The 57,671-nt window shown below is 39.7% G+C and carries 43 protein-coding genes, 1 pseudogene and 2 riboswitches (1 of these 46 running past the window's edge); of the genes and pseudogenes, 31 read left to right on the top strand and 13 right to left on the bottom strand.

The window, feature by feature from the left end; translation table 11 throughout:
- Positions 1-416: pseudogene (locus IR083_RS19435) on the bottom strand (transketolase); the annotation flags it as partial.
- Between the two features lie 223 nt (positions 417-639).
- A complete protein-coding gene (locus IR083_RS19440) occupies positions 640-1,830 on the bottom strand; it encodes an L-serine ammonia-lyase (RefSeq protein WP_194225549.1) in 1,191 nt (396 codons plus the stop codon).
- A 598-nt stretch (positions 1,831-2,428) separates the two neighbouring features.
- On the opposite strand from IR083_RS19440, the gene IR083_RS19445 reads away from it, so the two are divergent.
- Positions 2,429-3,724, top strand: coding sequence for an MFS transporter (locus tag IR083_RS19445; protein WP_006800370.1), 1,296 nt, complete (start codon positions 2,429-2,431; stop codon positions 3,722-3,724).
- 153 nt (positions 3,725-3,877) lie between these two features.
- Entirely contained in the window at positions 3,878-5,452 is a 1,575-nt protein-coding gene (locus tag IR083_RS19450; RefSeq protein ID WP_194225550.1) for an NAD(P)/FAD-dependent oxidoreductase, read from the top strand.
- A gap of 116 nt (positions 5,453-5,568) precedes the next feature.
- Here the strand turns inward: IR083_RS19450 and mgtE are convergent, their stop codons facing one another.
- Positions 5,569-6,960: a magnesium transporter gene (gene mgtE / locus IR083_RS19455; RefSeq protein WP_194225551.1), complete on the bottom strand. Its 1,392-nt coding sequence runs from the start codon at positions 6,958-6,960 to the stop codon at positions 5,569-5,571.
- Positions 6,961-7,307: 347 nt separating this feature from the next.
- Between mgtE and IR083_RS19460 the strand changes: the two genes are divergently transcribed.
- From IR083_RS19460 to IR083_RS19480, 5 genes are all read left to right on the top strand, one after another.
- Positions 7,308-7,709 (top strand): Fur family transcriptional regulator, encoded by a 402-nt coding sequence (locus tag IR083_RS19460; protein ID WP_194225552.1) that lies wholly within the window; start codon positions 7,308-7,310, stop codon positions 7,707-7,709.
- Between the two features lie 76 nt (positions 7,710-7,785).
- The gene (locus IR083_RS19465) at positions 7,786-10,197 is read left to right on the top strand and encodes a TonB-dependent receptor (protein WP_194225553.1); all 2,412 of its coding nucleotides are present in this window, start codon (positions 7,786-7,788) and stop codon (positions 10,195-10,197) included.
- Positions 10,198-10,295: 98 nt separating this feature from the next.
- A complete protein-coding gene (locus IR083_RS19470; RefSeq protein ID WP_194225554.1) occupies positions 10,296-10,898 on the top strand; it encodes a hypothetical protein in 603 nt (200 codons plus the stop codon).
- Between the two features lie 132 nt (positions 10,899-11,030).
- Positions 11,031-13,055, top strand: coding sequence for a TonB-dependent receptor plug domain-containing protein (locus IR083_RS19475; RefSeq protein WP_194225555.1), 2,025 nt, complete (start codon positions 11,031-11,033; stop codon positions 13,053-13,055).
- Between the two features lie 41 nt (positions 13,056-13,096).
- Entirely contained in the window at positions 13,097-13,732 is a 636-nt protein-coding gene (locus IR083_RS19480) for a YiiX/YebB-like N1pC/P60 family cysteine hydrolase (RefSeq protein WP_194225556.1), read from the top strand.
- Positions 13,733-13,795: 63 nt separating this feature from the next.
- Here the strand turns inward: IR083_RS19480 and IR083_RS19485 are convergent, their stop codons facing one another.
- From IR083_RS19485 to IR083_RS19510, 6 genes are all read right to left on the bottom strand, one after another.
- A complete protein-coding gene (locus tag IR083_RS19485; protein WP_194225557.1) occupies positions 13,796-14,929 on the bottom strand; it encodes an ABC transporter substrate-binding protein in 1,134 nt (377 codons plus the stop codon).
- Between the two features lie 3 nt (positions 14,930-14,932).
- Complete coding sequence (locus tag IR083_RS19490; protein WP_194225558.1) at positions 14,933-16,612, bottom strand: YncE family protein; 1,680 nt, start codon at positions 16,610-16,612, stop codon at positions 14,933-14,935.
- An 83-nt stretch (positions 16,613-16,695) separates the two neighbouring features.
- Positions 16,696-18,687: a TonB-dependent receptor plug domain-containing protein gene (locus tag IR083_RS19495; protein ID WP_194225559.1), complete on the bottom strand. Its 1,992-nt coding sequence runs from the start codon at positions 18,685-18,687 to the stop codon at positions 16,696-16,698.
- Positions 18,688-18,797: 110 nt separating this feature from the next.
- Positions 18,798-18,974, bottom strand: a riboswitch (cobalamin riboswitch).
- A gap of 215 nt (positions 18,975-19,189) precedes the next feature.
- Positions 19,190-20,317: a hypothetical protein gene (locus tag IR083_RS19500; protein WP_006800359.1), complete on the bottom strand. Its 1,128-nt coding sequence runs from the start codon at positions 20,315-20,317 to the stop codon at positions 19,190-19,192.
- Positions 20,318-20,448: 131 nt separating this feature from the next.
- Positions 20,449-21,606 (bottom strand): hypothetical protein, encoded by a 1,158-nt coding sequence (locus IR083_RS19505; RefSeq protein WP_194225560.1) that lies wholly within the window; start codon positions 21,604-21,606, stop codon positions 20,449-20,451.
- Positions 21,607-21,620: 14 nt separating this feature from the next.
- Positions 21,621-22,832, bottom strand: a complete 1,212-nt coding sequence (locus tag IR083_RS19510; RefSeq protein ID WP_194225561.1) for a hypothetical protein — start codon at positions 22,830-22,832, stop codon at positions 21,621-21,623.
- A gap of 992 nt (positions 22,833-23,824) precedes the next feature.
- On the opposite strand from IR083_RS19510, the gene IR083_RS19515 reads away from it, so the two are divergent.
- The 6 genes from IR083_RS19515 (at position 23,825) to IR083_RS19540 (ending at position 31,035) form a co-directional block, all read left to right on the top strand.
- Positions 23,825-25,027 carry a pyridoxal phosphate-dependent aminotransferase gene (locus IR083_RS19515; RefSeq protein ID WP_006800354.1) on the top strand — a complete coding sequence of 401 codons (1,203 nt, stop codon included), beginning with the start codon at positions 23,825-23,827 and terminating at the stop codon, positions 25,025-25,027.
- Positions 25,024-25,605, top strand: coding sequence for a non-canonical purine NTP diphosphatase (locus IR083_RS19520; protein WP_006800353.1), 582 nt, complete (start codon positions 25,024-25,026; stop codon positions 25,603-25,605). Before IR083_RS19515 ends, IR083_RS19520 begins: the two co-directional genes overlap by 4 nt.
- 280 nt (positions 25,606-25,885) lie before the next feature.
- Positions 25,886-27,382 carry an acetyl-CoA hydrolase/transferase family protein gene (locus IR083_RS19525; protein ID WP_006800352.1) on the top strand — a complete coding sequence of 499 codons (1,497 nt, stop codon included), beginning with the start codon at positions 25,886-25,888 and terminating at the stop codon, positions 27,380-27,382.
- Positions 27,383-27,666: 284 nt separating this feature from the next.
- Positions 27,667-28,110, top strand: a complete 444-nt coding sequence (locus IR083_RS19530) for a hypothetical protein (RefSeq protein WP_194225562.1) — start codon at positions 27,667-27,669, stop codon at positions 28,108-28,110.
- A gap of 89 nt (positions 28,111-28,199) precedes the next feature.
- Positions 28,200-28,877, top strand: coding sequence for an RluA family pseudouridine synthase (locus IR083_RS19535; RefSeq protein ID WP_006800350.1), 678 nt, complete (start codon positions 28,200-28,202; stop codon positions 28,875-28,877).
- Between the two features lie 34 nt (positions 28,878-28,911).
- Complete coding sequence (locus IR083_RS19540) at positions 28,912-31,035, top strand: Tex family protein (RefSeq protein ID WP_006800349.1); 2,124 nt, start codon at positions 28,912-28,914, stop codon at positions 31,033-31,035.
- A gap of 50 nt (positions 31,036-31,085) precedes the next feature.
- Here IR083_RS19540 and IR083_RS19545 read toward each other — a convergent pair whose 3' ends face one another.
- Positions 31,086-31,934 (bottom strand): energy transducer TonB, encoded by an 849-nt coding sequence (locus IR083_RS19545; protein ID WP_194225563.1) that lies wholly within the window; start codon positions 31,932-31,934, stop codon positions 31,086-31,088.
- Positions 31,935-32,975: 1,041 nt separating this feature from the next.
- Between IR083_RS19545 and IR083_RS19550 the strand changes: the two genes are divergently transcribed.
- The 16 genes from IR083_RS19550 (at position 32,976) to IR083_RS19625 (ending at position 51,111) form a co-directional block, all read left to right on the top strand.
- Entirely contained in the window at positions 32,976-33,713 is a 738-nt protein-coding gene (locus tag IR083_RS19550; RefSeq protein WP_194225564.1) for a polyprenol monophosphomannose synthase, read from the top strand.
- Between the two features lie 133 nt (positions 33,714-33,846).
- On the top strand, positions 33,847-34,473 hold the full coding sequence (locus tag IR083_RS19555) for a fumarylacetoacetate hydrolase family protein (RefSeq protein ID WP_194225565.1): 627 nt from the start codon (positions 33,847-33,849) through the stop codon (positions 34,471-34,473).
- A 133-nt stretch (positions 34,474-34,606) separates the two neighbouring features.
- Positions 34,607-35,770, top strand: coding sequence for a type IX secretion system outer membrane channel protein PorV (gene porV / locus IR083_RS19560; RefSeq protein WP_194225566.1), 1,164 nt, complete (start codon positions 34,607-34,609; stop codon positions 35,768-35,770).
- 136 nt (positions 35,771-35,906) lie between these two features.
- Positions 35,907-36,386: a 2-C-methyl-D-erythritol 2,4-cyclodiphosphate synthase gene (ispF, locus tag IR083_RS19565; RefSeq protein ID WP_006801441.1), complete on the top strand. Its 480-nt coding sequence runs from the start codon at positions 35,907-35,909 to the stop codon at positions 36,384-36,386.
- Positions 36,387-36,405: 19 nt separating this feature from the next.
- Complete coding sequence (gene mnmD / locus IR083_RS19570; protein WP_006801442.1) at positions 36,406-37,083, top strand: tRNA (5-methylaminomethyl-2-thiouridine)(34)-methyltransferase MnmD; 678 nt, start codon at positions 36,406-36,408, stop codon at positions 37,081-37,083.
- A 73-nt stretch (positions 37,084-37,156) separates the two neighbouring features.
- On the top strand, positions 37,157-38,134 hold the full coding sequence (dusB, locus tag IR083_RS19575; protein WP_194225567.1) for a tRNA dihydrouridine synthase DusB: 978 nt from the start codon (positions 37,157-37,159) through the stop codon (positions 38,132-38,134).
- Positions 38,135-39,238: 1,104 nt separating this feature from the next.
- Positions 39,239-40,708 (top strand): cysteine--tRNA ligase, encoded by a 1,470-nt coding sequence (gene cysS, locus IR083_RS19580; protein WP_194225568.1) that lies wholly within the window; start codon positions 39,239-39,241, stop codon positions 40,706-40,708.
- Positions 40,709-40,725: 17 nt separating this feature from the next.
- Complete coding sequence (yaaA, locus tag IR083_RS19585) at positions 40,726-41,487, top strand: peroxide stress protein YaaA (RefSeq protein WP_194225569.1); 762 nt, start codon at positions 40,726-40,728, stop codon at positions 41,485-41,487.
- A gap of 106 nt (positions 41,488-41,593) precedes the next feature.
- Positions 41,594-42,340 (top strand): 2,3-diphosphoglycerate-dependent phosphoglycerate mutase, encoded by a 747-nt coding sequence (gpmA, locus tag IR083_RS19590; protein ID WP_194225570.1) that lies wholly within the window; start codon positions 41,594-41,596, stop codon positions 42,338-42,340.
- Positions 42,341-42,519: 179 nt separating this feature from the next.
- Complete coding sequence (locus IR083_RS19595; RefSeq protein ID WP_006801450.1) at positions 42,520-43,101, top strand: 50S ribosomal protein L25/general stress protein Ctc; 582 nt, start codon at positions 42,520-42,522, stop codon at positions 43,099-43,101.
- 27 nt (positions 43,102-43,128) lie between these two features.
- On the top strand, positions 43,129-43,692 hold the full coding sequence (gene pth / locus IR083_RS19600; protein ID WP_006801451.1) for an aminoacyl-tRNA hydrolase: 564 nt from the start codon (positions 43,129-43,131) through the stop codon (positions 43,690-43,692).
- A 3-nt stretch (positions 43,693-43,695) separates the two neighbouring features.
- Complete coding sequence (locus IR083_RS19605; protein WP_006801452.1) at positions 43,696-44,121, top strand: RNA-binding S4 domain-containing protein; 426 nt, start codon at positions 43,696-43,698, stop codon at positions 44,119-44,121.
- Between the two features lie 102 nt (positions 44,122-44,223).
- Positions 44,224-44,469: riboswitch (cobalamin riboswitch) on the top strand.
- A 182-nt stretch (positions 44,470-44,651) separates the two neighbouring features.
- Positions 44,652-44,873: a cysteine-rich CWC family protein gene (locus tag IR083_RS19610; protein WP_006801453.1), complete on the top strand. Its 222-nt coding sequence runs from the start codon at positions 44,652-44,654 to the stop codon at positions 44,871-44,873.
- A 259-nt stretch (positions 44,874-45,132) separates the two neighbouring features.
- A complete protein-coding gene (locus IR083_RS19615) occupies positions 45,133-46,863 on the top strand; it encodes a hypothetical protein (protein ID WP_006801454.1) in 1,731 nt (576 codons plus the stop codon).
- A gap of 248 nt (positions 46,864-47,111) precedes the next feature.
- Positions 47,112-49,751 carry a phosphoenolpyruvate carboxylase gene (ppc, locus tag IR083_RS19620; protein ID WP_194225571.1) on the top strand — a complete coding sequence of 880 codons (2,640 nt, stop codon included), beginning with the start codon at positions 47,112-47,114 and terminating at the stop codon, positions 49,749-49,751.
- Positions 49,752-49,890: 139 nt separating this feature from the next.
- Positions 49,891-51,111, top strand: coding sequence for a 3-phosphoshikimate 1-carboxyvinyltransferase (locus IR083_RS19625; RefSeq protein ID WP_194225572.1), 1,221 nt, complete (start codon positions 49,891-49,893; stop codon positions 51,109-51,111).
- 8 nt (positions 51,112-51,119) lie between these two features.
- Here the strand turns inward: IR083_RS19625 and era are convergent, their stop codons facing one another.
- Complete coding sequence (gene era / locus IR083_RS19630) at positions 51,120-52,001, bottom strand: GTPase Era (protein WP_006801457.1); 882 nt, start codon at positions 51,999-52,001, stop codon at positions 51,120-51,122.
- Between the two features lie 102 nt (positions 52,002-52,103).
- Between era and IR083_RS19635 the strand changes: the two genes are divergently transcribed.
- Positions 52,104-53,003 carry a PfkB family carbohydrate kinase gene (locus IR083_RS19635; RefSeq protein ID WP_006801458.1) on the top strand — a complete coding sequence of 300 codons (900 nt, stop codon included), beginning with the start codon at positions 52,104-52,106 and terminating at the stop codon, positions 53,001-53,003.
- 664 nt (positions 53,004-53,667) lie between these two features.
- On the opposite strand, the gene IR083_RS19640 is transcribed toward IR083_RS19635, so the two are convergent.
- Complete coding sequence (locus IR083_RS19640) at positions 53,668-54,879, bottom strand: MFS transporter (RefSeq protein WP_006801459.1); 1,212 nt, start codon at positions 54,877-54,879, stop codon at positions 53,668-53,670.
- Positions 54,880-55,608: 729 nt separating this feature from the next.
- Between IR083_RS19640 and IR083_RS19645 the strand changes: the two genes are divergently transcribed.
- Complete coding sequence (locus tag IR083_RS19645) at positions 55,609-56,988, top strand: aminopeptidase C (protein ID WP_194225573.1); 1,380 nt, start codon at positions 55,609-55,611, stop codon at positions 56,986-56,988.
- 303 nt (positions 56,989-57,291) lie between these two features.
- Here the strand turns inward: IR083_RS19645 and prmA are convergent, their stop codons facing one another.
- Positions 57,292-57,671: the end of a 50S ribosomal protein L11 methyltransferase gene (gene prmA / locus IR083_RS19650; RefSeq protein WP_194225574.1), read on the bottom strand. 463 nt of this gene lie beyond the right edge of the window; only the last 380 of its 843 coding nucleotides appear in the window; the start codon falls outside the window, past its right edge — the gene reads right to left on this strand; the stop codon is at positions 57,292-57,294.

Here is a 57,671-nt window from a genome sequence, read left to right on the forward strand (position 1 = left end):
AAGCGTTGTTTGAGGAACTTGGCGGCGATGGCTGCTCCCACGGCAAAGGTATGTCCTTGTCCGAGCGGGCCGGAGGTATTCTCGATGCCACGCAGGATATCTCTTTCGGGATGGCCCGGTGTTACACTGCCCCACTGGCGGAAGCCCTGGAGGTCTTCCATGCTGAACTTACCGGCCAGGGCAAGGGTGGAATACAGCATCGGGGACATATGCCCGGGGTCTAAAAAGAAGCGGTCACGGCCTTCCCACTGCGGATTCTTCGGGTCATAGACCAGAAACTCAGAAAAAAGCACATTGATAAAATCGGCGCCGCCCATGGCGCCTCCGGGATGGCCCGATTTGGCTTTCTCGACCATAGAGGCCGATAGGATGCGGATGTTGTCCGCTGCTTTGTTTAATAATTTGATTGGTGTCATTGGTTATATAAGGTAATTAATTTACATATGTACAAAAGTAGGAAATAAGCCTGTATATTGAAACTAAAGTATATGAAATGTTATATAAATATAAGCTATACAGATGTTTATATTGTGCCCGGTCTACAATAAGATATAAAGGAGGTTACGGTTTTTATCTTCTGTAAAATGCTATTAATCAGTTTTATTGAAGATATACACAACTACTGGTTCTGCTATTTAGTTACTCCAGATTTACAGCAAGACCGCCTGTGGACGTTTCCTTGTAAAGACTAGGTAAATCATGCCCGGTCTGCTGCATCGTGCGAACAACCTTATCGAAACTGATAAGATGCTTTCCGTCCGATAGCATGGCAAATGAACAAGAATCCAAAGCCCGTGCAGCAGCAAAGGCATTACGTTCGATACAAGGTACCTGAACTAGTCCGCATATAGGGTCGCAGGTAAGTCCCAGGTGATGTTCCAGTCCCATCTCAGCAGCATACTCGACTTGTTGCGGAGAGCCTCCGAATAGTTGGCAAGCTGCTCCGGCGGCCATAGCGCAAGCGACGCCCACCTCTCCCTGGCAACCGACTTCGGCTCCTGACACAGAGGCGTTTGTTTTTACTATGTTACCTATCAATCCGGCTGTAGCCAGTGCTCTGATTATCTTTTGATCACTGAAGTCGTGATTCATTTTCAGATGGTATAAAACAGAAGGGAGTACACCGCAGGAACCGCATGTAGGCGCTGTCACAATAATGTTTCCGCTGGCATTCTCTTCCGATACGGCAAGTGCATAGGAGTATATTAAGGCGCGGCTTCTCATAGAGCCCTGATAGCCTTTCGCTTTTATGCTGTACATGGACGATTTGCGTTGCAGTCCTAAACCTCCGGGAAGAAGGCCTTCGGCATCCATTCCTCGGTGTATAGCAGCTTCCATCGTTTTCCATACAGTCAGCAAGTAATCGTAAATGTCTTTACCTTCAGTATCTTCGACATATTCCCAGAATGTTTTGCCGGTTTGCTGACACCATTCCAATATTGTTTTCATGGTGCTTTTGTCGTACAAAATCTCTTTCTTGGTTTCGGATGTGCCGTCAGATAAGTCTCCGCCGCCTATACTGTATACTATCCATTCCTTTACCGGCTGCTTTTTAACGATAGCTTCGAATTTCATTCCGTTTGTATGGTAAGGCAGAACTATTTCGGGCTTCCATACTATTTCGGTCGAAAAAGGTAGTAGTGTATTTATTATCGCAATATCTGTCATATGTCCTTTACCAGTTGCAGCAAGGCTTCCGTATAATGTGACCCTGAATGAGTCGGCATATTGGTTTTCGTCTCTAAATTTCTGAGCTGCTTTTTGAGGAGCCATTGTGTGACTACTCGAAGGGCCGTGACCGATCTTGTACAAATTGCGAATAGATTCCATTGGTTTACTTTATTTTGTATAATATATTTTAGTTGATCGTACTCATATTGTCAAACTGAATTCCTGATAGAGAAAGTGTCGTATTAAATATTGTTAAACATATTCCGGCTGGTTTCTTTATAAATAAAGTACTACCAATTTAATACAAACTTTAATGAATTCTATGATTTATTATTTTTAATATTTTTTATCTATGATTATTTGATAGTAAAAATGTATTAATTCATTAATATCCAAATGATTATTTTTTATCCATTTGAAGTAATAAAAATAGTCAAATTTACCTTAATAAAAAAAGAAAATGTTTGCTAATAAAAAGAAGTGATATCTAAATATAAATTTCTATGTTGTACAACACGTTTTTTGACAACAGAAGCTCAAAATGTATAAGTATTTTTACAACGTTTTTGCGAAAACAATCTTCACTTAGCCTTTATAACCATGAATTGAGATACATTCCGAAATTGTATCTTGGAGTTAATCAGGGGGTAATTGATTTTTTATGATTTAATTACTCCCTGACAACTCCTGAAGTGAGGTCTGAACACTAAAAGCGATTTAATAAAGAATAATTTAAATTAATAACTAAAGTGATATTATGAGTAGTACTGAGAAAAAGAATTATTTGTTACCTATTATTATGATGATCTTCCTGTTTGCGATGATCTCATTTGTAACGAATCTTGCAGCACCGATGGGGGTTGTATTGAAAAATCAATTCGGAGTTTCTAATGCCATGGGTATGTTGGGTAACTTCGCAAACTTTATAGCATATGCCTTTATGGGTATTCCTGCCGGTATTTTGTTATCAAAAATCGGATATAAGAAAACTGCCCTGATTGCTGTCGCTGTTGGCTTTGTAGGAGTCGGAATCCAATATCTTTCAGGTGGTGCCGGAAGTTTCGTTGTGTATCTGTTAGGTGCATTCGTTGCCGGATTTTCAATGTGTATGCTGAATACTGTTGTAAACCCGATGTTGAATACGCTCGGTGGCGGTGGAAAGAAAGGTAACCAGTTGATACAGATCGGTGGGACATTCAATTCGTTAAGTGCTACATTGGTACCTATATTGGTAGGTGCTTTAGTCGGTGAAGTAGCAAAAGCTAATATCACAGATGTGTATCCTGTGATGTATGTGGCAATGGCTATTTTTGCTCTTGCATTCATCGTATTGTCTATGGTTCAGATACCTGAGCCTCACATGGCAAAAGAAGAGAACAAAGGAGTTAAGGATCAATATAGTGCATTATCGTTTCGTCACTTCAAATTAGGTGCTATAGCGATTTTTGTTTATGTAGGTATCGAAGTTGGTATTCCGGGAACATTGAATTTATTCTTAGCTGATGCTACTCAGGGTGGTGGTCTTGATGGAACTACAGCCGGATTTGTGACTGGTACTTACTGGTTCCTGATGTTGATTGGTCGTTTCTTGGGTGGCGTTATCGGAGGGAAAGTGTCCAGTAAAGTGATGCTTACTATTGCTTCGGCAGTGGGCTTAGTATTGGTGCTATCAGCAATCATTTTACCTACAACTCAAAATATTTCCATGCCTGTATTTATGACAGACCCTGCCACAGGAGCTCTTTCATTTGGTATGACTCAGGTGCCTATCAATGCTATGTTCTTAGTATTGTGCGGACTTTGTACATCTGTAATGTGGGGTGGTATCTTCAACCTGGCAGTAGAAGGATTGGGCAAATATGTTGCCAAGGCATCAGGTATCTTTATGATGCTGGTTTGTGGTGGAGGTTTCTTGCCACTTCTTCAAAATGCAATTGCTGACGGTGCAGGATACATGACCAGTTACTGGGTTGTATTCGCCGGATTGGCTTATATGTTGTATTATTCAGCTATCGGAAGTAAGAATGTAAATAAAGATATTCCTGTAGAATAATATTTCAGGAAGACTTACTAAAATATAGAGCGGCGGCAGGCAGAAATGTTTGCTGCCGATTCTTTTATAATCACTTGATATAATTCATAAATTAGAGTTTATAACTCATCATTAAAAAATATACCTTTGTACTCTCAAATTAATAAATGATTCATGCAAAAAGATATAGACTTACGCATTACGCCAGAACAGGCGTCAGATATTGAAAAAGTAAGATGCATTTTTTCTTCTCAATCCGGTATTCCTCTTAAAGATATAAACTCGGTACGTATTCTCCGCCGTTCGATAGATGCCCGGCAGCGGAGTATTTTTGTAAATCTCAGGGTTAGGGGATATGTGGAAGAAGTGCAAAATGATCCGGATTTTGTAAGTACTTATTATCCGAATGTAAAGGACTGTCCGCAGGCTATCGTTGTTGGGGCAGGGCCTGCCGGTTTGTTTGCAGCACTGAGGTTGATCGAATTGGGGGTGCGTCCTGTTGTAATCGAGAGAGGAAAGAATGTCCGGGACCGGAAACGCGATACGGCATTGATGAACCGGGAGCATGTTGTAAATCCCGAATCGAACTATTGTTTTGGAGAAGGCGGAGCAGGAGCATACTCTGATGGAAAATTATATACCCGTAGTAAAAAAAGAGGTAGTGTAGAAAAGATTTTAAATGTTTTTTGTCAGCATGGTGCAGAGCCGTCTATACTTGTTGATGCACATCCGCATATAGGAACAGATAGATTACCGGGTATTATAGAAAAAATGCGTGTACAGATTATATTATCTGGAGGCGAAGTGCACTTCGAAACCCGTATGGATAAACTCATAATTGATAATAATACGGTAAAAGGAGTAGAAACGAATAATGGAAAAGCATTTTTTGGGCAAGTTATTCTTGCCACAGGTCATTCGGCACGCGATGTATATTATATGTTGTATGACCAAAAAATAAAAATAGAGGCTAAGGGTTTGGCCGTTGGATTCCGTGTCGAACATTCGTCACATCTGATAGATCAGATACAATATCATTGTCAGGAGGGAAGAGGAGAGTTTTTACCTGCGGCCGAATATAGTTTTGTTGTTCAGGCCGGAGGCCGTGGTGTATATTCTTTCTGTATGTGTCCTGGGGGGACTGTAGTTCCATCGGCTAGTGGTCCTAAACAAGTGGTTGTAAATGGTATGTCGCCATCTAACCGCGGCTCCCGCTGGTCTAATTCAGGTGTTGTGGTTGAAATTCATCCCGAAGATTTTCCGGAATATGCAAAATACGATGAGTTGTCCTTATTGAAATTTGTAGAAGATTTGGAAGAACTGGCATGGTTGCATGGTGGAAAAACGCAGGTAGCTCCAGCACAAAGACTATATGATTTTGTGAATGGCAAGAAAAGCGAATCTCTGCCCGATACATCTTATGCTCCCGGAGTAGTATCATCACCGATGCACGAATGGATGCCAAAATTTGTCTCTGTGCGTTTGCAAGAAGCATTTAGGAAAGTGGGGAATAGTTACAAAGGTTATCTGACAAATGAAGCTATACTTTTAGGAGTAGAGAGCCGGACTTCTTCGCCTGTCCGTATTCTGCGTGATAGAGAGACAATGCAGCATGTGGGAATAGAGGGTCTTTATCCTTGTGGTGAAGGGGCTGGTTATGCAGGGGGCATTGTCTCCGCAGCTATGGATGGGGAACGTTGCGCAGAGGCATTAGCCGAGAAAATGAACGGAGGTAATAACCCTGCCTGAAGATATAACTAAACCATATAAATTTATAACTCGCAGCTATTTTCATGCTGCGAGTTATAAAATTTAAGCAGACTCTTAATGGTATAGGTATGTTTTTAAACTATGACACGCTTAGTCTAACCATTCATTAATGGGCCGAATATCCAGCTGGCGATGGTCAGATATATCATTAATCCCGTAACATCTACTATTGTGGCCACAAATGGAGCGGATGATGTTGCCGGATCGGCGCCAAGACGCCGGAGGATAAATGGCAGCATAGAGCCTATCAGCGAGCCCCAAAGTACAATGCCTATCAGAGCGAGAGATACAGTAGAACCTACCATAATCCAGTGCTCTCCGTAAAGATTTGGGAATATAAGATGCCAGATATAGATACGGCAAAAGCCTATAACGCCCAGTATAATACCCAAGCTGAGGCCCGATACTACTTCGCGACGGAACACCCTCCACCAGTCCCGGACTTTTACTTCTCCGGTAGCCATAGCCTGTATAACGAGGGTAGAAGCCTGAGAGCCGCTATTACCGCCGCTCGAAATCATCAATGGAAGGAACAATGCCAGTACAATCATTTGTGCCAATTGCTCTTCATAATATTGCATTACCGAGGCTGTGAGTAACTCCCCTATGAATAATATAACCAACCAGCCGGCGCGCTTCCATACCAGTTTGTGGACGGGTAAATCCAGATAAGGTTCGTCCAGAGCCGATGTACCCCCCATTCGCTGCATGTCTTCTGAATATTCTTCATCAGCAACCCAGAGGATATCATCGATGGTGACAATACCTAGTAAAATACCACCCGAATCTATTACCGGAAGGGCTACGCGGTTGTTCATCTTAAATATCTTAATACCTTCCTCTACAGGATCCGGGGCATTCAGGGAAATAAGCCGCCCATCCATAAGGTCGGTAATCGGTGTTTTTGGATCGCTGATCAGTAGTTCTTTTATCCGTAAGTCATCAATCAATACACCCTTATCATCGAGGATATAGATTACATCAATTGTTTCAGAGTTTTTTCCATTCTTACGAATATACTGCAATGCCTCTTCTACCGTATAATCTTTGGATATCGCAAGAAAGTCAGGTGTCATCATACGCCCTATACTGTCCTCCGGATATGAAAGGAGCGTAAATACTTCTTTTCTATCTTCGGGAGGGAGTAGAGATATCAGGCGGTGCTGTAATTCCTGATCTTTTAGTTCTCCAAAGAATGCCGTGCGGTCATCCGGCGGGAGGCCGTTAATAATTTCTGATATTTTCTGTCCCGGAAGTTTTATGATAATACGTTCCTGGGTGGGGACATCTAATATTCTGAATACATTTACTGCTCTGTTGATACTTAAAGTCGTAATAATCAATGGAGCATACTCAGGTAGTTCATCAATCAGATCTTCTACATCCGAGATGTTCAGATCGTCAAGATAGATGCGCAGCATGGCTACATCACCTGCTTCAATCAGAAGCTTGGTTTGTTCTGTTAGTTGTTCGATATTCTCCTTCATCCATAAGATAAATTATAAGGTGGATAATACAAAAACAGTTCTGTCAACGATTCTGTTTTTGGGATGAATTGGTTTTCACAAGCTGTAGTATTATTGATATTATCAGCAACGTCATTTTCCGCTTGCGAAATGCGGCTGCAAAGATAATGTTTTTTTGCAGTATCAAAACCCGAAGGCGGATTTTTTATAAGAAATTGTTTATTTCTGTGAAATATTTTTATCTATCTATGTGAAGTAGTTAGTGGTTCGGATTGAGATTTTTTGAATTTTTTCTATTCTTTCGAATGTTTTTAAATGAAATAGTGTTATATTTGCAATGTTGTTTCATTTGTAAAAATATTGCATATATGGATGCCGAACAAATATTAAAACTTCACAATCTGAAGAATACAGGTTGCCGTAAATTTATAATCAGTGAGTTACTTAATAATGATTCTGCTTTGTCGGAGAATGAAATTAAAAAAGCTTTGCCGGATTTATTCGATAGGGTTACATTTTACCGTTCATTGAAGACACTGGAGGAGAAAAGTATTATCCATCGTATTGTCTTACACGATTCTACGGTTAAATATGCTCTTAATAATGAGGCTTTGCCCAAAGGAGAGCATGCTCACTTTCATTGTATAAAATGTGATGCGGTAACATGTCTCGAGGCAGAGGTTCAGGCACCTGTTACTATGCCAAAAGGATTTTCTGTAGATTCTGTAGAGGTCTTGCTTGAAGGCACATGTCCCGATTGTAAAAGGTAAGGCTTTAGCCGGCAATTAAATTATAAGGGAATCAAAAAAAATATTTACACAGTAATAAAAAAGTCGAATGACTCTCATGAAAAAGATTTTATTTATACTATTCTTCTCTATTATTTATCTTCAGCTTTCAGCCCAATCAACCTGTGCAATATCAGGAAAGGTGACAAACCAAAATACAGGAAACCCTATAGAAGGAGCTGCCGTTTCGATAATAAATACGCCTGTAGGCGAGCTGACCGATAGTCTCGGTATTTTTAGTTTTTGTCATTTAAAAGATGATAACTATACTCTTCTTATAAACTATATAGGATATAAAACAGATACGGTATATGTAGCATTGCATAATGATACACTTCTCAATATTCGCTTAAGACCTTTGGTCGTAGAATTGAGCGAAATAGAGGTATCTGCCGGGGTAAGAAGTCGAGTCATAGTCAGGCGTACAGATTACGATAAACCATCTACGTCGTTCAATAAGTTGCTAAGTATTTTACCGGGTGTGACTACCATGAATATAGGCGGAGGTACCTCAAAACCAGTGATAAGAGGACTGAGTGGCAATAGGGTAACTGTGATAAACAGAGGTGTCGGGCTGCAGAATCAACAATGGGGCGCCGACCATGGCATAGATGTGAGTCAGTTGGATATGTATAATGCAACTATTTATAAGGGGCCAAGCTCATTATTGTTAGGCTCGGGTACTACAACAGCAATCGAAATCCAGCCTTATGGATTTGAGAATACTGATTTCTTCAAAGGTGAAGCTCAATTGTATGGTGCTTCAAACAATGATTTGTATGGTGCAGGGCTTACTGCCAGGTGGCAGAAAGGCAACTGGTTTTTGCAAGGTGCTTACAATTATAAAGATTATGCAGACTACAGGCTGCCCGCCGAAAAAGCGGACTATGAGTCGCAGGAAATTGCTTTTCCGGACAAGCGTTTACCCAATTCTGCAGGAAAGGAATATTCTCTTTCGGGAACGGTCGGTTTCAGGAAAAAGAATGTGACCACTTATCTGAATGTAAGTAACAACTACCAAAAGACCGGACTTTTTGAATTGGAGGAAGATCATTCTGATCATGATCACGAAGACGGTGACCATGACGATCACGACCACGACCATGATCACGATATAGATAATTCGCACCGGAATATAGCATTGCCATATGCTACTGCAAATCATTTTGCGGTAACGAATAACACAGAGTGGAAAACATCGGCATTCCGCTTGTCTGTAAATACAGGCTATCAATATAATCATCGGCGTGAGTACGAACATTTTCACGAGCATTATGAAGGGCAGGCCGAACCGGAGGCAGATGATGATATTGCAGTAGATTTCAAATTGAGAACATATTCGTCCAATGCCCGTCTTTTCCTGGATGAAAAGGAGAATTGGACAAAAACAATCGGAGCGAGCGTAGAATATCAACAAAACAGGGTAGGGGGCTTTGAGTATTTCCTGCCGCGTTACAATCAGATATCAGGCGGATTATCTTTCATAAATACATTCCGTTTTACAAATGAATGGCTGCTCTCGGCCGGAGCCAGATACGATTACGGAAACATGGACGTCACAGGCTTTTATGATAATACCTTAGCTACCTACCTTGAAGAACAGGGATACGGCGAAGATATAGTGAAACAATATGCCCAACGGGCTTACGATGTAGACCGTAACTTTGGTAGCTGGTCGGCAAGTGCAGGGCTGGTATATACACCACGTTCATCAGAAGGTTTTACATATAAGGCAAATATTTCCAAAACTTTCAGGTTTCCTGCGGCGAATGAGCTTGCAGCAAATGGTGTGCACCACGCCGCATTCCGTTACGAGATAGGCAATCCTGATCTGAAAGCAGAGAACGGTTATACTTTGGATTTAGGTTTAAGCTATGATAATAAGGCGGACTTCTCCGTTGAATTTAGTCCCTTTGTAAATTATTACTCCAATTTTATCTTTTTGCAGCCTGTGGAGGAAACGCCTGTATCGCTTTATGATGATAAGCCTTTTCAATATTCTCAGGCAAAAGCAATATTCACAGGAGCAGAGTATAAGGTCACATGGTTATTGTTGAGGCAATTGGAATTATCGTCAGCAGGCAGTTTTGTGCTGAATAAGAATCTGGATGACCATAATCCCCTGCCTTTCACTCCGCCTTTAAGCATGACTAATGAGATAAAATACTTAAAGGATACAGGTAAAAGGAAAGGTCTGACATATTATCAATTATCGGCGTCCCATCAATGGTATGCGAAGCAAAGCCGGGTAGGTTTTGATGAAGCAAAAACAGAGGGTGCCAGTTTATTCAATGCAGGCGCGGGATTCGATTATCGTTTTACTCCTAAGTTTGCGGTCAATTTCAATTTGCAGGTACAAAATATATTCAATACCCGTTATCTCAATCATATGAGCCTTTATCGCCGGTTGAATATACCCGAGCCGGGCAGGAACATACAAGTCTTTTTACGTATTCCCTTCAATGGCTGATAATCCCGGATTGTCAATAATCTAAAAAAACGGTTGGCGGTGACCTGTAACTCGTAACTTTATCGTATTTTCGTGGTTACAAATTCACTTAATATATAATGAGAAATTTTTGCTTGTTTATCGTTTCGCTTATTCTGCTGACCGGTCTGTATTTTTCATCATGTGCAAAGGTTGAAGATGATGAGACAGAACCACCTGCAATATCAGATGTACGGATTAATAAGAATGATACGCTGATGTACGGTAATCTGGTAGTCAGGATAAATGATAGCCTCAATGAAAATCCAAATAGAATGGATACGGTAATAGCCACTAAATGGATGTATATATATGCCCGGTTTACCGATAATGAGGGTTTATCCACCTTTAAAGTGGAAATAAATCCTGAATATAAAGATAAGAGAGGACGGGAAAGTGTAAAGGACTCCATTATGCCGGTAGTCAGACTGGGACAAATGATATTTAATCAAAAAGATATAACAGTATATCGTAACAGGTTGGTTCAGATACCCGATACCATTACCCGAACCCGTAAAGATGGAGATAAGCTGGTAATGGACACGCTGGTCTTAACTCAAAAGATTTATGATATGAAAGTGGCAGTGATAGATAAAGCCGGGAATGGAGATTCTATTATGGATTACAAAGTTATACTGATGAACCGGAAGACATTGTATGATGTAAGGGTAGGACAGGAATAACAATGTATTAAATGATTGAAAGTATGGGCCTTATTCAGATTCATGCTTTTTTTATGCATTTATTCTCGGTAACTTTATCTATAATCCGTACTTTTGCGGCGACAATTTATTTTATTAACAAATTCTAAAAAAATGAATCGAAAACATTTTAAGGAAAGATCGGTCTACCGTTTCAAACGCTTTGTCCGGAAGGCCTACAGTGCATTTAATAGTATGCACCGGATTGTAAACATCGGAGTGGTGAGAGGCTGTGCTATTTCATTCCTCACTGTATCTACAATTACCGCGCAGACTACCTCTGATGGTGAGCAGCAAAAAGTATTGGAAAAGGAACTCGATGAAGTAATGGTCACGGCATCCCGGGTAGAGACTCCAGTCAACCAGACTGCTAAACTTGTTACAGTAATCACAAAAGAGCAAATTGAGCAGTCACCCGTCCGAAGTATTCAGGATCTGTTAGTTTACGCCGCTAACATAGACGTAATTCAAAGAGGCGGGCACGGTGTACAAGCCGATATTTCGATCCGTGGCGGATCATTTGACCAAAATGCAGTACTCCTCAACGGAGTAAACCTTTCAAACGCCCAGACAGGGCACTACAGTTTCGATATTCCCATCAACCTCTCCGACATTGAACGTATTGAGATCATTCATGGTCCATCGGCTCTCATTTACGGTTCAAGTGCCTTCTCAGGAGGAATCAACATCATTACCAAAAAGAATGCAGATTATAAAGCTTATGCCAGTGTGGAATCGGGTATGCACAAACTTCGGGGAATGGAAGTGCGTGGTACGGCAAAAACGGGTATGGCAACCAATAGCCTGTCGGTAGGTTATAATTCTTCGGACGGCTATATTACGAATAGTGATTATGATATATACAATGTATTGTGGCAAACACGCTTCAGACTGAAAAATGAATCTAAACTGGATCTGCAGCTGGGTTATAATGATAAAAAGTATGGGGCCAATACATTCTATTCTCCTAAGTTTCCAAATCAGTACGAACGCACCAGTACATATATGGGCTCGTTGAAAGGAGAGTTCGGTTCCAAGTTAAAAATAGTTCCTATAATTTATTGGAACAGGCATCACGACCAATTCGATCTGGTGAAAGATACAGATTACGGGCGGAATTATCACCGCAGCGATACTTACGGGGCTAACCTTATCTTCTCATACAAGTCGAAGTTTGGGAATACCAGCCTTGGGGGTGAAATACGCAGGGAAGATATTATGAGTACTAAGCTAGGGACACTTATGGTTGAGCCACACCGCAAGTATACGAAATATGATGACCGGACTAATACCAGTGTATCACTGGAACACACATATAGTATAGAACGGTTTGTGTTATCTGCCGGGGCACTGATGAATCATAATACATTACGAGACAATCAATATAAGTTCTATCCATCGGTGAGCGTTACTTATCGTCCTTCGGATAAGATAAATGTATCGTCGTCGTGGAGTAAGTCAACACGTATGCCCACATTTACAGATCTATATTATGAAACCGAGACACATGATGTAAGTAACGACCTGAGACCTGAAAAATCTGAATCATTGGAGCTTGGCGTGAAGTATAATGAATCTTTCTTTAGCGCTTATGTCACAGGATTTCTTTTGTGGGGGCGTGATGTTATAGACTGGGTGAAGGAGAAGCCAACAGACGAAAAATGGACTTCCTGGAATTTGAGTAAGATAGATACTAAAGGTGTGGAAATGGGAGCTAAATTCCGTATCGGAGATATACTTCCCGCATTGGGAGAAGAATCGTCCCTTGCTTTGGATTACACCCGTATGCATCAGGATGGAGACACGAAAGGCCTCATATCCATCTATTCGCTGAACTATTTGCGGGATAAGTTTACGGCAAAATTCAATCATCAGATATATAAAGGGCTTTCGGCCGGCTGGTATTTTCGCTTCCAAAAGCGGATGGGCACTTACGAAAAATATGAAAATTTGGTAAAAGTGGGTGATGAGCATTATCCTGCATTTTCAACTCTTGACCTAAAATTGAACTATGAATACAAAGATGTGGTATTCAATCTGAATTTGAATAATCTCTATGATACGCATTACTTCGATAGGGGAAATATACCTCAGGCAGGTTTCTGGCTAATGGGAGGTATCAGTTATACTTTCAGATAGTAATGCCAAAGAATAGTTAGAACTTTCTTCTATATAATTATATGAAAGCAATATTATTAATGGTTCTCTTTTTATCAGGCATGACCTTGTGTGCCGAAGATTTCAAGCTCCAGAGTGGAGACCTGATTTTTCAGGAAGATTGCGCAAGTGGGACTGACAGTACGATTAAAGCTGTAACAGCCAGTATTGGAGATTATCAGTTTACGCATGTAGGTATCGTTTATATCGACGATAATGACAGTGTCTATGTAATCGAAGCTACCCGTCCCAAAGTAGCAAAGGCACCTTTGAATGATTATCTGTATCCCGGGGGAAAAGGCTGTTATCCCAAATCGGTCGTGGGGCGGCTGAAAGAAGAATACAGGCACAGTATTCCTGATGCATTAAGTGAAGGGTTAGCCCTTATAGGCAAAGATTATGATGATGGATTTATCCTGGGTAATGATAAGTATTATTGTTCGGAGCTTATTTATGAAATTCTGCTCAGGGCAAATCACGGTATTCCTGTATTTCCATTGAATACGATGACTTTCAAATCTGCTGATACCGAAGAGGTAACGGACGGCTGGAAGGAGTATTTCGGGAAGTACAACTTACCAATTCCCGAGGGTGAACCGGGTATTAATCCGGGGGCTATGTCAAGCTCATATGTGATCGATATCGTTCATTATTATTGATACATAAAGAAAAAGACTGTGGCAGAATTTCTGACCACAGTCTTTTTACAAACCTATATACATTTACTCTCCGATTTTCTTATAATATTTCGGCGTATATCCGGCGAAGAGTTCCGGATGGAATATATACGCCATATCTTTTAATATATAATCCGGATGGATAGGTAAATCTTCATAATAACTTGAATATGCCGTATTGCATCCGTATATATTTTTTCCTTTGAATGCCTTGAAATGGGAATAAGGTTTATATTCTTTTTCCAGGCTTTGGTATGTCATATCTTTAGGCCAGTTATATTTGATTATCCAGAAATCTGCTTCACCCGCCTTGTCTAACACCGATTCGAATGCCAAAGGCATGTAAGTTGTCGAGTTATCATCAGACCAGCAATACGATGCCCCCGAATCGGATAACATATTTGCCATAAAACTTTTTCCTCCGGGCATGTTCCATTTGTTCTGATAACGCATATCCGTAAATACGGAAGGTCGGTTTGCCGTTCCGGCCACAGCGTCTTTAACGGCATTATAATTCTTTTCGGTAATGGCGAACAGCGAATCAGCCAATTGCTCCTTCCCGATAAATAAAGAATAGTAGCGTATCCATTCGGCACGTCCAAGCGGATGCGATTCGGTATAATCGGTCGTTTCCAAAATGGGAATTCCTGCTTTTTCTATGCTACCGTATGTCCAGCCTTGTATGGGAGTTGCAAAGATAGCATCAGGGCTGAGCATGATCAATCTTTCGGTATCGGGTTTACTGGCCATCCCCAAATCTACTATTGCCCCGCTCTTTACACCATCCTGTATATTGGATAGCTTTATATACTGAGGTTCACATACACCTTTTATCAGGTTCACTGCATCCAGTTCGTTCAGCGTAGAGCAATGGATGGTGGAATATGTTGCCACAGTTTCCAAAGGTATTCTTACAATTGTGCCTTTAGGAAGATTTGCGGGTAAATCTTTATTCTTTGCCACCAGCACATATGTTTGCAGCATGCGCGTGGTATCCCAGGGATCACGCACCGACACGGTAGTATATTCATCATACTTTTTTACCTGAAAGCCTTTGGCATAATAGACAGTGTATCCCGTTTGCGGCTTAATATTATCCTGTCCGGCAGGCTTGCGATTATTGCAGCCCGCCAGAATGAGGATAATAGAAAAGAGTAGTGTGATATTTAAGAGTTTCATATATTATCTGATTATCCAGCTTGCAAAATATGCACCTGCCGGATTAAGACCTCCGGTATCTAATTTTTTAACTAATTTACCATCAGCGGTGAAGATGTACATGTCTCCATTATTGGTATAGTCCGATGTACCGATATATATATAGTTATTAACAGGGTCGGTGTTGATAGAAAACGGCTTATTTACTGTTGTTCCGTCTGTTATGAATTTATCTGTCAGCATCTTCTCTGTCTTGGCATCAAAAACATGGTAGCTGACTACCTGATTCCAATTGGCATCGTATTGCGAATAAATGATATATAACTTATCGTTATTCATACTCATCCAAGTTGCATTACCAACACTGGTTACTTTATGCGTGGTTGCATCAATTCTTTGCAGAGTATTAGGTACATTACTATAATTTCCGTTCGAAATTACATATATATCCCCTTCGCTATCAACCGCCATTTTATCAGGATTAATAACTACAGGAATTTGTTCAGTCTCTCTGAATGTAGCAACATCTACAACCGAAACTGTTTTGTCGTATCCTAAAGGAGTATTATAATCCAAGCCACCTGAATTGGCGACATATAGTTTATTATTTGCCGCACGTACATATTCAGGATTACGTCCTACAGCTACTTGGCTTTCAATTTCCAGTTTAGTGGTGTCTATTTTTGCAAGATAGCCATCATAGAGAGTTGCATATACTTTCCCTTCATATGAGGTTAGTCCGCGAGGTTGCTGTTTTTTGTCTCCTTTTACAGATTCGATAGCTGCCAGTTTCTTTCCTTGCTTATCCGTTACGTATATAACTCCGGAGCCATAAACGGCGATATACATTTTAGATCCGTATACTACCATATCCTGGCCTGTATCTCCCAGACTTGTTCCGTTTGCGCTTTCGAATACTTTAGTTTTAAATTCTGTTGTAAGGAAATTGTAGAATGAGATGTTTGAGTTGTTATTTCCCATCTTTCCGCTGTTTAGAATATATACTCCCGAAACTTCGTAAGCATCTTTTACTTCAATTTTGGCAAAGTCTTCGACTTCTGTATCTGTTGCATCAGTAGCAACGACTATGAAGTATTTGCTCAAATCACGGCTTGCTATAGTATATTCTTCAATATCCGGATTTACTTCAGCTAGTTTATCTTTTTTGATAGTGCCATCTTCGGAGGTATAGATTATCAGTTTTGAAAGATTAATGTGTCCGGAAGCCTTGGTCCATGATAACTTTCCTGCTATTTTGTCTTTTGTATAATCTGTATCCTCAAATGTCAGATCAGTGACAACGTTATTACCGGTTTCGTCCTTTATTTCTACCTTGGCAAAGGTAGATCCTTCTACATCTTTTTTGTTTTTAGGGACGAGCAGGAGATATTTAGTATAGTTTCTTGCTTCTATAGTATATTTCTCTTTATCAATCGATACTTCATCTATTCTTGCTTCTTTTGTAGTGCCGTCATTTGAGGCATAAATAACAATGGACGAAAGTTCAGATGTATTGATTGGCTTTTTCCATGTTAAATCACCACTAATTTCGCCACCTTTCAAATTTACGTCCAGAAAAGCTATATCCGTAGGGAGAGTTTCAACAGAATTAAAAAAATCATTGTCATCATCACTACATGATATAAAAGAAAAAGTTAGTAGCGAGATTAAACAGAGAACATTGAATAATTTATTCATTTTCATAATAGATAATATTTTATTAAGTAAAAGAATGTATTTAATAATATGTTATTACAACTTAACAGTATGCTACTGTTCTATATAATTTAAAAACGATAGTTAGCTGATAAAGTAAATGACCGCCCCGGCATAGGATAATACTTAATGATCTGATAGTTTTTATTAGATAAATTAATCAGATTGAGCTGCACCCGTAATCTACTTTTATTTATATCAAAAGACTTATTTAAAGAAATACTATGATCTGTATATGATTCTATCTCATTATCAAGTATATTCTGATCCAATGCATATCTCTTACCCGATACGATTAAAGTATAAGCTATATTTATCCATGGGTTCTCCAGGCTTATAGCACCTGAACCATAGTGTCGCGGAGTATACGGTATCTGGTCTCTATAATTTTTACTTTCTTGGTCAGTAATGTCGATAACTTTCTGGTAGCTGTAATTTCCGGTTAATTCGATAGATAACTTTCTGCAAAGCTCACTATGCAGGCGTGTATTAATATCTAATCCGGTCATGTCTACTTTTCCATAATTACGCATTTTGAAAATATTCATAGTCGGGAAGGGTACAATCTTATCGTCTACCTTGTTTTTATATCCATCAGCAGATATACTTATAAGATCAACTTTGTTTGATATTTTCCCAACCCATGTCAATCCGGTATTGTATTGAGTAGCATATTCTGGTTTTAGGTTGATATTTCCCATTCTGATATAATACATATCGTCGAATGTAGGCACTCTGAATATTTTTTTATAAGATGCACGTAATCTTATGTTTGTCTTTAAAAAAGGTAGGTAAGAGAGGCTGATAGATGGAGTTATCTTCTTCTTATTATCAGGAACTTCTCCCGATTTGGCATCCTCTTTTACATATGTAGCCAACAGGCTACCGGTAATAGTGATATGTTTATTATTATATTGTGCGGCTAATGCGGTTAGGGATGAATTTCGGGAGGGACTGTCTATATCAGTAAAATTACTGTTAAGACGGTTTTGAAATACATCTTCGAAAAGGCTTATGGAGATATCCTCTATTGGCTTATATAAAATCCCTGCAGAGGCATAATATTCAAACTGGGTAATGCGGTCTTCTTGTTTGCTGCCTGATATATTGTTATTTAGAGCAAAATATTTGTAATATGTACGGCTAAATCTGGCCTGTGCCTTTAGTTCCAGTTTATGCGAAAGCGTGTTTTTGTAATAGGCTTGGGCAAAAAGATCCTTATTCCATACTCGTTCATCATTATCGTCTTTGTAAAAAATTACCGATCCTGGCAGGCCTCTTTCCGAATCCAGATAATTCACCTTGAAATTTAAATTTCCACCTTTACCCAAATTGCCATATAAATTAAGCTCCGTACGCCAGATACTTACGTCAGAATTTCTTCTTTTTCGTTCCTCGGTCTGTTCTGCATTTTTATATGTGAATTTATATCTGCCGTCTGCCCGTTCCCATCCGCTGTTAACGGAAATAGAAAATTGTTCGTTAATTTTATGGGCATAGTAAACCATTGGATTTAATAGTCCGAATGATCCCGTTTTGACCCCTGTGTTTAATGTATTTCGCTTAGTATCGAAAGCCGGTTGTAATGTTGTTATCTGGAGTACTCCGGCGGAAGCATAAGACCTTGCGGATTGAAAAATATCATCGGATTGTCCTATCGATAAAGAAATCATAGAGACATTATCCAGAGAAAAACGGCTTATGTCTATTTGTCCGGATTGTACATTACTCATTGTTATTCCATCATAACTTACTGCTGTATGCTGTGCCCCCATACCTCTGATAGATACCGTTTTCATGCCACCTATACCTCCATAATCTTTTATGCTGACGCCCGAGAATCTGCGTACAGCATCCGATACGGATAGTATGCCGATCCGTTCCATTTCGGCGTTGTCTATCACTTGCAGCGGTGTGGTTGAACGGGCAGCCGATGGCTTTATATGTGCAGATACTTCTACCTCCGATAGTTTTTGTGTCTTGATACTATCATTTGTTTGGGCCAGTAAGGATGTACAAGCGAAAGAACAAAAAAATAAAAAGGCAGAAAATAAAATTCTCATCTATGCAAAATATATCTTTTAGTATAATTGCAGCATCCGATAAGAACAAAGAAAAAGAAAGGTAATTGAATTCTTTTACGCATGTTTCTTAAGCCTTATTCCTCGAAAGCTGTCGAAAATATTTACTTTGCAGGTCTTCTGACTTACTCTTGCTTATATCACCTTCCCATTTTGCAACAGTGGTATTTTGATACAAACATTCCCAGAGCTTACAGCAGCGGGTCTGTTCAGGATTTGCACCTGATTCCCTTTTCATCCTTAATGGAACAAAGTAGTGCAAAGATACACAATATTATAGAAGATTTACTTTTTTGCGATAATTATTTGTGAGGAGTATTATAGAGCTTATCAGGAATAAGAGAGAATGTGATATAGAGGAAGAACTCATAAAAATCTCAAACATAAGAAAGGCAACCTCTCTTATATTTGAGATGGAAGATTGTTTTGAAAAAGCAAAACTAAAATTGAAATGTTTTTTTATCTATATTTCAACTTCTGTTTATTAGTCGGTCGGAATATCAATTCGCAGTGCATAAAAATAAGAATTACCTATCCATGTTTCGGATACAGTAGCCGAATTGCCTGCGTTACTGGTGCCAGCCTGTATAATATATTGAGTTTTCTCCTTTATGTTTACATAATGTAATATAAATGGAGTGGCATATGACTTTATACCCGTTCCGGCAGTCTTCTTCTCTGGATTGGCTCCGGCTCTGGATATGGTGGTGTAACTGCTTTGACTCGGTGTTTTTGAAGATAATAATATCCAATGATACATTCCTGTAAGTGAGGCATTCATGTTCGAATTGAATTTAGCAAATATCAGCCATTGTCCGGCAGGCAATTCAAGCATACCGTCAGATACCTGTACTGTGCTACTGGCAAAACCTTTGTTGTTGTTAATTGAAGTTGACTTTACAGTCCCTAAAGGCCTTAATGCTCCCCAGTATGCATCACCTTTATTATTGGCTGTAAGCAGATGTCCTTGATCCTGGGTGCCATCTGTATACTGGAACGTTCCGGTCATTCTGGTTCTTCCGCTTTCATTCATACTGAATGTATTGTTATTAATAGATAAGATGGCCGGTCGCATATCTACATACTTTCCTTTTATACTTATAACCGTATCGTTAACCATAAATTCCCGGGCGACGCGTATGTCCACAATCTTATTGTTTACTACAACCATTGTATCATTGATAATAAATTTTGCAGCAGGATTATGCTGTATCTTCAATTCGTTGTTATTCAGTTGTACAGTTGTGTTATCATCGAGCTTACCTCCTAGCCATAGCTCTTTGCCATTGGTATCTGTTAAGCCGTTTGCCCCTGATATCTTATTTGACAAAGCTACCCATTTGTTACCGTCCCAGAATTCGATAATATTATTCGTTGAATTATAGATAACCAGCCCCGCAGACTCAGGATTACTCGTTAATGAGTGTGTTGTTATCATATTATTTTTATTGGTATCTGGTATTCTCGGTAGACGTATACCTCCTTTTTTACTTTCTACTTCTACAATACAGAATTTCTCGGGTTCTTTATCCGTCCCTATAACTATTTGTCCTTTGGTAGAACCTATGGCTAATATTGTAAAAATGGGAATAAGGATATATCTATGTTTCATAATGTAAATAGTTTTGTGTTTGTAAATTATATCAAAATACTATGGCTTATTTTTCAAAGATCATATATATTCATTTTATATATGTATATCTTCTTTAAAAGATTTTATTTTCTATTATATATAATAAGGTGTTATTCGTCTTCATTATAATCTTCTATCATAATAGCAAAAAAATAAGGTTCTCCGAACTCTACCTTGGCTGCTCCGGTACCATCTTCTTCTACCAGCCATGTCTGATTGTTGGATGAACTGGCTACAACACAGATTTTTGTATTAGCAGATACATCGATCAGGTAAGTTAGTTCAGGTGACGATGTTGACGTTGCGTCTTCTACATCGGCGCCGATAGTTGCTGTCGGCACTGTTTGGCCCGGAATAAATATATGGGACCAGGTAAACATCTTCTGAGATGCATAGTTCGTCTTTGTTGCAAATTTAGAGAATATAAGCCATTTTCCCGGAGTGAGTGTCAGTGTGTCGGAAATGCATGGGCCACTTATATTTTGACTTGTATTTTGGATCCAGACAGTGCTTGTACCTGTTCCCGCCTTTTTAATTTTGCCTTTAAGATAAGTTTTACCCAATATCAGATCCGGTTTTAGCTTACCCCAAAAAGCAACACCGGATGCTTTGGAAATAAGTACCTTTCCGTTGATGTCGCTTTTGTTGTTATCATAATATAGCTGGCCATGTATATTTACACTGTCGTTTCGGACAAGCATACTATCATTTTTTACTTTTACTTTCAATTGATTTTCTATCGATACTTTGCTGCCTGTCTCCTTGACCTTTAGAGCTGATTTGTTTATTGTATATGAAGATGGTTTGGACCCGACAATCCTACCATTTACAACAAAAACCGTATCATTTACGGAGAATCCTCCGGGGTTACCCGCGCCGGTAGCAAATTCCAGATTTTTACTATTCAGATTTACCATCGTGGCTTTCTCTAGGTTTCCGCCGAGTTTCACAATGTCTCCATCTTTATGAATTCCATTATATACTCGTATCGTATCTCCCAGCATCGACCATTTTAGGCCATCCCAATATTCAATGGCTTTGCTTGTCTCATTATATATTATCAGGCCGGCGCTAGTTCCATCTATAACAAGAGCGTCTCTCTGCCCTACCGATAATTGGGGTAAGCGCAGACCTCCATTGCTGCTGTTAAGTTGAAGAGATGAGAAATCTTCAGGCTTTGCTGTTGAACCAACGGTAACCTGTCCCTGGCATGTTATTGTTACAAAAAAGAGTGATAGTAAAAAAGATGTGTATATCTGTAGTTTCATAATGATAGTTTGTTTTAATCATTTAATCTTATTGCATAAAAGTACTGATCGCCTAACATTGAATGGGTTGAGTGCCATGTGTCAGGTTTCTTTGTTTTAAAATCTATACGATAAGAAGCCGCATTTGCCGCATCCAGAAAATAAACCATTTGAGGTACACTGTATGACCCGTAGTTTTCATTGCCGCCAGTAGTCTTTCGTTCCGGCAAGGTCATAGAAGAGTACAAAACTACATCTCCACCGGAATCTTCTCGGACCAAACGAAGAAAACTCATATAATTTGCGTTATCACCACTACTAGCATCCGTCCTCCTGTTGGAATATGCTGCAAAACGACCGAATATAAGCCATTTTCCTGCAGGTAAAATTTGGTTGTCGGTAATCTCAGTCCATGTGTCAACTGTAAACTTTGTGCCGGATGGGCCATTCGGGCTTCCGGATACTCTGTTTATAGTAAAAGGTTTATTTAAAACGGATGGCTCCATCTGCTCCCAATTGGCTTTCCCTGTATTATCTTTCGCCCTCAGTATTATATCTTTTCCGGTTACGGCTAAGTTTTCGTTACCGTCTTTATATTGTAAGTGCCCGTTTATTTTTGTTTGATCGTTTATTATATTCAATACACTGTTGTTTACATATAGTCCCGATTTCCCGGTATTTATGGATATTTCATTTCTGTTATCTACCGTTAATACGGTATCTATATAGAATCTGTCGATGTTGTTAGCTTTTACACTTAGGCTATCTACAAAAAAAGCATCTGTGTTTATAGACAACGCTCCTTTTTCGGTTTTGAATGCCAGAGTGTGGCTTTGTTGGTTGATAAGGGTTTCTTCGATAAGAGTTCCGCCCAATCGGGCTTTTTGGGGATTGGCCGTATTTAAAAGATTTAATCCATTGGAAAATGAGAAAGAACCGGATAGTATACGCCATTCATTTCCATCCCAGAACTCGATCCTGTTATATGTGATGTTGTATATGGTAAGCCCTTTAGCTGCATCTTTCTTTTGTGGAGAAATGCTTATTGTTGTATTTGTTAAGTCGTCCCGTTCTGTTTGGGTTAGTCTTGATAGGCGTAGTCCTTTGTCATTGTTGCCATCTATTCTCAATATTTCATATGGTTCAGGATGTGTATTTGAACCAATTGTAACCTGAGCCTGTGATTTTACACATAGAAGAGTAGAGGTGCATAGCAATATTAGTTTTGTTGTAAAATTTGTTTTCATCTGTCGTTTCTATTATTTGAAATTGTTGTTTCATTGATGTTTGTGTGAAAATATTGTCTTGAGTGTGTAATGTGTGTTAAAAATCCGATGTACGATCTTGATAAAGCGATAAGGGGTATATAAATTACTTTCCCAAGCGATTTAATATAGGTTGAAGACAATAAGAATAAAGACAAAGACTTATCGAAGATTTTTCTTGAAAATCTATCTAGATCTTCGACCATGCATCGGATTTTAAATATATTGATGGTTACAGGTTGGCTGGTTCTCCTTTTTGCGACTAAAAAAGAAAATTTAGGAATAAAATAAAATATAAAATGTTTGTTTTTATTTGAGAAATAAATTAGAATATGCGTATGCATACACATACTGGTGTTGTACGCGCATGATAATACCGCTTGCTTAAAATGGGAAACAAGAAATGTGAGTTTTTTTGTATTAAGGGTTAAGCCATAAAGTTTACTCTCTCTCTCTCTCTCTCTCTCTCTCTCTCTCTCTCTCTCTCTCTCTCTCTCTCTCTAGCAAAATAATGCTAACTCCCAAATTTCCAGATAGAAAAAGAGAGCCCATAACTGTATTATTTGGCAGGGAAATGTGCATTATTTTTTTATTTATCTTAGTATAAATTGTCTTGTGCATGAATTGCAAAGTAAAAGATAAAAATTTGATTTAACAAATATATTTTAAGAATATTAAAAAAGGGAGAAAGTCTTTCCTGTGTTCTGTAGGGCTATATATTGTTTGTTTTTTCATATTTTGTAATAGGCACGTAGATTTAAACAATTATTTGTTTATGCAACTTTCCGCCTTTATACTGTATAGCTTTACACTCAAATGTTAATGTTAAATTAGATTGGTAATTCTATTGAGGAAACAGGTAAAAGATAAATATATGGAAGTCCTCATAATTCGTCATTTATAACTTATGACTCATAAGTAAAATTCGTATATTTGCGCCTTGTTGAAAATAAAATATATATTAAAATAGTATTATGCCACATATTTCGCAACGAGGAATAGAAATGCCGAATTCTCCCATCAGGAAATTGGCTCCATTGTCCGACTCGGCTAAAGCCAGGGGCTTGAAAGTATATCATCTGAATATCGGACAGCCCGATTTGCCTACTCCCGAAGAAGCGCTTGAGGCGATACGCAATATCGACCGCACTATACTAGAGTATAGTCCCAGCGATGGATACCGCTCTTATCGTGAAAAACTGGTTGGTTATTATGCAAAGTATAATATAAATGTATCGGCTGACGATATAATTATTACTACCGGAGGCTCCGAAGCTGTGTTGTTTGCATTTCTGGCCTGCCTCAACCCGGGAGATGAAATTATTGTTCCCGAGCCTGCTTATGCCAACTATATGGCCTTTGCCGTATCTGCCGGAGCGATTATCCGTACGGTATCTTCTTCTATTGAAGAAGGGTTTGCTTTGCCCCCGGTTGAAAAGTTTGAAGAACTCATAAATGAACGCACAAAAGGGATTATGATTTGTAATCCGAACAACCCGACGGGCTATTTATATTCCCGTGCCGAAATGAATCAGATAAAACATCTGGTACAGAAGCATGATCTTTATCTGTTTTCGGATGAGGTATACCGGGAGTTTATTTATACCAATTCACCATATATTTCGGCTTGTCATCTTGTCGGTATCGAGGATAATGTGGTGCTGATAGACTCGGTCTCGAAAAGATATAGTGAATGTGGTATCCGTATAGGTGCATTGATCACTAAAAATAAGGAATTACGGAAGACTCTGATGAAATTCTGTCAGGCGCGTCTAAGTCCGCCGCTTATCGGGCAGATTGCAGCAGAGGCTTCGCTGGACGCCAGTCCCGATTATCTCCGCGATACTTACGATGAATATGTGGAAAGACGGAAATTTCTTATCGACCGCCTGAACCGTATACCGGGAGTTTATTCGCCTATCCCTATGGGTGCTTTTTATACGGTCGCACGCCTGCCTGTCGATGATGCCGATGAGTTTTGCGCATGGTGTCTGTCCGATTTTGAATATGAAGGGCAGACAGTGTTTATGGCTCCGGCTTCAGGATTTTATACAACGCCCGGATTGGGGAAAAATGAAGTTCGTATAGCCTATGTTCTTAATAAGGAAGATCTGGGAAATGCCCTTACGGTATTGGAGAAGGCATTGGAGACTTATAATGCGTTGAAAAAGAAATGAAAAGAAAACTTGTTTTTGCTACCAATAACGCTCATAAACTGGAGGAAGTCAGAGAAGTTGTAAAAGATAAATTTGAAATACTCAGTCTTAAAGAGATTGGTTGCCATGAAGATATAGCCGAACCGGGTGAAACACTGGAAGAAAATGCTTTGATAAAAGCCCGCTATGTGAAAGAGAAATACGGTTACGACAGTTTCGGTGATGACACGGGGCTTGAAGTAGAAGCCTTGAATGGTGCGCCGGGCGTCTATTCGGCCCGTTATGCCGGAGATGGGCATGATGCTAAAGCCAATATGAAGAAGTTACTGGCTAATCTGGACGGCATTACAAACCGTAGGGCCCGTTTCAGGTCTGTTATAGCGTTGATTCTGGATGGAAAGGAATATCTTTTTGACGGGAAAATTGATGGGGAAATAATTTCAGAAGAAAAAGGATCGGCAGGATTTGGATATGATCCCATTTTTATGCCTGTTGGGTATACCGAAACGTTTGCCCAGTTGGGAAGTGATGTTAAAAATAATATAAGTCATCGGGCTTTGGCAGTAAAAGCTTTGTGCCGTTTTTTGGAAAGTATCTGATTAAAAACCAATGTTGTATTTTTTTTGAAGCTGATGCAGGGGCAATACGATTCGTCGCTACAATCTATGATGTGTCAGTAAATATTTATATTACTAATTATTTTTTCTTCAGAAACGAAAGTCTTTATTCCCTGAATAACTATGGTAAATTGCAGTCTTTGAATTTTTAATGATTTAAAATAGCACATCAGATATTTATTTTGTACTTTTGCAGCGCGAAAGCGAAACGCATATGAAAATCAACTTAATAACTTATATAAATCATACATTTTAAAAAACAATGGCTTTAAAATTTATGACTGCTGAAGAGGCAGCCGCACTTATCAACAACAACGACAATGTGGGATTTAGCGGTTTTACGCATGCAGGATGTCCCAAAGTAGTACCCGGATTTATCGCAAAACGCGCCGAAGAGGAACATGCAAAGGGCAATCCTTTCAAAATAAATGTGTTCACCGGAGCATCCACAGGAGATAAGTTAGACGGGGTCTTAACCAGGGCGAAAGCTATCAATTTCCGCGCACCTTATCAAACAAACAAGAGTATGCGTGAAGCTATCAACAACGGGGAAATCAAATATTGTGATTTACACCTTTCAACGATGGCTCAGGATATCCGTTACGGGTATTATGGAAAGATAGACTATGCTATCGTAGAAGCATGTGAAGTTACAGAGAACGGTGAAATAGTTCCTACATGTGGTGTTGGTATCTCTCCTACAGTTAGCCGTTTGGCAAAAAAAGTCATTGTAGAATTAAATGAATGGAATCCGAAGGCAATGCGTGGGATGCATGATATTCCTGAGCCTCAGGACCCGCCCACACGTGAAGATATTCCAGTATACGGAGTACATGACCGCGTAGGTAAAGACCATATAAAAGTAGATCCTGATAAAATAATCGTTGTAAGAACCAACGAACCGAATGAAGGTAGCGGCTTTGCTCCGGTAGATGAAGTAACTGCAAAAATCGGAGAAAATGTAGCTAATTTCTTTATTAAGGAAATGGCTGAAGGCCGTATGCCGAAAACCTTCCTGCCTGTACAGTCAGGTGTGGGTAATATAGCCAATGCTGTACTTGCTGCTATGGGAGAAAGTAAGGAAATTCCTGATTTTGATGTTTATACCGAGGTTATTCAGGACGCTGTTATCGGCCTTATGGAATCGGGACGTGTAAAATTTGCAAGCGGCTGTTCATTAACAGTAAGTAATCCTTGTATCGAGCATATATATCAGAATCTGGACTTCTTCAAGGAAAGGATCGTGTTGCGTCCATCCGAATATTCAAACAATCCCGAAGTAGTTCGCCGTCTGGGTGTTATTGCCATCAATACAGCTATTGAAGCGGATATTTACGGTAATATTAACTCAACCCATGTGATGGGTACCAAGATGATGAATGGTATCGGAGGTTCTGGAGACTTTACCCGTAGCGCATACGTGTCTATATTTGTTACGCCATCTGTGGCAAAAGACGGAAAGATAAGTTCTTTTGTGCCGATGGTTGCACATCAGGATCATAGTGAACACTCGGTGAAAGTAATCATATCTGAATATGGTGTGGCCGATCTTCGTGGCAAATGCCCTGAAGAACGTGCGCAGGAAATCATTAATAACTGTGTACATCCGGATTACCGTCCTCTATTGCAGGAATATATTAAGAATGCACCTAAGGGACAAACAAGATTCGATATGTATAATGCCTTTGCTTTTCACGAGGCATTCCAGGAAACAGGCAATATGAAAAACGTTACCTGGAGAAAACCAAAGAACGCTTAACACATATATATTAAACATTATAACTGAGAAAACCTTTCGATTGTCAATCGAAAGGTTTTTCTTTGTATTATATATTAGCTACATTTCAACTATTCATTATTTCCTTAATTAAGTAATTTATGAAATACGCGAAACTTTTTTTTACATCTATTATCTTTTTTATCTTAATAAATACATCTTTCTTTATCAGTGGTTTATTGGGTTTTCTTGCGCTACCCTGTGCGGTATTGATGTTTGTACTTTTCTTGGTTCTTTTTGGTTATTGCTGTTATTATGTAGTGTTGATGATAAAAGAGAGATTTCAGGATAAATACAGAAATATACTAGTTGTCACCCTTGTCATAGTATTAGGCCTGACAGTATATAAGCCCGAAGGCCTGTTGAGCTATGAGCTTCTTAATGGCAAGAGAGTGATGTATGCTTTTAGCGAAGGTGCAGCAAACTGTACAACAAATTTAAATCTGTATCCCAATAATATATTTACCTTTACTGATATTTGTTTTGGTGTTTATACGACTTTAGGGAAATATAGCATCAATAGTGATACTATATTCTTTGAGAAAATATATATAGATAAGCGGGACGATTTTTATGAATATGCTGTTTATTCAGATGTTGAACATTATTATTTGAAAGGGAAAGATGGTGTATTACAGCTTTACCGTAAACAAACAGATACAGTACCGGCTTATGTATTGTCTGTTTTGAACAAATCAATATTCAAATGAGTTTATGTATTTCATTTTTCAATCCCTTATAAAAACTAAACTTACTTCATTATCTTTGCATCATTCTTTTAGTAAAAAAATGAAATAGAATGACTGTTCTCTACGAAGATAACCATATTATAATTGTCAATAAGACTGTATCGGAAATCGTACAGGGGGATAAGACGGGTGATAAGCCACTTTCGGAAATCGTGAAAGAATACCTGAAAGAGAAGTACAATAAGCCGGGAAATGTTTTTTGTGGTGTTACCCACCGCCTGGATCGCCCAACGAGCGGTATCGTGGTTTTTTCCAAAACAAGCAAGGCTTTACCCCGCTTAAATGACATGTTTAAGAATAAGGAAATAAGTAAGACATACTGGGCCGTTGTAAAGAATGCTCCCAAACAGCCGGAGGGGACATTGAAGCATTATCTGGTGCGGAATGAAAAACAAAATAAATCATACGCTTATGATACGGAGAAGCCGAATTCGAAGTTGGCCATATTACATTATAAACTTATTGCCCGTTCAGATAAATACAGCTTACTCGAAATAGACCTGGAGACAGGTCGCCATCATCAGATACGTTGCCAGCTGGCAAAAATCGGCAGCCCGATAAAAGGGGATTTGAAGTATGGTGCGGAGCGTTCCAATCCCGATGGCGGTATCAGTCTGCATGCACGTAAGATATCCTTTATTCATCCGGTATCGAAAGAATTAATAGAGGTTACTGCGCCTGTTCCGGAAGATAATTTGTGGCAGGCTTTGGAGGCTATTGTGAAATAGAATATATTATCTTTGCTCAAATTTTAATTTTGTTATGACTATAATTGATCTAATATCGTCAGCGTTAAGCATAAAAGCTTCACAAATCGAAAAAACAATAGGTTTACTGGATTCGGGTGCTACTATTCCTTTTATCAGCCGTTACCGTAAAGAAGTCACAGGGGGATTGGATGAGGTTCAGATAGGAGCTATAAAAGAGCAAAATGACAAGCTCAATGAACTCGTAAAGCGCCGTGAGACAATCCTGAAATCGATAGAAGAGCAGGAGAAACTGACGCCTGAACTGAAAACGCGTATCGAAAACTGTTGGAACAGTTCGGAACTCGAAGATATCTATCTTCCTTATAAACCCAAACGTCAGACGCGTGCCGAAATAGCCCGTAAAAAGGGATTGGAGCCGCTTGCAAAATTGATTATGGCGCAACACCCGATGGATGTGGAAGGGAAAGCCCTCTCATTCGTAAAAGATGATGTAAAAGATACGAAAGACGCTATTGCCGGAGCATGCGATATTATTGCCGAATGGATAAATGAAGATGAATATGCCCGTAATACTATTCGCAATCTTTTTGAAAGGGAGGCTGTTATTACCGCCAAGGTAGTGAAGGGGAAAGAAGAGGAAGGGGATAAATACCGTGATTACTTCGACTTCTCTGAAAAATTGAGTAAGGCTTCATCCCACCGCATACTGGCAATACGCCGCGGGGAATCGGAAGGTTTTCTCCGTGTAAATATTGCACCGGATGAAGACACGGCGCTGGAAAGATTGGACAAGCGCTTTATTAAAGGAGATAATGACAATGAAGCCACTAACTATGTGGCTGATGCTATAGAAGACTCATACAAACGATTATTGAAACCATCCATAGAAACGGAGTTTTCGGCTTTGTCGAAACAAAAGGCGGATGAGGAGGCCATACGTGTATTCATTGAGAATCTTCGTCAACTTCTGTTAGCTCCACCATTGGGCCAGAAGAGAGTATTGGGTATCGATCCCGGATACCGTACAGGATGCAAACTTGTGTGTCTCGACGCGGAAGGAAACTTGTTGCATAATGAGACTATTTATCCGCATCCACCGCAAAATGAGACGTCCAAGGCCGGCAATAAAGTGGTGAAGTTGGTGTCTACATATAATATAGACGCTATTGCTATCGGGAATGGTACTGCCAGCCGCGAAACGGAGCGTTTTATTACCAACCTCCGCTACGAAAAGGAAGTGAAAGTATTCGTTGTGAGTGAGAATGGGGCATCGATCTATTCTGCGTCCAAGATTGCCCGTGAAGAATTTCCTGATTATGATGTGACAGTCAGGGGGGCGGTGTCTATTGGTCGTCGTCTGATGGACCCGTTGGCCGAATTGGTGAAGATAGATCCGAAATCGATCGGGGTAGGGCAGTACCAGCATGATGTAGATCAGACAAAATTGAAAAATTCCCTTGATCTTACCGTCGAAAGTTGCGTGAATCTCGTTGGTGTAAATGTAAATACTGCAAGTAAACACCTGTTGACTTACGTGTCAGGCTTAGGGCCTGTATTAGCACAGAATATAGTTGATTATCGTGCGGCACACGGCGCATTCAAGTCCCGAAAAGAACTGATGAAAGTAGCACGTATGGGCGAAAAGGCGTTTGAACAATGTGCAGGTTTTCTTCGCATTGCCGAAGCTGTGAACCCGTTGGATAATTCTGCCGTACATCCCGAAAGTTATCATGTAGTAGAGAAAATGGCTAAAGATCTGAAGTGTACTGTTTCAGAATTGATCCGGAATAAAGAATTGAAAAAATCGCTCGACCTCAAGTCGTATATAACGGACACGGTCGGATTGCCTACGCTGAACGATATAATGGAAGAACTGGATAAACCGGGACGTGACCCGCGTAAAGGAATTAAGATGTTTGAATTCGATCCTAATATCCGTACTATCGATGACCTGCGTGAAGGTATGATTCTTCCCGGAATCGTTACCAATATCACAAACTTTGGTTGCTTTGTGGATGTGGGTATCAAAGAGAACGGACTGGTACATATTTCGGAAATAGCAGACCGTTTCGTTTCCGACCCTACCGAAGTGGTGTCTCTCCATCAACATGTGGAGGTAAAAGTATTGTCTGTTGATACGGCACGGAAACGGGTGCAGTTATCGATGAAGAAATAAAAAGAAGCGCAACTCATCGAGTTGCGCCTTCCCTTTTACTTCATATTATATTACATCTTCAACTTAAATACGATTGGCATTGTAAAGTAAACCGGAACGGCTACTCCGTTATTCTTACCCGGTATCCATCTTGGCATGCTTTTCAGAACTCTTATAGCTTCCTTGTCGCAAGTCGGGCTGATTCCTTTCAGTAGTTGGATGTCTGTAATGTCTCCGGTCTTGCTTACCACGAATCTTACAGTGACCTTTCCTTGTATTCCCATTTCCTGATCCACAGCCGGATATCTGATATTATCATATATATATTTATACATATCTGCTTCTCCTCCAGGGAACTGAGGCATAAATTGAGCACTTACGAATACTTCGGGTTCTTTAGAGGCGGCTCCACCTTTTCCATCTCCGACAACATTGGTTTCAAATTCTTTGCGTACAGCTTCTTTGTGGTCAGAACCATCATCTTCTACTTCAAAGCCACCGATCTCCCTTTTATCTGTAGTTAGGTCACTCATATTGGCCATCTCAGTGTCATCGGGGGCATCTTCGTTCTTTACAATTGTAGGCGGGGCAAATTTTTGCATCGGAAGGAATTTCGGAGGTTCCGGAATTTCAGGTTTAATCACCTCAGGCTCCGGTAATTTGTTATCCACCTCAATCACCGACGTAGTGTATATGTCATCTACACCACCTGTATGATTTTTTGCAGTTGCAGCACTGATTGTGCTGATGATTGCCGGCAGACAGGAGACAAAAGCCGCAAATAATACCACTACGCCGAATGCGATCAGGTGTCTCTTGGTAGAGGATTGGCGTAATTCAAATGCACCGTATGATTTATTTTTACCTTCAAAAATAATATCACACCATTCTGCGGAATTTAAGTTAACTAAGTTTTTCATAACTGTAAGTTTTATATGTTATTAATTATTCCCCTTTTGTACCTAATAGATATTTAAAAGCCTTAAATTCCATAAAAGGGTATAAAAATTTTTGAAAATAATCCCGGAAAGATTATCTACTTCTTATATATAGTGGTATAGCTGAAATTTGCATACATGATATATTGAAAACTTTATCTATGTATATAGCTGATAGCTTTTAGCTGTCAGCTTATAGCTCTTTGAAGTATTGGGATAAGTAAGTGATGAGTAATGAGTAATAAGTTGAAAGTTATACGAGATACGAGTAGACAAGATACGAGGAATAGGGCAAACGCATCAAAATTCATAAAGCTGTTTTTCAGCCTCATGTAGTGGCGTATTGCATACGCCCAATTGTGATATTTTGCTATGCGGGCGTATGCAATACGCCCCTACAGGCCTTCGATAGAAGTTGAACAATTTGATGCGTTTGCCCTAATACGAGGTACGAGTTGTTAACTGTTTACTGAAATAAGTGTTACCTTTGTACTTCTTAACTATACATGGTTAACGAATCTAAAAATGACAAGTTAAAAATAGAGAAAAACTGTCAGATATGTCAGGTTTTAACTAAATGTAATTAATAAATGTGAATGTTATAATGGGGGTGGACTTTGCGGCTAAGCCTCTTTGCGTGGGAATACGGCTAATAGTAAATCCTCTGGTGCGATAGGCTATGCTAATAGCTATTAGCTAAAAGCTGAAATATGTGTAACCTTTGTTACTTTTTAACAGTTACTCCACTCTATCACAATTCGAGAAAAAACATTGTTGACTGATGGCTGCTAACAGGCAAGCCAATTATTAATTGTTCATTTTTAATTATTAATTGTTTTCCGTTACTTCTGTTACTTTTTGACTATGCATGGTTAATAAATGTGAAAATATTATATGCGAGACTAACTCTATGGTTTGATGCACAAAACGGACAACTCTTTTTACTATTTTTAGTCATTATTTTTTATTTATCCATTCTTAAAATGCTACATTTGTGGCTTTAATTAAAGGAACGAAAAGTATATGTCCAATTCCGTAGTTATAATACCCACTTACAATGAGAAAGAGAATATAGAGGCTATAATCAGAACTGTATTTGATTTGCCCCGCATGTTCGATATTCTTGTTATAGATGACGCTTCACCTGATGGTACAGCAGATATTGTGAAAAAACTTCAATCCGAGTTCCCGGAACGGCTGAATATAATACAACGGGCAGGTAAATTGGGACTGGGTACTGCATATATTGCAGGATTCCGCTGGGTATTGGAACGTTCATATGAATATGTATTCGAAATGGATGCAGATTTTTCGCATAATCCGAACGACTTGTTACGCTTGTATGATGCATGTGCTAACGAAGGTGCTGATTTGTCGGTAGGTTCGCGTTACTATAGCGGGGTGAATGTTGTGAACTGGCCGATGGGACGGGTACTGATGTCTTATTTTGCCTCTAAGTATGTGCGCTTTATTACGGGAATGAAAGTACATGATGCGACAGCTGGATTCGTATGTTATAAGCGGAATGTATTGGAAGTTATTGACTTGGATAATATACGTTTCAAGGGATATGCATTTCAGGTAGAGATGAAGTATACGGCTTATTGTCTGGGGTTTGATATAAAAGAAGTATCTATCGTATTTGTTAACCGGATGCTGGGAACTTCCAAGATGAATTCCGGTATTTTTGCAGAAGGAGTTTTCGGTGTATTGACTATGAGATTCAGGCAATTATTCGGAGGAATAAAGAAGAAACAATAAATCTTGTGTATCTTTGCCGTTTAAGGTCTCAGACCTATTTATTACTTTTGTATCTGCAACTACAATAGTTAGTTATAACTAAATAATATTATATTACATACTTGTTTTGCTTATTTTCTTTAAGATGATATAAATGAAAATTATCTGTGTAGGTCTTAATTATCAGACACATAATAAGGAGATGGGTCGTGCGTTGTCTGATAAAGACGATGATCCTGTTCTCTTTATGAAACCCGATACAGCTTTGCTATCAGGTGATAAGAACCGTTTTTATATACCCGATTTTTCATCGGATATCCATTACGAAACCGAGTTGGTAGTCCGTATCGATAAAATGGGTAAGAATATTGCCGAACGTTTCGCGTATCGTTATTATAATGAAATAACACTGGGCATAGACTTTACGGCACGTGACATACAAGCCGGATTAAAGCAAAGAAGCCAGCCATGGGAAATATCAAAGGCTTTTGACAATTCCGCGGCAGTAGGTAGTTTTGTTCCGAAGGAAAAGTACGGAAAGAGTATTCAGGAACTGAGCTTCATGCTCAGAATAGATGATAAAGTTGTTCAGTCGGCAAATACGGATGAGATGCTTCATCCGGTGGATAAGATTATAGCTTTTGCAAGCCGTTTCTTTACATTAAAGACCGGCGACCTCATATTTACCGGTACGCCCGCGGGAGTGGGGAAAGTTGAAATAGGGAATAATCTGAAAGGTATTCTGGAGGGAGATGAACTATTGGAATTACATATTTGTTAGAATAGTATGTTAAAATTTGAAATAAAAATAATAAAATAGATAAATTATAGTTATAATTATAACTGAAGAATGTACAAACTATAAACATCCTTAACCAAGTTAATTTAATTACATAAAATAAATAGTGGAATAAATGAAGAATTTCTTAAAAAAAGCCTTGCTGCTAAATGCTTTTGCACTCACTACATTTAGCATGGTTGCTCAGGAAGATATCAATCCGATTCTGACCGCGATACCGTCTTTATCTATTGCCCCCGATGCTCGTGGCGGCGGTATGGGAGACGCCGGAGTAGCTACCGCGCCCGATGTATATTCACAACACTGGAATCCTGCAAAATATGCTTTTTCGCCAAGTAAGGCGGGATTCGGATTATCATATACACCCTGGTTGAGAAAGATTATCAATGATATAGCGCTGGTTTATGGCGTGGGATATTATAAGCTTGGTAATGAAAATAATCAGGCATTGAGCGCCTCGGTACGTTACTTCTCCGTAGGTAATGTCAGTATCGCCAATGAAGCGGGTTGGACGGGACAAACGCTGAGCCCTCACGAACTGGCTGTCGATTTAGGCTATTCTCGTAAACTGACAGAAACGTTTTCCGGCTCAGTAACAGTACGTTATATCCGCGCCGACTATTCGGGCGCGGATGAAGAAACAACTCCGGGTAATGCATGGGCCGCAGACGTAGCAGGTTATAACGAGTCGTATATAAACATAGGGCAATCGGAAAGCTTATTAAGCTTCGGTTTTAATATATCTAACATAGGCACAAAGATAGCGACAACAGGCGGAGACAGGGATCAGTTCCTGCCTACAAACCTGCGCTTGGGAGCTTCGTTGATGTACCCTATGAACGATGTAAGTACATTGTCTTTCAGCGTGGACGTCAATAAGTTGCTGGTTCCTACTCCTCCTGTGCCGGAAGAAGATGAAAGCATCAACGATTACAGGAAACGAGTGGAAGACTATCAGAATATCAGTTCCATATCCGGTATTTTCAAATCATTTGGAGATGCTCCCGGCGGATTTTCGGAAGAACTGAAAGAAATAATGTGGTCGCTGGGCGCTGAATATGACTATGATAACAAGTTCCGCCTTCGTACCGGTTATTTCCATGAAAACAAAATGAAAGGTAACCGCCAGTATTTGTCGTTCGGGGCAGGGTTCAAGCTGACAGCTTTCCAGTTGGATGTCGCTTACATGCTTGCTACTGCTCAACAAAACCCGTTGGACCAAACGCTTCGTTTCTCTTTGGCATTCGACATCGACGGAATGAGAAACTTATTCAGATAAAACTTAATTAGCATATCAGTAAATTGGCTCCGCCGAACGTTGTTTCGGAAATTGGCAAATGGCGCAAGCGGCTGGTAATACAAATAGTTATTGAATTTACTAATATGCTAATGTGCTAATTCTCAAATTAAATATAATGAAAATACGTGTGGGATTTGGTTATGATGTGCATCGTCTGGCTGATAATCGTGAATTATGGCTCGGAGGTGTGAAGATCGACCATACTCAGGGACTTATGGGACACTCTGATGCTGATGTCCTGATACATGCAATATGTGATGCTTTGTTAGGTGCGGCAAATCTGCGCGATATAGGTTTTCACTTTCCCGATACTGCGGGAGAATATAAAGATATAGACAGTAAGATATTACTGGCTAAAACTTTGGAGGTGCTAACGGAGAACGGATACAGGATAGGTAATATAGATGCCACTATCTGTGCCGAACGCCCTAAAATAAACCCGCATATACCTCAGATGCAAAAGGTGATGGCAGAGATACTCGAAATCTCTGAAGAAGATATTTCTATTAAGGCTACCACATCCGAAAAAATGGGATTTGTAGGCCGTGAAGAAGGCTTTGCCGCATATGCCGTGGCTTTAATAGAAAATAAGTGATAGTTAAACACAGTGTAAAATGAGTGTGAAACCTGTAATAGAGTTAACTGCTGACGGGTCTCACACTCTTTTTATGCCCGGACTGAATGAACATTATCATTCGGTAAACGGGGCTATACAAGAATCTACACATGTCTTTATAGAAGCCGGATTTAAGCATTGCAGTAAAGAGACAATACATATATTCGAAGTCGGTTTCGGTACGGGACTGAATGCTTTCCTTACATTACTCGAAAGTAGAAAGACAGGACGTATTATCTACTATACAAGCATAGAGGCTTATCCTTTATCCGATAATATTATTAAAGATTTGAATTATCCTGAAAAGTATTTATCTATAGAGCAGGATATGTATTATAAGTTGCATAGTGCCGAATGGGAAAAAGAATCGGAAATAACCGGTAATTTTTTTCTTACAAAAATAAAAGCGGACTTTACAAATTTCGATTTCTCGAAAATAAAAGGAAATGTAGATATTATCTACTTTGATGCCTTCGCCCCCGATAAACAGTCCGATATGTGGACGCAGGAAATCTTTGATAAATTGTATGCTATATCAGGCAATGGATGTATACTAGTCACTTATTGTGCCAAAGGAATAGTGCGCCGGATGATGCAGCAGGCCGGCTATACAACGGAACGGTTACCCGGGCCTCCGGGAAAACGGGAGATGCTGCGGGCGACGAAGAATAGTTAAGTGCTTCTATGATTTTTTACTTCTGATAAAAGTTATCTATATTTGTACTTCCAAAATTTAGAGTGAAAATTTAATGAAAATAGGCAATGTAAACTTTTCTGAAAACCCGGTGTTTCTTGCTCCTATGGAGGATGTTACCGATATGGGTTTCAGATTGATGTGTAAACGTTTTGGCGCGGATATGGTATATACCGAATTTGTATCCAGCGACGCTCTTATACGTCATGTAAACAAAACACAGGCAAAACTGACCATCAGCGAAGAAGAACGTCCCGTGGCTATCCAGATATACGGGCGTGAAGTGGATGCGATGGTAGAGGCTGCGAAAATATGTGAAGAAGCCAGTCCCGACATCTTGGACATAAACTTCGGTTGTCCAGTGAAGAAAGTGGCAGGGAAAGGTGCGGGGTCAGGCATGATGCGCACACCCGAACTGATGGTGGAGATTACTGCTGCCGTTGTGAAAGCTGTAAATATTCCCGTGACAGTGAAAACCCGTCTGGGATGGGATAATGATTCGAAAATAATTGTAGAACTGGCCGAGCAACTACAGGATACAGGTATACAGGCATTAACATTGCATGGGCGTACTCGTGCCCAGATGTATTCAGGAGAAGCTGATTGGTCACTGATTGGCGCCGTAAAGAATAATCCACGCATGCATATCCCGATTATTGGTAATGGGGATGTGACTACTCCCGAAATCTGTAAACGACGTTTTGACGAAACAGGTGTGGATGCTGTAATGATTGGGCGGGGGAGTATCGGTGGTCCCTGGATATTTGAAGAGGTGAAGCATTATCTGGCTACAGGAGAACTTATGCCAAAGAAGGAGTTTACATGGTATCTCGATGTTTTGAAAGATTTGGTACGGAAGAATATAGCCCATTCCGGCGAGAGAGGCGGGATCATACATAGCCGCCGTCATCTGGCGGGAAGTCCGGTATTTAAAGGTATTCCCGATTTTAAGAAAATACGGGTGTCTATGCTCCGAACCGAATCTGTGGATGACTTATTTGCTATAATCGATAATATACCGGCAATGATCTGAACTTATAACAGGATAAACGAAATTAGTTTTTTTGAAAAAGTTTATCTATGTATAGATAGCTTTTAGCCGTTAGCTTTTAGCCGTTAGCTCTTTGATATATTTTTTTAAGTATTAAGTTTTAAGTAATAAGTAAAAAGTTCGTTAGTTTACATACGCTTCGCTCCTGTTACCGTTGGTTGTCAGATTTTCATATAGTGTCCTTTGTGTAAATCTTTGTGTTCCTTGTGGTAAAAAATTTTAACCACTAAGTACACGAAGGGAATCACAAAGGACACAAAGGTTGAAAAACTGTAACCTTTGTTACCTTTTTGCGTCTTCGCGAGAAATTTTTAACCACAGAGTAAACAGAGTAACACGGAGTTCTTAGAAAAAATGACAGGGTAAAAATAGTGTATTAAGTGAAAAACGAATTGAAAATCGGCGGAGCCAAAAGTGAAAAATTATACGAGATACTCGTTGTTGACTGTTGACTGTTAACTGTTGACTGTTTATTGTTTACTGTAAAGCCTCAGTGAAACTCAGCGCCTTCTCAGTGTACCTCAGTGTAACAAAAAAATTGCCTCTTAGTCACATATTGTTAACAAAAGCAAAAATGACAGGATGAAAACAGTGCAAAAAGTGTCAGAAGTGTCAGATTTTAACACTGTATAGTTAATGAATATAAAAACATAACAGGTGAAGATAAAAAAAGATGACACTGAGATACACTGAGAAGACACTGAGATACACTGAGAGAAATCCGGCTTACGAAAAAGTATTGTTAACTGCTAACTGATGACTGCTAACTGCTAACTGTAGAGGCTATCAGCTAACAACTGAAAAATGTGTCACCTTTGTTACCTTTTAACAGTTACAGGTTACTTCGTCCTTCGGGCAGTTACGAGTTACAAGATACGAGTAAACAAGATACGAGATACGAGTTGTTTACTGTTTACTATTTACTGTTGACTGTTTACTGTTAACTGTTTACTGTTGACTGTTGACTGTTGACTGTTGACTGTAACTGCCGATTTTCGTATATTTAAGCTGAACTTATAACTTATAACTCATAACTCATAACTATTTTTTCGTATTTTTGTACCTCTGAAAATTTAGAAGCAGATTATGGAACAAAAACTATCGGTTTACAACACACTGACCCGTACAAAAGAAGTATTCGAACCGCTTCATGCGCCTCATGTAGGAATGTATGTCTGTGGCCCTACAGTATATAGTGACGCTCATCTCGGGCATGCCCGTCATGGCGTTACATTCGATTTGCTATTCAGATATTTGCAGCATATCGGCTATAAGGTGCGCTATGTGAGGAATATTACCGATGTGGGCCATCTGGAAAATGAAGAAGGGAGCGGTGAAGACCGTATTGCGAAAAAGGCTCGTCTGGAACAGTTGGAACCGATGGAGGTAGTTCAATATTACAGCAACCGTTACCACAAGGTAATGAACGATCTGAATACATTGCCGCCATCTATAGAGCCTCATGCATCGGGCCATATAATAGAGCAGATAGAATCCATAAAAGAGATATTGAAGAACGGTTACGCATACGAAAGTAACGGTTCTATCTATTTCGATGTGGTAAAATATAACAAAGATTACGATTATGGTATTCTATCTCATAGGAATATAGAGGAAATGCTGAATACAACCCGCGAACTTGACGGGCAGGATGAGAAACGCAGTAAGGTGGACTTTGCCCTGTGGAAGAAAGCCGCGCCGGAACATATCATGCGCTGGCCTTCTCCGTGGAGCGATGGTTTTCCGGGATGGCATCTTGAGTGTTCAACTATGAGTATCAAATATCTGGGAAAGGAATTCGATATACACGGTGGCGGCCTTGATCTGATGTTCCCTCACCACGAATGTGAAATAGCCCAGAATACAGCTATGGAAAAGCATCAGGTGGTAAAATACTGGATGCACAATAATATGATAACCATTGCAGGACAGAAGATGGCGCGCTCGTTAGGTAATTTTATTACGCTCGAGCAATTATTTGCCGGTAGCCACGGCCTGTTGGAAAAGGCATATAGTCCGATGACAGTACGGTTTTTTATCCTGCAGGCGCATTATCGCAGTACGGTAGACTTTAGTAATGAAGCATTGCAGGCTGCGGAGAAAAGCCTCGAACGTCTTTTGGATTCATACGGCAGGTTGGATAAAGTTGCTGTTTCGGATACATCTTCAGTGGATGTAAAAAGTATCCGCCGGAAATGTTACGATGCAATGAACGATGACCTAAATTCGGCTGTAGTAATTGCCAATCTATGCGAAGCCAGTACGATTATAAACTCGTCCACGGCAGGCAATATTGCTTTAACAAAAGGAGATGTCGAGGAGCTTAAAGGACTGTTTGATACATTCCTGTTCTCTATATTGGGTATCCGCGATGAGGCATCCTCTGCAAAGAATAACGAGGCATTCGGAAAAGCTGTAGACTTACTACTCGATATCCGGCAAAAAGCAAAAGAAAACAAAGATTGGGCGACATCCGACCAGATAAGAAATGAATTGGCTAAGGCAGGATTTGAAATAAAAGATGGTAAAGATGGTGCGGAATGGAAACTGAAATGAAATCTTAGTACTGCAATATGATTATTACAATGTCTCCGGCGAAACTACAGGATTTTGAATCCCCGGTTCCTGTAAAAGAAGCTACTACTCCGCTTTATACCAAAGAGGCGAACGAACTGTATAAGTCGATGGAAGGTATATCCGCGCAGGAGATAGCTTCATTGATGAGTATCAATCCGCAATTGGCGCATAATGTATATCAATATATTCATGCATTCCCTTTGGCTAAAACTCCGCAGCGGCAGGCAATATTTGCATACAATGGCATTGCTTATCAGGGGCTGGATGCAGAGACTTTTTCGGATACGGATTTTGATTTTGCGCAGAAGCATCTGATACATGTATCCGGTTTGTACGGAGTCCTTCGTCCGCTCGATTTGATAAAGCCATACCGTTTGGAAATGCAAATTCCGCTGGCAAACAACAGAGGGAAAGACTTATATGCTTTCTGGTCGGAAACGATCAGTAAATATCTGGCTAAGCAGATGAAAGCGGATGACAATGTGTGGATTAATCTGGCTTCAAAAGAATATGCAAAAGCAATAAACCGTAAGCTCTTACCAAAAGGGCATAAGGTAATAACTCCTGTTTTTAAGCAGCAGACCGATAAAGGTTATAAACAGATTGTGGTGTATGCTAAGAAAGCGCGGGGGATGATGACCCGCTTTATTATTCAGCGCCGGATTAAAGAGATAGAATATCTGAAGGGGTTCGATACCGAAGGCTATGTTTTTGCCCCACAGCTTTCGGATGATAAGGAATGGGTATTTATAAGATAGGATTTAAGTGTTGCCATAAAAACTTGTAAGCCGTAACTTGTAACTTGTAACTATTTTGAATAACTTTGCGTTGCGAGAAAAATCATAAATTAAATAGTAAATAAAGATGAAAAAAGTAGTATTGATTCGCCACGGGGAAAGCGTTTGGAACAAAGAGAACCGCTTTACGGGATGGACTAACGTAGACTTGTCGGAACAAGGAGTACAGGAAGCTGTGAAAGCCGGACAACTATTGAAGAAAGAAGGTTTCAACTTTACCCTGGCCTATACTTCATATCTGAAAAGAGCCGTTAAGACATTGAATAACATCCTTGACCAAATGGATCTGGACTGGATTCCTGTTGAAAAAACATGGCGTTTGAATGAGAAACATTACGGTATGCTTCAAGGCCTGAACAAAGCTGAGACTGCTGAAAAATATGGTGATGAGCAAGTACTGGTTTGGAGACGCAGCTATGACGTTCCGCCTGCTCCACTGGAATCGACAGACCCGCGCTCAGCTTCACAAGACCCACGTTATGCAAGCGTACCTAAAGCATATATTCCTGAAACAGAAGCATTGAAAGAAACAGTAGAGCGTATTCTTCCTTATTGGCTGGAAGTTATCTACCCTTCATTGATGTGCCATGATGAAATTATCGTTGCTGCTCACGGAAACAGCCTTCGTGGTATTATCAAATATCTGAAAGGTATTTCTGATGAAGATATAGTAAGCCTGAACCTGCCTACAGCAGTTCCTTACGTTTTCGAATTCGATGATGATCTGAATCTTGTAAAAGATTATTTCCTTGGCGATCCTGAAGAAATCAAAAAGCTGATGGATGCAGTTGCCAATCAGGGAAAGAAGAAGTAAATATTAAGGATTTACATATAAAGGGCATATATTTTTGAGAATATATGCTCTTTCTTTTTGAGTAAGTTAGGATAATAAAAAGAAAACCACTATCTTTGCCCCGCTTTTATAAGCCCGTACGTGTGATGGGAATGAGGAAGCAAATCCTTGATTTGAGTAACACATTTTAAAATTAAAAGATGAAAACATTTGAACTAAAAGGCGAAGCCAGAACAGACCTTGGCAAAAAAGCAACAAAGGCTTTTCGTAAAGAAGACAAAATTCCTGCAGTTATCTATGGTGGCGAAAAAGCTGACAAAGCTATACATTTCATAGTAACAAACAGCGAAGTACGTAAATTGATTTATACTCCGGAAATTTTCCTTGTAGACCTTACAGTAGGAAAAGACAATTATAAAGCGATTTTGAAAGATATTCAGGTACACCCTGTTACAGATGAGATTCTGCACCTTGATTTTCTTCATGTATTCGAAAATAAACCGATTACAATTGATGTACCGGTAGTACTAGACGGACTGGCTGAAGGTGTTAAGGCAGGGGGTAAATTATCTCTTGACCTGCGTAAGCTGAAAGTAAGAGCTCTTTACGATAAAGTACCGGAAAAAGTACATGTTGATGTTTCAGGCCTTGCATTGGGTAAATCTATTCAGGTTGGAGAACTTCATTTCGAAGGACTTGAATTGCTTAATGCGAAAAATGGTGTTGTTTGCCGTGTTCAATTGACTCGTGCAGCCAGAGGTCTTGCGGCTAAAAACGGCTAATAGCGGATAACTATAGAAAGATAACGAATGAAATATTTGATTGTCGGACTGGGCAATATTGGTCGAGAATACGAATATACCCGCCACAACATAGGATTCAGAGTATTGGACGCTTTAGCTAAAGCGTCCAATATTGTTTTTGCAGACAGGCGTTACGGCTTTGTGGCGGAGATGAAAGTGAAAGGACGCACACTTATCCTGCTAAAACCATCGACATACATGAACCTCAGTGGTAATGCCGTGCGCTATTGGATGAATCAGGAGAAAGTTCCTATTGAAAACGTATTGGTCATAGTAGATGATCTGGCTTTGCCGTTCGGTTCTTTGCGTCTCAAAGGAAAAGGCAGTGATGCCGGACATAATGGTTTGAAGCATATACAGTCGATTTTGAGCACACAGGAATATGCACGCTTACGTTTTGGTATCGGGAACGATTTCCCAAGGGGAGGACAAGTTGATTATGTTTTGGAGGACTTTTCGGATGAAGAGGAGAAAGAGCTTCCGGCTAAAATGGAAACTTGCGGAGAAATAATAAAGAGTTTTTGTCTGGCAGGGATACAAAACACAATGAATCAGTATAACAATAAGTAAGATATGGCTAAAGAAGTAAAGAACGAAGTGCGAATCGATAAATGGCTCTGGGCTGTGCGTCTGTTCAAAACGCGCTCTATTGCCATAGAGGCCTGCAAAAAAGGGCGTATAACGATCAAAGGCGTAACTGTAAAGCCATCGCGGATGATAAAGGCCGGAGATGTAATAGAGGTTCGTCGTCCGCCTGTGACATATTCATTCGAAGTATTGGCTCTTTCTGAAAACAGGATGGGTGCAAAGCTCGTGCCTGAATTTATGCGTGATGTAACTCATCCTTCACAACTTGAAATTTTGGAGATGTCCAAGATGACCGGATTTGTAGATCGAGCCCGTGGAACGGGGCGTCCTACAAAAAAAGATCGCCGCGAGTTGGAGCAGTTTACAGACGATTATTCTTTCTTCGATGATTGGGATCTGGAAGAAGAATAGAGATCACTAATTGAATATATGGAAACATGTTGTCATGAATATGATAACGTGTTTTTTTTGATAACTTTCTTTCAAAACACATTGCAATTCTATTTTATTCTATATCTTTGTTTTTGTATTGGTGTTACAAGTCCGCATTTGCCGGATAGTAATGAAAAGGGAATCAGGTGTAAATCCTGAACAGTCGCGCTGCTGTAAGCTCTTTTCAGTGAGCAGTTAACAGTAATCAGTTAACAGTATTGCTGAAAAAGTTTTTAAACAAAACCCATACCACTATTCATTATTGAATGGGAAGGATGTTTAAAGATGGAGTGAGTCAGAAGACCTGCCAAAGCATATATTTTCATCTTTCGCGGAAAAAGATAGGAAAACAAGAGATTTATCTCACTATTTAAGTATTTGTATTTCAAGAAATGATTGTGTTTAATATCAATCTTATGTCCATTCTATCTGTGTGGTGACATAAGTTTATATTGCAGGCACTTTCTGCTCTGGTTATCATTATATTACAAATTTTAAAAACAAAAACAATGAAAAAGATATGTAAAAGGTGTTCGGCATCATTTAGTTGCAGGGAGGACAGGATAGAGCTATGTAGTTGCCGTAAAGTAAGTCTTGTTATAGGAGTCCGTGATTATATAAAAGATAATTACCGCGACTGCTTGTGTCCTAAATGTTTACAAGAAACCAACAGTTCCTTCTATGCATTCGATGTAAATCCTAAATTTTTGACTAAGAACAAAAATGAATGATTTATAAAGAACTATATTACAGTAAAATAGCAAAAACTTGTTTTAATTTTACAATTTATTATAAATTTAGTCATTAATTCGTTTAATTGTATAGGTAAGTTTCCTTAAATTTGAAGCTAGAAAGCATCTCAAACCTGATTATGTTCAGGTTGGAGTAATCAGTTTGTGATCTTCTGTTCGCTTTAGTCATGTAACAGAAGATTATAAACTGAAAATTGTGCGGATAATCAAAAATTATAAATAATAAACAATATCAGACATGCTACAAGAATTCACTCTAGGCGAAGGTAAAGCAATACTCAACTTCACTCTGAAATTTTGCGACACGCGACAGAAAATACTTAACAGTTATGGATTCCATAGAGTTATAGAAGTCTTTATTCAGAAATTGAAGAAAGAAGAAGTTATTATTTACGAATACTATATCAAAGAATTTAAAACTGATGAGGAGTTTGAAAAAACGCTGATAGAGGCATTTAAATTGCTTACAGTATGCAATACTGATGAAGTGCAGAATGTGCATGGAAAATATGCTATCTTCTTCAATGATAAAGACTTGTTTATTGAACTGATAGAATTACTTTATAGTTTTTGGCGCAGATTAGAGCGTTATACTATTGTTCATAACAGCTCTATCGGAAGCGGTTTGCAGAGTGTTCGCTTTATGCAGGCAAATGAATTATTCAATGAGCTTATTCTCTCTATATACCGTCGTATCGAAGAAACGGTGATCGGTTATCAATATCGTGTATACCGTCAGCTGACAGCAGGTGCGAATGCAGCCCTTACACTGAGCGATATCAACTGGAACTGCCCGGTGGAATACAATGGATTGGCTCCTATACCGTTCATTACGGCAGTGATGTTCAATCCTCCATTTATTTCATACACAAAGAGAAATACACGTGACGGTATTTTCCATGAACATAACATAAACCCGATTGAGAATATAGTTCTTAACGAAGACGACTGGTTCCTGTTCCCTGCCAAAGTTGGGAATATGCTCACATTTGTCTATTTCCATAAAGATTTCATGGTTCATGGATTTGCGCTGGCAAACCTCTTCGAACTGGCAAAAGAGAGCGAATATATCGGTAAAAAACCGGATATTATCTATGTTTTCGGCTACCCTGACGGACATGAAGAAAAACGTACATTCTACTACAAAGATAAAAAGAACGATATCCTTATCGGTTATGCGAACCATTGTGACGATATAGACTACTTCGGATACATGAAGAAGATGTTACTTACACTTCACAATGTGAAGCAAATGGAAAAGAATCGTTTGCCGATACATGGTGCGATGGTAAATATCGCACTGAAAAACGGAAAAGAGTCGAATATCATTATCATGGGAGATAGCGGTGCCGGAAAATCAGAAAGCCTCGAGGCCTTCCGTACACTGAACGAGAAATATATCCGTCATATGCGTATCATATTTGATGATATGGGATATTTGAAAAAAGAAGCAGACGGCACTATAAAAGGTTATGGGACAGAGATCGGGGCATTTGTCCGTATCGATGACCTCGATCCTATGTACGCTTTTGAGCAATTAGAAAGAGGAATTTATACCAATCCTGATAAGGTTAACGCCCGAATCACTATACCGGCAGCCACATACGATGTTATTATGAAAGGATATAAAGTAGATTATTTCCTTTATGCGAATAATTACACAGAGTCGGATACGAAGATTCAATTCTTTACCGACCTGGATGAAGCGATCAAAGTATTCGAAGCCGGAGCCCGTAAAGCAAAAGGTACTACAACCGAAAAAGGTTTGGTGACATCTTATTTTGCCAATCCATTCGGACCTGTTCAGGAGCAGAAACTTGCCGGTAAGCTAATCAAAGAATACTTTACCGATATGGATAAAAACGGAGTTAAAATAGGTGAGATTTATACTTCACTAGCCATAGAAGGTCATAGTAAAGACGGACCTCGTGAAGCTGCAGAGGAATTGTTCACACTGATTAATGAATAAGATATTCTTATCCCTTTCCCTCCAAGAGGGAAGGGGGTATCTTTAATATTCTTTAATACTACATTTCGCCCAAAAATTAGACTGTATGTAAAACATTAGAGATATTCTGATGTTTATAGATAAACACTAAATGGATACTAAAGGTCGCAGACCTTTTTACTTACTGTTTTAAGTATATGGCAACGAATCATTGTTATATCTTTAATCCAGAACATTAAATACTTCATTTAAATAATAAATAGTAGACTATGAGTAATTTGCAGCAATCTTTGATGCATAACAATATCAAACTGCTTGGTGATATGCTGGGTAAGACAATCGGCGAAGCTAAGGGAAAGGATATGGTAGATCTGATAGAAACAATTCGCAGACTTTCCAAAGCCTCGCATTCGGGAGATATTGAAGCACATAAATCGCTGGTGAAGACACTACAGAATCTGAAAGATGAAGAGTTTCTTCCCGTGGCACGTTCGTTTAATCAGTTCCTGAATTTAACGAATACGGCTGAGCAGTATAATAGTGTATCGCCTCATGCTCAGGGAGCCGAAAATCCGGTTAATTTTCCAGATATATATAAAAAACTGAAAGATGCGAATCTTAGTGATGAAGTGATAATAAAAGCAATAGAGAATATCTCCATTGATCTGGTATTGACTGCGCATCCGACAGAGATAAACAGGCGTTCGCTTATCAATAACCTGAATCAGGTAGATCATTGTCTTGCATTGCTGGACCACGATGATTTGGCTAATTACCAAAAGGTACAGATTTTGCGAAGGCTGAAGCAACTTATCGCCCAATATTGGTATACAGACGAAATTCGTCAAAAACGTCCGACTCCCAACGAAGAGGCCAAATGGGGATATGAAGTAGTGGAAAACAGCCTGTGGAAAGCTGTTCCTGCATATATCCGTGAACTCGACGAACAGATAAGGAATACGATACCTTACCGGCTACCGGTTGATGCCCGTCCGATACACTTCTCATCGTGGATGGGAGGCGACCGTGATGGTAATCCGAATGTAACGGCAAAAATAACTCACGAAGTATTGTTGGATAGCCGCAAAAGAGCAGCAAAACTGTTTCTTGAAGATGTTGAAGTTCTGGTAAAAGAACTTTCAATGGCTACATGCACTACTGAATTCAGAGATTATATCAAAGATTATGAAATTCAGGAGCCATACCGTGAATTAATGAAACGGTTGCGTACCAGACTAAAAAATACTGTTGCTTATCTGGATGCCCGTATCGAAGGTAAAAATCCTGAACGCACAGAGGATATACTTATTCATAACGAACAATTATGGGAACCGCTTTATGAGTGCTATAAATCACTCGTAGCCTGTAAAATGGAAATAATAGCCGACGATAAACTGCTCGATACTATGCGTCGTGTACGTTGTTTTGGCTTAACATTGACTCAACTTGATATTCGTCAGGAGAGTACCATACATACAGAAGCCTTGTCTGAAATAACACGCTACCTTGGATTGGGAGACTACGAGACTTGGTCGGAGGAAGACAAACAGGCATTCCTTATAAAAGAACTTAATTCGAAACGTCCGCTCATCCCTCGTAACTGGGAGCCTAGTCCTCAAACTAAAGAAGTTCTTGAAACCTGTAGGGTGATAGCGGAAAGCCCGGTTGGGTCTATCCCTACCTATGTCATCTCAATGACAAGAACACCATCAGATATTCTGGCTGTGTATTTGTTGCTCAAAGAAGCGGATTGTCCGTTTACTTTACCTGTAACTCCATTGTTTGAAACCCTGAATGACTTGAATAATGCCAATGGAATTATGCAACAATTGTTTGCTATCAATTGGTATAAAGGTATTATCAAGAATAAACAAATGATCATGATCGGTTATTCCGACTCGGCTAAAGATGCAGGTTCACTTGCTGCCGGATGGGCACAATACAGTGCGCAGGAAGCTTTGATCAAAACCTGTCAGGATGCTGGAATAGCTCTTACATTATTTCATGGTCGTGGCGGTACGGTCGGCCGTGGCGGAGGCCCTGCTAAGGTTGCTCTTTTCTCACAGCCTCCCGGCTCGTTGAAAGACGGACTCCGTGTAACGGAACAGGGGGAGATGATCAGATTCAAGCTAGGTTTACCTGATTTGGCAATCAAGACACTATCGTTATATACTGATGCTATACTGGAGGCTAATCTTCTTCCACCTCCCGCCCCTAAACAGGAGTGGAGGGACCTAATGGATGAACTTTCCGATATTTCATGCAATAGTTATCAGGGGCTGGTTCGCAGAGAGCCTGATTTTATCCCGTATTTCTATCAGGCTACACCTGAGGCGGAACTGGCTCGCTTACCATTGGGTTCACGCCCGGCAAAGCGCCGTCCGAATGGAGGTGTGGAAAGCCTTCGTGCAATACCATGGATATTCGGTTGGACTCAAAACCGCCTGATGCTTCCGGCGTGGCTGGGTGCAGGGGAAGCCTTACAGCAGGTGATAGACAATGGTAAAATGGATACACTGAAAGCTATGTATAAAGACTGGCCGTTCTTCGGAACCCGTATCAGTATGCTCGAAATGGTATTTGCCAAAGCCGACTTGCGTATGTCGCAGTATTATGATGAAAGGCTTGTGGAAGATAAGTTGCAGATACTGGGGAAAAAACTGAGGAGCCAGCTCGAAAGCGATATGAATACAATATTGAGGATATCGCAGGATGACCATCTGATGGAAAGCCTGCCCGATGTTGCAGAGAATATCGCAATGCGTAATATTTATACAAATCCGCTGAATCTTCTTCAGGTGGAATTGTTGCACCGGACGAGAAAAGACGAGGAGCATTCGTCGGAACTGGAATTGGCTCTGATGATTACAATCTCGGGTATTGCTGCCGGTATGCGTAATACAGGATGATAATAACCAGTGATAATAAATAATCTGAATACTCATAAAAGTCAAAAATGTTGTTATTCGTAGTAAATTCTTAATCTATGTTTAAGACTTTGATTTTTATGAGTTTTTGTTTAAATTCGTATGAAGATTAAATCACGATATGCAATATAAAATCACGGCACCAAATGCCTTAAATTCGATAATACCACTTCCTGCTTCAAAAAGCATCAGTAACAGGGCTCTTATATTAAATGCGTTGAGCCTTAGCGCCTCAGAAATAGCTAATCTTTCTGATTGTGATGATACCAATGTGATGGTCGAAGCTTTCACCTCAGGTAGTAACCTGATAGACGTGAAAGCGGCCGGAACCTCCATGCGCTTTCTGACAGCCTTCCTTGCTATTACTCCCGGTGAATGGATTATAACGGGAACAGAACGCATGAAAGAACGCCCGATCCATCTTTTGGTAGACGCCTTAGTTTCTTTAGGTGCCCGCATCCAATATATAGGGAATGTGGGGTATCCGCCGCTGAAGATTAAGGGTACAGCACTGGATGGTGGTGAAATCTATTTGTCAGGGGATGTTAGCTCCCAATTTATATCGGCTTTGCTGATGATAGCACCTTCGATGAGTAAGGGGTTGATAATACATCTGGAAGGGAATATTATATCTGTACCATATATTAAGCTGACATTAGGTATGATGGCCCAGTTCGGGGTGAAGACCCATTGGGACGGCCGTACAATCAAGATATATCCAGAAGAATATCGGGCAACACACTATACTGTAGAATCGGACTGGTCTGCAGCTTCGTATTGGTACGAAATAGCTGCTCTTGCCGATGATGCCCGTATAGAGTTGAAGGGTCTGTTTAAAAACAGTATGCAAGGAGACTCTAAAGTTGCCGAGTTGTTTCTTGATCTGGGTGTAGCAACCGAATATACCAAAGATGGTGTGATACTGACCAAGACCGGCAAGGTGACGAAAAAGATGTTCCATAATTTTGTGAATGAGCCGGATCTGGCTCAGACTTTTGCCGTTACATGCTGTATGATGGGTATTCCATTTATGTTCACAGGCTTGCAAACGCTCAAGATAAAGGAGACCGACCGGATAGAGGCTTTGAAGAATGAAATGAAGAAACTAGGTTACCTGTTATACGATAGCGATGATAGTATCCTGGAATGGAACGGTGAAAGGTGTGAACCGGAGGCTGATCCGGTAATAAAAACTTATGAAGACCACCGTATGGCGATGGCCTTTGCTCCGGCAGCCATAAAACTGGATCATATCAATATTGCGCACCCTAAAGTGGTGACAAAGTCTTATCCGCGCTTTTGGGACGACCTCAAGTCGGTAGGATTTTCAATTGAAGAGTAAGAATAAAATCAATCCAGACGATATCCGTATTGGCGGAGTAGGTTATCCCTGCTTCGCCAATCTTTTTCTACCTTGACATATATTTCAAGGAATATCTTTTTATTGAAGAAGCGTTCCATGTCTTTGCGGGCCATTGTGGCCACTTTCTTCAGCGCTGCACCCTTATGGCCTATGATAATACCTTTCTGAGTGTCACGTTCGGCAATTATCAAAGCCCTTATGTTGATAATCTCTTTTTCGTCTTTAAATTCCTCAACGATGACTTCCACTGCATAAGGGACTTCCTTCTGATAATAAAGGAGGATTTTTTCACGGATGATCTCCGTTACAAAGAAGCGGGCAGGGCGGTCGGTCAGCGCATCTTTTTCGAAGTAAGGAGGAGATTCGGGGATTAAATCCAATATCCTTTTTTTTACAGTATCTACATTGAATTTATTCAGGGCAGATATCGGATATATTTCAGCTTTTGGCAACAGCTCTTTCCATTGAGCCACCAGTTTTTCCAATTCTTGCTGATTGGTCTGGTCTATTTTATTGATCAACAGCAGAACGGGTGCATCTACGTTTTGTACTTTTTGCAGAAATTCTTCGTTCTTATCTGTTTTTTCTATAACATCCGTCATATAGAGCAGTACATCGGCATCACTCAGCGCCGATACGGAGAAGTTAAGCATCGACTCCTGTAATTTATAGTTAGGACGTAGCACCCCGGGAGTATCTGAATATACAATCTGATAGTCGTCTGTATTTACGATACCTAATATACGATGGCGCGTAGTTTGCGCTTTCGAGGTGATGATGGAAACTTTTTCTCCCACAAGCAGGTTCATCAATGTCGATTTTCCTACATTTGGGTTGCCTACTATATTTACAAATCCGGATTTATGCATCTGATACTATTCATTTATTTGAGCACAAAAGTAGTAAATAAAGATTTATAATACCGAATTCGTAACAATTTTACTACTTTTGCATTTCAAATAAACAGAATAATGCATAAACATGATCTTTGCTGTGTCGGGCACATCACTTTGGATAAAGTGGTGACACCTAAAAAAACAGTACATATGCCCGGAGGCACAGCTTTCTATTTTTCTCATGCCATCCGTCATTTCGATGATATAGACTATTCATTGGTTACATCTCTGGCCGAGTCTGAAATGAGTGTCGTAGATGATCTGCGATCCAAAAATGTAGATGTACACGTTATCCCGAGCCAACATTCCGTATATTTTGAGAATATATACGAAGAAAATCAGAATAACCGCACGCAACGGGTTTTGGCAAAGGCTGACCCTTTTTCTGTAGACGGTTTTGAAAATTTAGATGCCAAAATATTCTTATTAGGTGCATTGCTCGCAGATGATTTTTCGCTCGAACTGGTCGAGTACCTTTCCCGAAAAGGGCTTATAGCAGTCGATTCACAAGGGTATTTGCGCGAGGTAAGGGAGCAGAATGTATATCCGATAGACTGGAAGGATAAGCTGGAAACACTGAAATATGTCCATATACTAAAAGTGAATGATCTGGAGATGGAAGTTCTCACGGGGATGAAGGACATAAAGCAAGCATCACAGCAATTATACGACTGGGGAGTAAAGGAAGTGCTGGTTACTCTCGGCAGCTTAGGTTCCGTAATATATGACGGAAAGGAATTCTATAAGATACCTGCTTATAAACCGGCAGAAGTAGTTGATGCAACAGGTTGTGGCGATACTTATGTTACAGGTTATCTGTATAAGCGGGCCAAAGGCGCAAGTATTGAAGAAGCAGGAAAATTTGCCGCTGCAATGGCGACTATCAAAATAGAGAACTCAGGTCCGTTTAACGGTACGAAAGAAGATGTGGAAAATAGGATAAGGACAGCAGAGCAGATAATTCCTGTTGTTTAATTATGATTTATAAGTTATAAATCGTTTAATTCGGATTCATTCATAATTTATTAATTGATATGAATCGGTGATTGATTTTTAACGTTCAATTGTTTTCTGCTACACTTCGTTCCGCCAGAATGTTCATTTTGGCATTGCCCAAAACGAACCAAAAGGCTAGCGCTTCGTTCCTCGGCGACCCAACACCGCAGCTTCGGTGGAGCAAAATAATACGGAATCATCTTTAGCTGAATTATCAGCGGGGTATAGCAGCTACCATATTTTGCTCTACACCTCCGCTTTACGGATTGGGTGCCCGCCTGCGTCACTAATGCGCAAGGGCGGACGCCATAGTGAGGGCAAAGCCCTTAATCAAATATGCATCAGCCTTGTCATGCGTCAGCCGACGCCATTTGCTTTATGGATGGGGTACCCATAGGGCGAAAAAGGCTGAGAAACGGAAACGTGTTTGAGCTTATCGACCGATTCGTATTATGCTCTATTGAGAGCGAGTTTTTTCGTTTAGCCTTTAAGCCTGTTATGGGTCGGCCTTTAAAGCGGGCGTCAAAGCATTTTTGATTACTTTTTTTGCTTAGGAAAAAAGTAATACAAGCAATCTCTGATTGCGCGTAGCAGAAAACAATTGAACGTTAAAAATCAACCACTGATTCGCTTAACTCACAACTTATTTCCTCAACGTTTTGCTCAATGCTGCAATAACAACAATACATCCGCCTAATAACCCTACGGCAAGATAAGCCCACTCCATCCCATGACTGTCGGATATGGCACCTACTAATAGCGGGGCAACCAACGGCCCTACAAAGCTGATACTCGACATAATGGTAAGGGCTGTTCCAACTGGAGTCTTAGCCTTATCCCCGACAATACTGTATAAGGTAGGTACTACGCAGGATATTCCCAGTCCGATAAGCATAAAGCCGATCGAATTGATTATAACTTTTATAATAAGAGTATCGGCAGTATGAATAAACAGGGAAGACGTAACGAAGCCTATCAGTATAAGCGCTCCGGCAATCTGTAGCACTGTTTTCTTTTGCCAGATACGGTATGCAAAATTAGTAAGCATACGTCCCGAAAACATCATAATCATAAATACAAGGAAACCTACCTGTAGAGATTCAGGTGCTTTTATAACCGATTGGAAATACACATCGCTCCATTCGAACATCGTATTTTCTACGATGAGAGCAAGCAACCACACCAGACCTAATTGTATAAGCAATGTTTCAGGCATACGGAAGCCTTTCGGTTTGATCTGCGGTTCCGGTTTCTTTTCTGCCTGTGCAGCTATTGGTGATGCTTCCTGCAGGTATTTATAATTGATAAGTATAGCGATAAGCGCGGCTACTGTAATTATCGCAAAATGGACGAAAGTCCCTATTTTCAGGTTAATCATACCATAACCTATCAATGCACCGATACATGCGGCCAGACTCCAGCTTGCGTGAAATGTGGCAATGATTGGTTTTCCGTAGATTCGCTCTACTTCAATAGCCTGTGTATTGAGTGATATGTCGGTCATATTCCAAAAAATACCAAATAGGAACATGGTTATTCCCAATCCGGTAATATTAGGCATTAAGCTAACTAAAAAGAGAGAGAGTGTAAAGCCTGTAATGCTTATCAGGACGGTTTTCTTACTGCCGATGCGAGGCAAGAAGAATCCGACCAATGGTATAGCTACGAATTTACCTATCGGAATGAGGAACATTAGCAACCCATAGTGCAGATAACTTTCTACACTGAAATCTTTCTTAATGTCCGGTAAGCGGCTTGCCCAACTGGCAAAGCATAATCCCTGAGCTATAAAAAGAGCCATTACGGCATAACGTATTCTTTGTTTGGAGTGAGAGGCCGGCTGTATTTCAGTCATTTTCCTGATGATTTTTTGATTAAAACGATGCAAAGATAAATTCTTTAGAGAAGAATCTTCATATGTAAGGCAATTATTTATGCATATACAGGAAGTTTGAGGTATAATTTGTATTTGGGTTTATCTATGCATATATAGATGATAGCTCTTTGAAATATTGATAGGTCCCCTGGATCCCCCACCTTACAGAGAGGGGAAAAGGTAATAGATAGAAAATAGTGGAATAAGTGTAACCTTTGTTACCTTTTAATAAGTAGTAAGTATTGAGTAATAAGTTGAAAGTTATATGAGATACGAGTAGACAAGATATAAGTTGTTGACAGATGACTGTTAACTGATATATGTGTAACCTTTGTTACCTTTTAACAAGTAATAAGTGATAAGGACTAAGTTGAAAGACCTGCATTTCTGTTAACTGCTAACTGTTTACTGTAAATAGTGTTACTTCTGTTACTTTTTAACAGTATAATGTAAATATAGGTTAAAGTGATAAGGGGTTTACGTGATATGTGGTTAATTCATAATTGAAAAAGAGGGAGAAAAGTGTCACCTTTTCGATTTATGTAACATTGTAAGACTGTTATCCCGCCGTATTTCTTATTTTTGTATAATAAAAACTATTAATTGATCTGTCTTACCTTGAAAACCGCTATATCTTAGCAGAGGAAGTACATCCTTATGACTTAATATGTGGGTTTCGGTGCAATGATTTAATAAAACTATTCATATATGAAAAAGATTCTGTTAACAGGAGCCTTGTTATGTTCTTCGATAATTCTGTCAGCGCAAAGCATTACAGAAAAAGAACTGCAGGAAATACAATCGAGCTTTAAACAAGATGCTCCAACAAAAGCGATTCAGAACATTCTGACAACAAATGCCAATATCACGGCAAATGCACTGAATCACAGCTTGCAAGGGAAAATCGATCACTACTTCCGGTACAGAGTGAATGTAAAAGGCATTACGGATCAAAAAAGTTCGGGACGCTGCTGGATGTTTACATCGATGAATGTACTGCGTCCGTCTATTATGGAGAAATACAATATCAGCGAATTTGATTTCTCTCACAATTATCTGTACTTCTGGGATATTTTTGAGAAGGCCAACCTGTTTCTCGAAAATATTATAGGTACGAGTAAAGACCCGTTTGGAGACAGGGCAGTGGAATATCTGTTCAAATCTCCTGTTGGTGACGGTGGGGTTTGGAATCTGTATTATAATGCCGGTAAGAAATATGGAGTTGTGCCTCAGGATGTAATGCCGGAAACTGCACATTCAAACAATACAAGGCAGATGCTTGGTTTGCTGAATGAGAGACTACGCTCCGGCGGATATAATCTGAGGGAACAGGCGGCTTCAGGTAAAAAAATACAAGATCTAAGGTCGGAGAAAACAGTTATACTAAAAGATGTGTACCGCGTTCTTGCTTTATGTCTTGGTGAACCGCCCACAGAATTTACATGGAGATATAAGGATAAAAACGGTATTATAAAGGAATTGCGTAATTATACCCCGAAACAGTTTTATGAAGCTATCACGCCGGAAGATTATTCACCTGACAACTATATAATGGTGATGAACGATCCTACGCGTGAATATTACCAACTATATGAAATCCAGAATTACAAGAATACGATAGAAGGTATCAACTGGATATATCTGAACCTGCCGAATGAAGATATAAAGAAAGCTGCTCTGGCTTCCATAAAGAATAACGAGGCCATGTATGCTTCTTGTGATGTAGGTAAGCAGATTAATCGGGAATCGGGAATACTGGATCCGGATATGTATGATTATCAGTCTTTATTGGGTGTAAATTTGTCGATGGATAAGAAAGCGCGTATCTTGACACGGCAGAGCGGATCGAGTCATGCCATGACATTAATCGGTTGCGACACAGATGTGAGTGATACACCTGTAAAATGGGAATTCGAAAATAGCTGGGGAGCAGCTTCGGGCAATAAAGGTTATCTGACTTTTACAGATAAATGGTTTAGTGAATATATGTTCCGTCTGGTCGTACATAAGAAATATCTGGATGCTAAAGCGGTCGATTGTCTTAAACAGAAGCCTGTACAATTGCCAATGTGGGATTATATGAATTAAGCTGGCACGTATTTTGTTATTATGTAGAGTATACGGGGCGAATTATGTGTTGATAAATAAAATTAACTAAAATTAGGTAGGTGTTAAAAGGGTTTAAAAAAGATTGGTTTTCGGCTTCGATATGTTAGCATTATTTATAAAAAATATGTTTTATAATATGTTTTTTTATTTGGTACGGTTTAATTTATGTCGTTCCTTTGTATCGATAACCAAACAATCTTTATTTACCTTAAAGCCTAATACCTAATTTAACTCACACATAAGAGGAGGTTTCGAATCAGAAGCCTCCTCTTATGTCTTTTATTAAGACAATTTAGTAAACTTTACTGCCACCCAGTTGTCTTTTTCGGTATTGTATTCAAATATTAACTCATTTTTACTACTCTCTTCTTTTATGGCTGGAATATCTTCTACATAAAAACCACTCATGTATAGTGTTCCACCATTATTTAAGACTGAAGCATAAGAATGGATATCATTCAGTAAGATATTTCGGTTGATATTGGCCAGGATGATATCGAATTTCTCACTACCTAATAGTTCCGCTCCACCTATCTTTACATCCACATTGTTAACGTTATTCAAATTGAGATTCTCAATAGCGTTATCATACGCCCATTGATCTATATCTATGGCGGTTATTGGATTCGCTCCACGCATGGAGGCAAGGATAGCAAGGATAG

This window comes from Dysgonomonas sp. GY75, from assembly GCF_015234155.1.
GTDB classification, from domain to species: domain Bacteria; phylum Bacteroidota; class Bacteroidia; order Bacteroidales; family Dysgonomonadaceae; genus Dysgonomonas; species Dysgonomonas gadei.

Excerpts from the sequence above, each read along its gene's own strand:
- IR083_RS19520 (WP_006800353.1), top strand. The coding sequence starts at position 25,024 with ATGAAAAGAAAACTTGTTTTTGCTACCAATAACGCTCATAAACTGGAG.
- IR083_RS19445 (WP_006800370.1), top strand. The coding sequence starts at position 2,429 with ATGAGTAGTACTGAGAAAAAGAATTATTTGTTACCTATTATTATGATG.
- IR083_RS19640 (WP_006801459.1), bottom strand. The coding sequence starts at position 54,879 with ATGACTGAAATACAGCCGGCCTCTCACTCCAAACAAAGAATACGTTAT.
- mnmD (WP_006801442.1), top strand. The coding sequence starts at position 36,406 with ATGAGTGTGAAACCTGTAATAGAGTTAACTGCTGACGGGTCTCACACT.
- IR083_RS19440 (WP_194225549.1), bottom strand. The coding sequence starts at position 1,830 with ATGGAATCTATTCGCAATTTGTACAAGATCGGTCACGGCCCTTCGAGT.
- era (WP_006801457.1), bottom strand. The coding sequence starts at position 52,001 with ATGCATAAATCCGGATTTGTAAATATAGTAGGCAACCCAAATGTAGGA.
- ppc (WP_194225571.1), top strand. The coding sequence starts at position 47,112 with ATGAGTAATTTGCAGCAATCTTTGATGCATAACAATATCAAACTGCTT.
- IR083_RS19540 (WP_006800349.1), top strand. The coding sequence starts at position 28,912 with ATGACTATAATTGATCTAATATCGTCAGCGTTAAGCATAAAAGCTTCA.
- dusB (WP_194225567.1), top strand. The coding sequence starts at position 37,157 with ATGAAAATAGGCAATGTAAACTTTTCTGAAAACCCGGTGTTTCTTGCT.
- IR083_RS19595 (WP_006801450.1), top strand. The coding sequence starts at position 42,520 with ATGAAAACATTTGAACTAAAAGGCGAAGCCAGAACAGACCTTGGCAAA.
- IR083_RS19480 (WP_194225556.1), top strand. The coding sequence starts at position 13,097 with ATGAAAGCAATATTATTAATGGTTCTCTTTTTATCAGGCATGACCTTG.
- IR083_RS19550 (WP_194225564.1), top strand. The coding sequence starts at position 32,976 with ATGTCCAATTCCGTAGTTATAATACCCACTTACAATGAGAAAGAGAAT.
- porV (WP_194225566.1), top strand. The coding sequence starts at position 34,607 with ATGAAGAATTTCTTAAAAAAAGCCTTGCTGCTAAATGCTTTTGCACTC.
- IR083_RS19495 (WP_194225559.1), bottom strand. The coding sequence starts at position 18,687 with ATGAGAATTTTATTTTCTGCCTTTTTATTTTTTTGTTCTTTCGCTTGT.
- IR083_RS19530 (WP_194225562.1), top strand. The coding sequence starts at position 27,667 with ATGATAAAAGAGAGATTTCAGGATAAATACAGAAATATACTAGTTGTC.
- IR083_RS19465 (WP_194225553.1), top strand. The coding sequence starts at position 7,786 with ATGAAAAAGATTTTATTTATACTATTCTTCTCTATTATTTATCTTCAG.
- IR083_RS19610 (WP_006801453.1), top strand. The coding sequence starts at position 44,652 with ATGAAAAAGATATGTAAAAGGTGTTCGGCATCATTTAGTTGCAGGGAG.
- ispF (WP_006801441.1), top strand. The coding sequence starts at position 35,907 with ATGAAAATACGTGTGGGATTTGGTTATGATGTGCATCGTCTGGCTGAT.
- IR083_RS19645 (WP_194225573.1), top strand. The coding sequence starts at position 55,609 with ATGAAAAAGATTCTGTTAACAGGAGCCTTGTTATGTTCTTCGATAATT.
- IR083_RS19500 (WP_006800359.1), bottom strand. The coding sequence starts at position 20,317 with ATGAAACATAGATATATCCTTATTCCCATTTTTACAATATTAGCCATA.
- pth (WP_006801451.1), top strand. The coding sequence starts at position 43,129 with ATGAAATATTTGATTGTCGGACTGGGCAATATTGGTCGAGAATACGAA.
- IR083_RS19485 (WP_194225557.1), bottom strand. The coding sequence starts at position 14,929 with ATGAAACTCTTAAATATCACACTACTCTTTTCTATTATCCTCATTCTG.
- IR083_RS19605 (WP_006801452.1), top strand. The coding sequence starts at position 43,696 with ATGGCTAAAGAAGTAAAGAACGAAGTGCGAATCGATAAATGGCTCTGG.
- IR083_RS19625 (WP_194225572.1), top strand. The coding sequence starts at position 49,891 with ATGCAATATAAAATCACGGCACCAAATGCCTTAAATTCGATAATACCA.
- mgtE (WP_194225551.1), bottom strand. The coding sequence starts at position 6,960 with ATGAAGGAGAATATCGAACAACTAACAGAACAAACCAAGCTTCTGATT.
- IR083_RS19460 (WP_194225552.1), top strand. The coding sequence starts at position 7,308 with ATGGATGCCGAACAAATATTAAAACTTCACAATCTGAAGAATACAGGT.
- IR083_RS19615 (WP_006801454.1), top strand. The coding sequence starts at position 45,133 with ATGCTACAAGAATTCACTCTAGGCGAAGGTAAAGCAATACTCAACTTC.
- IR083_RS19475 (WP_194225555.1), top strand. The coding sequence starts at position 11,031 with ATGAATCGAAAACATTTTAAGGAAAGATCGGTCTACCGTTTCAAACGC.
- cysS (WP_194225568.1), top strand. The coding sequence starts at position 39,239 with ATGGAACAAAAACTATCGGTTTACAACACACTGACCCGTACAAAAGAA.
- IR083_RS19470 (WP_194225554.1), top strand. The coding sequence starts at position 10,296 with ATGAGAAATTTTTGCTTGTTTATCGTTTCGCTTATTCTGCTGACCGGT.
- IR083_RS19545 (WP_194225563.1), bottom strand. The coding sequence starts at position 31,934 with ATGAAAAACTTAGTTAACTTAAATTCCGCAGAATGGTGTGATATTATT.
- IR083_RS19635 (WP_006801458.1), top strand. The coding sequence starts at position 52,104 with ATGCATAAACATGATCTTTGCTGTGTCGGGCACATCACTTTGGATAAA.
- IR083_RS19515 (WP_006800354.1), top strand. The coding sequence starts at position 23,825 with ATGCCACATATTTCGCAACGAGGAATAGAAATGCCGAATTCTCCCATC.
- IR083_RS19450 (WP_194225550.1), top strand. The coding sequence starts at position 3,878 with ATGCAAAAAGATATAGACTTACGCATTACGCCAGAACAGGCGTCAGAT.
- IR083_RS19535 (WP_006800350.1), top strand. The coding sequence starts at position 28,200 with ATGACTGTTCTCTACGAAGATAACCATATTATAATTGTCAATAAGACT.
- gpmA (WP_194225570.1), top strand. The coding sequence starts at position 41,594 with ATGAAAAAAGTAGTATTGATTCGCCACGGGGAAAGCGTTTGGAACAAA.
- yaaA (WP_194225569.1), top strand. The coding sequence starts at position 40,726 with ATGATTATTACAATGTCTCCGGCGAAACTACAGGATTTTGAATCCCCG.
- IR083_RS19490 (WP_194225558.1), bottom strand. The coding sequence starts at position 16,612 with ATGAAAATGAATAAATTATTCAATGTTCTCTGTTTAATCTCGCTACTA.
- IR083_RS19555 (WP_194225565.1), top strand. The coding sequence starts at position 33,847 with ATGAAAATTATCTGTGTAGGTCTTAATTATCAGACACATAATAAGGAG.
- IR083_RS19525 (WP_006800352.1), top strand. The coding sequence starts at position 25,886 with ATGGCTTTAAAATTTATGACTGCTGAAGAGGCAGCCGCACTTATCAAC.
- IR083_RS19505 (WP_194225560.1), bottom strand. The coding sequence starts at position 21,606 with ATGAAACTACAGATATACACATCTTTTTTACTATCACTCTTTTTTGTA.
- IR083_RS19510 (WP_194225561.1), bottom strand. The coding sequence starts at position 22,832 with ATGAAAACAAATTTTACAACAAAACTAATATTGCTATGCACCTCTACT.